The following is a 57,671-nucleotide window of genomic DNA, read 5'->3' as shown; positions in this document are numbered from 1 at the left end:
ACGACCTGCTGCGGGCGCGGGTGCGGGAGGCGGGGGCGGCCGGCGCCGACGAGGAGCTGGTGCTGGGGCGCTTCGAGGCGGACCACGGTGATCCGGAGGCGGCGGTGCGGCGGCTGCGGGAGGAGTGGGGGCGGCAGCCCGGGACCGCGGTGGCCGACGCGCTGGGCTGGGCGCTGCACCGGACCGGTGAGGACGAGGAGGCGCTGGAGTTCGCGACGATCGCGACCGACGGCGAGCAGGGGGGCGGGGTGCGCAGCGCGCTGTACGCCTTCCACCGGGGAGCGATCGAGCGGGCGCTGGGGCGGTACGGGCCCGCGCGGCGGCACCTCGGGGAGGCGCTGACGATCAACCCGTACTTCTCGCCGCTCGGGGCGCCGGAGGCCGAGCGGGCGCTGGCGGAGCTGGGCGAGCCCTCGGTGGAGGACCCGCCCGGCTGAGCCCCGCGGGGTCGTCAGAGGTTGCCGCGCTTGGCCTGCTCGCGCTCGATCGCCTCGAAGAGGGCCTTGAAGTTGCCCTTGCCGAAGCCCATGGAGCCGTGCCGTTCGATCAGCTCGAAGAAGACGGTCGGGCGGTCCTGGACCGGCTTGGTGAAGATCTGGAGCAGGTAGCCGTCCTCGTCGCGGTCGACGAGGATCTTCAGCTCGCGCAGGGTGTCCACGGGCACCCGGGTCTCGCCCGCCCACTCACCGAGGGTGTCGTAGTACGAGTCGGGGGTGTCGAGGAACTGGACGCCGGCCGCCTTCATCGTGCGCACGGTCTGCACGATGTCGTTGGTGTTCAGCGCGATGTGCTGGACGCCGGCGCCGCCGTAGAACTCCAGGTACTCGTCGATCTGGGACTTCTTCTTGGCGACGGCGGGCTCGTTGATCGGGAACTTGACCTTGAGGGTGCCGTCGGCGACGACCTTCGACATCAGCGCGCTGTACTCGGTGGCGATGTCGTCGCCCACGAACTCCTTCATGTTCGTGAAGCCCATGACCTTGTTGTAGAAGCCGACCCACTCGTTCATGCGGCCGAGTTCCACGTTGCCGACGCAGTGGTCGACGGCCTGGAAGGTGCGCTGGGCGGGCGGCTGGACCATCGGCTCGGCGGCGGCGAAGCCGGGCAGGTACGGGCCGTCGTAGCCGGTGCGCTCCACCAGGGTGTGGCGGGTCTCGCCGTAGGTGGCGATGGCGGCGAGGACGACGGTGCCGTGCTCGTCCTTGACCTCGTACGGCTCGGCGATCGAGCGGGCGCCGTGCTCGACGGCGTAGGCGTGGGCGGCGCGCGCGTCGGGGACCTCGATGGCGAGGTCGACGACGCCGTCGCCGTGCTCGGCCACGTGCTGGGCGAGGAAACGGCCCCAGTCGGTGGACGGCTTGATCACCGAGGTGAGCACGAAGCGGGCGGAGCCGTTCTCCAGGACGTAGCTCGCGGTCTCGCGGCTGCCGTTCTCCGGTCCGGAGTACGCGACCAGCTTCATGCCGAAGGCGGTGGAGTAGTAGTGCGCCGCCTGCTTGGCGTTGCCCACGGCGAAGACGACCGCGTCCATTCCCTTGACCGGGAAGGGGTCGGCCTGCCGGGCGGTGTCGGGAGTGTGGTGTGTGGTCTGCGTCATAGCCGCAGGGTCTCCCGCGTCTGCAAGGTGCGCAATAGTTTGCGTTTTCACTGGACAAGCTGACCAGGGAGACGGGGTCCTGTGCGGGCGATCTGTACAGGATGACCAGCCGGGAGGGCGGGGGAATGGGAATCGATCCACTGGACGGGCGGATCATCGGGCTGCTGGCCCGGGAGCCGCGGATCGGGGTGCTGGAGATGTCCCGGCGCCTGGGCGTGGCCCGCGGCACCGCGCAGGCGCGCCTCGACCGGCTTCAGTCGAACGGAGTCATCCGCGGTTTCGGTCCGGAGGTGGACCCGGCGGCTCTCGGCTACCCGGTGACCGCCTTCGCGACGCTGGAGATCCGGCAGGGCCAAGGGGCGGACGTGCGGGCGCACTTGGCGACCGTGCCGGAGGTGCTGGAGCTGCACACCACGACCGGCACCGGCGACATGCTGTGCCGGCTGGTGGCCCGCTCGAACGCCGATCTCCAGCGGGTGATCGACCGGGTTGTCGGTTTTGATGGCATCGTCCGGGCCGCCACGGCGATCGTCATGGAGAACCCGGTCCCGCTGCGGATCATCCCGCTGGTGGAGCAGGCCGCCCGCGACCGGGGCGGCGAGGCCTGAGACCGGGCACCGGACGACAGGACCGGGACCGGACGACCCCCGGAGGTGAGCGGACGTGAACTTCTGGGAGTTCGTGGGCAGCCGCCACCAGCAGCTGCTCACCGACGCCTACCAGCACGCCAGCGCGGTCTTCCAGTGCATGGTCGTGGCGACCCTGATCGGGGTCCTGATCGGCGTCGTCACCTACCGCAGCGAGTGGGCGGGCAACCTGGCGACCCTGACCACGTCGACCATCCTGACCATCCCGTCGCTGGCCATGATCGGTCTGCTCATCCCGATCGTGGGCCTGGGCGTGCCGCCGACGGTGACGGCGCTGACCCTGTACGGGCTGCTGCCGATCGTGCGCAACGCGATCGTCGGCCTGCGCGGGGTGGACCCTGCGCTGGTGGACGCGGCCACGGGCATCGGGATGTCCCGCCCGGCACGGCTGCTGCGGGTGGAGCTGCCGCTGGCCTGGCCGCCGATCCTCACCGGCATCCGGGTCTCCACGCAGATGCTGATGGGCATCGCCGCCATCGCCGCCTACGCCTCGGGCCCGGGCCTCGGCAACGAGATCTTCCGCGGGATCGCTTCGCTGGGCAGCAAGAACGCCCTGAACCAGGTGCTCGCGGGCACACTCGGGATCATCATCCTGGCGCTTCTGTTCGACGCCGCGTACGTCCTGCTCGGGCGGCTGACCATCCCCAGGGGGATCCGTGTCTGAGAACGGTCACCGTGACGCCACCGGGGCGACGATCGAGCTGGACAGCCTGACCAAGCTCTACCCCGGAAACCCGCAGCCCGCCGTCGAGAACGTGTCGATGGAGATCAAGGCGGGCGAGACCGTCATCTTCGTCGGGCCCTCGGGCTGCGGGAAGTCCACCACCCTGAAGATGATCAACCGGCTGATCGAGCCGAGCGGCGGACGCATCCGCATCGACGGCGAGGACGTCACCGACATCGACCCGGTGAAGCTGCGCCGCAAGGTCGGCTACGCGATCCAGTCCTCCGGCCTCTTCCCGCACATGACCGTCGCCCAGAACATCGCGCTGGTCCCGAAGATGATCGGCTGGTCGAAGACGCGGATCAGGGACCGGGTGGAGGAGATGCTCGACCTGGTCGGACTGGACGCCGGGGAGTTCCACGGCCGCTATCCGCGCCAGCTCTCCGGCGGTCAGCAGCAGCGGGTGGGCGTGGCGCGGGCGCTGGCGGCCGACCCGCCGGTGTTGCTGATGGACGAGCCGTTCGGCGCGGTGGACCCGATCACCCGGGACCACCTCCAGGACGAGCTGATCCGGCTCCAGCACGAGCTGCACAAGACGATCGTCTTCGTCACCCACGACTTCGACGAGGCGATCAAGCTGGGCGACCGGATCGCGGTGCTGCGCGAGCGCTCCCACATCGCCCAGTTCGACACCCCGGAGGCGATCCTCACCAACCCGGCGGACGACTTCGTCTCGGGTTTCGTGGGCGCCGGGGCGGCGCTGAAGCGGCTGAACCTGACCCGGGTGCGGGACGTGGGGATCACCGACTACCCGACGGTGACCGTCGAGGACCCGCTCCAGCACATCTTCGACGCGCTGCGGGCGGCCGGCACCAACGAGATCCTGCTCCTCGACCGGCGCGGGCGGCCCTACAAGTGGCTCAGGCGCGGCGACCTGATGCGGGCCAAGGGCTCGCTGGCGCGGGCCGGGGCGCTGGTCACCGACACCGTGACGGCGGACGCGACGCTGCGGGACGCGCTGGAGGCGGTGCTCACCGACAACGCGGGGCGGGTCGCGGTCACCGGGCGGCGCGGCGAGTACGAGGGCGTCGTCGACATGGAGACGCTGATGAACTCCGTGCACGAGCTGCTGGAGGCCGACCGGCTGGACGCGCTGGAGCACCAGCACGACCTCCAGGAGACCCGCTCCGAGCAGACCCATGCCGAGCAGGAGGGCTTCGGAGGGGAGGGGACCAAGGCGTGAGCACCTCATCCTCCGGTTCCTCGTCGTCGCCGCACGGTCCCTCGCCGTCCGGTTCCTCGTCGTCCGGTCCCTCGTCGTCCGGTTCCTCGCCGTCCGGTTCCTCGCCGTCCGGTTCCTCGCCGTCCGGTCCCTCGCCGTCCGGTCCCTCGCCCTCCGTCTCCGCGTCCTCGTCCCGCGCTCCCTCCGGGTCCTCCGGGTCCTCCGGGTCCTCCGGGTCCTTTGGGTCCTCCGGCGACCACCGGGACGAGGACGACGCCGGGCAGGAGCCGGGTACGCCGGCCACGTCTACGGCGGGGCGGCGGATCGGCTGGCGGAAGCTGACCTTCCTGCCGGCGCTGCTGGTGGCCGTGCTGCTGGCGACCTGGCTGTGGTTCCGGCAGGCCGAACTGGACGCGCTGAGCGAGAACGCACTGGCGGACGGCCAGGTCACCAAGGCCCTGTGGCAGCACGTCCAGCTGACCGTGATCTCCACCTTCTTCGTGCTGATCATCGCGATCCCGCTGGGCATCCTGCTCACCCGCCGCATGTTCCGCAGGGCCACGCCGGTGGCGATGGCGTTCGCCAACATGGGCCAGGCCACCCCGGCGATCGGTCTGCTGGCGCTGCTGGTGATCTGGCTGGGCATCGGCCGCCGGGCCGCCCTGATCGGCATCATCATCTACGCCGTCCTGCCGGTGCTCTCCAACACCATCGCCGGCCTGAAGGCGAACGACCCGACGCTGCTGGAGGCGGCCCGCGGCATCGGCATGTCCCCGCTGGGCGTGCTCACCCGGGTGGAGCTGCCGCTGGCCGTCCCGCTGATCCTGGCCGGTGTGCGCACGGCCCTCGTCCTCAACGTCGGCACGGCGACGCTGGCCGTCTTCGGCGGGGGCGGCGGGCTGGGCGTGCTGATCACCACCGGGATCACCAGCCAGCGGATGCCGGTGCTGGTGCTCGGCTCGATCCTCACCGTGGCCCTCGCGCTGCTGGTGGACTGGCTGGCCTCGCTCGCCGAACTGCTGCTGCGGCCCCGCGGCCTGGAGGTGAGGACATGAGCGCGCGCCCCCGGACCGGAAGCGGAGGACGCCGTACGTGGCTGGTGACGGCGGCGCTCCTGGTGGCGGCCTCCGGGTGCGGGCTGACCAGCGGTTCCCCGATGGTCGACGACGTCGGGCCCGGCACGATCGGGAAGGGCCGGCCGCTGGAGGGCGCCGACCTGACGGTCGTGTCCAAGCAGTTCACCGAGCAGCTCGTCCTCGGCGCGATCATGGGCATCGCCTTCCAGGCGGCCGGCGCCGAGGTGCTGGACCGCACCGGCATCCAGGGCTCCGTCGGCACCCGGGCGGCGGTCGAGAACGGGGACGCCGACGCCACCTACGAGTACACGGGGACCGCCTGGATCACGTACCTCGGACACGGCGAGCCGATCACCGACCCGCAGGAGCAGTGGGAGGCGGTGCGTGACGAGGACGCCGGGAAGGGGCTGACCTGGCTGGCGCCGGCCCGGCTGAACAACACGTACGCGCTGGCGATGAACCAGGCGAACTACCGGAAGTACCGCACGAAGACGCTGTCCGACGTGGCGGAGCTGGCGCGGACCGACCCGGCGGCGGTGACGCTCTGCGTGGAGGTCGAGTTCGCCAACCGGGCGGACGGGCTGCCGGGCATGGAGAAGGCGTACGGGATGAACATCCCGGCCAGGAACATCACGGACATGGACACCGGCATCATCTACACACAGACGGCCGACGGCGCCTGCACCTACGGCGAGGTGTACACCACCGACGGGCGCATCAAGTCGATGAACCTGGTGGTGATGGCGGACGACAAGCACTTCTTCCCGAACTACAACGCGGCGCCCATGGTCCGCACCGACGTCCTGAAGAAGTGGCCGGCGATCGCCACCGTCCTCGACCCGGTCACCAAGGCCCTGGACAACGACGTGGCGCGGACACTGAACGCGAAGGTCGACGTCGACGGGGAGGACCCGCACCAGGTCGCCCTGGACTGGATGGTCGAGAAGGGGTTCGTGACGGAGGACTGAGCCGGGCCGCCGCCTCAGCAGGCGGGGACCTCGCCCTTGCCCGTCTCCAGCGCCCGCAGCGAGTCGACCGCGCCCTTCAGGGTGGTGACCGGGATCAGCCGGAGCCCGTCGGGCAGCTCGGCCCGCGCGTCCGAGCACTCCGCCTTCGGCACCAGGAAGACGGTGGCGCCGTCCCGCCGCGCGGCCTGCGTCTTCAGCGGCACCCCGCCCACGGCGCCGACCTGTCCGGCGGGGGTGATGGTGCCGGTGCCGGCGACGACCCGGCCGCCGGTGAGGTCGCCGGCGCCCAGCTTGTCGATGATGCCGAGGGAGAAGAGCAGGCCGGCGCTGGGCCCGCCGACGTCCTCCAGCCGCAGCCGGACGTCCACGTCCGTCCCGTCGAGGTCCAGGTAGCCCAGCGCGGCCGCGGTCGCCGCGTCCTGGGACTCCTTCATCTGCTCCTCGTTGTACTCCTCGATCTCCTCGACGCCGTCCCCGTTCGGGTAGACGGCGTCGCGCGGCATCACGGCCCGGTCGGTGTCGAACCAACTGCCCAGGACGTCACCGAGGTGGACGCTCGCGTCCGGGCCGGTCGCCTCGATCGTCGTCATCCGCAGCTGCCCGGTCGTCCGGTGCGTCGGCGCGCCCTCGATGGTGATCACCGGGGCGCCCTGGTTCCTCCCGAGCACGTCCGCCGTCAGCCCGGGCTGCGCCACGGAGAACGGCAGCGGTGCGAACACGGCGGTGGCCAGGAGCGCCACGACGGGCAGCGCGCAGACGGCGAGGACCTGGGGGCGCGTGAGACGAGAGAGCACGGGGTCAATCTAACGTGAGGCCGCCGCCGCCCCGGTGCGCGGGCAGGGGTGCCGCCGCCGGCCCGGTACGCAGACGAAGGAGCCGCCGCCCGGGGCACGGGCAGGGTGCCGGGAGCCGTCGCGGCTCCGGGCACCGCCGCCCGCGCGGTCCCGCCTAGCGGAGCGCCTCCGCCACCTCCCGGGCCGCGTCCATCACCCGCGTCCCCACCCGCTCCGGCACCACCTCGGCCAGCATCACCACTCCGACGCTGCCCTCGACGCCCGTGACCCCGAGCAGCGGCGCGGCGGCTCCGCAGGCGCCGGTCTCCAGCTCGCCGTGGGTCAGGGTGTAGCCGGGCCCGTCCACCGCCTCACCGGCGGGCTGCGTGTGCTGCCGGGCGGACAGGATCGCCTTCCCGGCGGCTCCCCGCTCCAGCGGATGCCGGAACCCGGCCCGGTAGGCGACGTGGTAGTCGGTCCAGGTCGGTTCGACGACGGCCACGGCCAGTGCCTCCGCCCCGTCCACCAGCGTGAGATGTGCCGTCGCCCCGATGTCCTCGGCCAGCGAGCGCAGCGCCGGCATGGCCGCCTCGCGCACCAGCGGGTGCACCTGGCGGCCCAGCCCCAGCACACCGAGTCCGACGCGGGCGCGTCCGCCGAGGTCACGGCGGACGAGCGCATGCTGTTCCAGCGTGGCGAGCAGCCGGTACACGACGGTCCGGTTCACGCCCAGTTTGTGGGATAGCTCGGTGACGGTCAGCCCGTGGTCCGTATCGGCCAGCAGTTTGAGGACCCGCAGTCCCCGGTCGAGCGTCTGAGAGGTCTCCGCGGTCACGACGCCCACTCCTTCGTGGTGAGGTCGGCGGCCCTCCTCGCGGGTATGCGTCACCGAGTCCCGTCAGTGACGCGCTTCAGAGGCGCCGCCGATCGGCAGACGGCCCGGCGTTGCCCGGGCCCAGTCGCTTCACGGCTGCGCTCCGCGGCGGCGCTGCCACGGGGCGTGTGCGTAGCGGGACAGTAGCGAGCAGGTTCGCTCAGCGGAAGGCTCCGTCCAGAATCCGGGCGGCGGCCCGCGAGGACTACCTGTGTTTGTCCCGATACGTACGGCGCACGGCGGCCTCCGCCCGTGGCCCTCGTGTCGCCCCGGGCGTCACTTCATGCGCGTGGCCCACTCCTGCACCTTGGCGATGCGCTGGCGCAGCTGTCCTCCGGTGGCCTCGGCGCTGGGCGGGCCGCCGCAGACCCGGCGCAGCTCGGTGTGGATCACGCCGTGCGGCTTGCCGCTCTGGTGGACGTAGGCGCCGACCATGGTGTTGAGCTGCTTGCGCAGCTCCATCAGCTCCTTGTGGGAGACGACCGGGCGCCGCTCGGCGGGCATCTCGAGGAGGTCGGCCTCCTCGTCGGGCTTCCTGCGGCTGTGCGCGATCTGCCGGGCCTGCCGCTTCTGGAGCAGCAGCTGCACCTGGTCGGGCTCCAGCAGACCCGGGATGCCGAGGTAGTCCTGCTCCTCCTCGCTGCCCGGGTGGGCCTGCATGCCGAACTCGGCGCCGTTGTACATCACCCGGTCGAAGACGGCCTCGGACTCCAGCGCCTCGAAGGAGAACTGCTCCTGTTCACCGGTGTCCTCGTCCTGCTCCCGGTTGGCCTCGTCCATCTCCTTCTCGGACTCGGCGTACGGGTCCTCCTCGCCCTCCTTCTTGGGCTTGTCGAGGACGTGGTCGCGCTCGCGCTCCATCTCGTTGGCGAAGGAGAGCAGGTCGGGCACGGTCGGCAGGAAGACGGAGGCCGTCTCGCCGCGCCGCCTGGACCGTACGAAACGGCCGACGGCCTGGGCGAAGAACAGGGGCGTGGAGATGGTGGTGGCGTAGACGCCGACCGCGAGGCGGGGGACGTCGACGCCCTCGGACACCATGCGGACGGCGACCATCCACCGGTCGGTGCTGCCGCTGAACGCGTCGATGTTCTTGGAGGCGCCGGTGTCGTCGGAGAGCACGACGGTGGCCTTGTCGCCGGTGATCTCGCGGATCAGCTTGGCGTAGGCGCGGGCGGAGTCCTGGTCGGCGGCGATGACGAGGGCGCCGGCGTCCGGGATGGCCTTCCTCACCTCGGTGAGCCGCTGGTCGGCGGCGCGGAGTACGGCGGGCATCCACTCGCCGCGCGGGTCGAGGGCGGTGCGCCAGGCCTGGCTGACGGCGTCCTTGGTCATGGGTTCGCCGAGCCGGGCGGCGATCTCGTCGCCCGCCTTCGTCCGCCAGCGCATCTGGCCGCTGTAGCTCATGAAGATGACGGGACGCACGACGCCGTCGGCGAGCGCGGAGCCGTACCCGTAGGTGTAGTCGGCGGCGGAGCGCCGGATGCCGTCGTTGCCCTCCTCGTACGTGACGAAGGGGATCGGGTTGGTGTCCGAGCGGAACGGCGTACCGGTCAGGGCGAGCCGCCGGGTGGCCGGCTCGAACGCCTCCAGGCACGCCTCGCCCCAGGACTTGGAGTCACCGGCGTGGTGGATCTCGTCGAGGATCACGAGGGTCTTGCGCTGCTCGACGCGGTTGCGGTGCAGCATGGGGCGCACGCCGACGCCGGCGTAGGTGATCGCGATGCCGTGGTACTCCCGGCTGAGCGGGCCCGCGCTGTACTCGGGGTCGAGCTTGATCCCTATCCGGGCCGCGGCCTCCGCCCACTGCTTCTTGAGGTGCTCGGTGGGCGCGACGACGGTGACCTGCTGCACGACGTGGTGGTGCAGCAGCCAGGACGCGAGCGTCAGGGCGAAGGTGGTCTTGCCGGCGCCGGGGGTGGCGACCGCGAGGAAGTCCCGGGGCTGCTCCTGGAGGTACTTCTCCATCGCCCCTTCCTGCCAGGCCCGCAGCTTGCTGGCGGTGCCCCAGGGGGCGCGGCCGGGGAAGGCCGGGGAGAGGTGGTGCGAGGTGCTGGAGCTGGCGGTGGTAGTCACGGTCTCCGAAGGGGGTAGAACGGCTCGGCCACGTATGACAACCGGGCCACCCTACCGGCGCCCCGACGCGATCGACGCGCGCACGGGGGCGGGTCACCCCCGGGTGGGACGCACGTCACAACCGTCCCGCGCGTCGCCCCGATCGCCGCGCGCTCACTTCGTCCGCACCCGAGTGGCCACCCACGCCCCCACCAGCGCCACGCCCGCCATCGGCAGGAAGACCACCGCGAACGCGGCCGGGTGGGAGCCGGTCGCCTCGGTGGCCGCGTGGCTGACCGTGCCGCCGCCGAGGGCCGCGAAGGCGGCTCCCCCGACCGACAGCAGGACGACGTTGGAGAGGCCGTCGGAGATCTGGAGGGCGGCGGAGTTGCTGCCCGCCTCCTGGGGGGCGGAGAGCTTGAGCAGGAGGACGCTGGTGGAGGAGATCACCAGGCCCATGCCGAAGCAGCCGAAGCCCCAGGCGACGGCCACCGTCCAGGCGGGTACGGCCTCGATCAGCACGCTCGGCGCCGTGGCGATGGCCGCGGCCACCAGCACCATGCCGAGGGCCATCAGGCGCTCCCGGTACGCCTCCAGCCGGGGCCGGGACTGGAACCAGGAGCCGAGGGCCCAGGTGGCCCCGCCCGCGGCCAGCGAGAAGCCGGCCATCGTGGGGCTGAGCCCCCGCTGGGTGACCAGCATCAGCGGGACGAAGGACTCGGCGGCGATGAAGGCGCCCGCGGCGACACCGCGCAGCAGGACGACGGAGGGCAGGCCGCGCACCGCCCGGTACGTGCCGCGGGGCAGCAGCCCGAGCACGGCCGGGACGAGCAGCGCCACGCCCACCGCGCCGGGCAGCAGCGCGGACCAGCGCAGGTCCTGGGCGGCGTACTGGAGCAGGCCGGCGCCCAGCGAGACGGCCAGGGCGAGCCGGATGCGGCGGCGGTCGAAGGAGCCCGGCGCGTCCGCCCCGCCCACGGCGCCGGACGCCCGGCTGCGTATCTGCGGCAGCGCGAGGGCCAGCGGGAACACCACCAGCGCCGGGATGCCGACGAACACCCAGCGCCACCCCAGGTGCTCGGTCACCGCGCCGGAGGCGAGCGGGCCGACGATGGAGGGGACGACCCAGCCCGCGGCGAAGGCCGCCATGATCGCGGGCCGCAGCCGCTCGGGGTAGGCCCGCCCGACGACGACGTACAGCGCGACGATCACCAGTCCGCCGCCGAGGCCCTGCACCGCGCGCCCCAGGATGAACAGCCACATCGCGCCCGCCGTCCCGGAGAGCACCAGCCCGACGGCGAAGGCCGCGATCCCGCCGGTCAGCGGCGCCAGCGGACCCCGCCGGTCGGACCACTGGCCGGAGAGCACCATCCCGAACAGGCTCGTCGTGAAGTACCCCGAGAACGCGAAGGCGTAGAGCGACACCCCGTCCAGCTCCCGGGCCGCCACCGGCATCGCCGTGCCGACCGCCGTCGCCTCGAAGGCGATGAGCACGACGACGGAGACGATGCCGATGCTCAGCGCCCGGTAGGCGCGGCTCAGCACGGTCTCGCCGGGCGGCGTGGGGTGGGCGGCGGGCACGGCGGTGACCGCGACGTCGGTGTCGCGGGGCTCAGGGACGGTCATGGACGCCACAGTAAGGGCCACGACCCGCTTTGACCCCTGTCGGGGGGAGGGGTGGGACCGGGACCTTGGTCGTACGACCACCGGGGCGGGCCGGGTCCCGCCGGGCCGTTCGTGAACGGCGTGTGGCAGTCGCGTTGCGGCGGCCCCGGACGCCTTGAGCCGCTCCCCCGCGCCGCTCTACGGTCGGATCACCGAGTTCGGCGCGGGTCCGCACCGAACTCGGAACACGGCCGTGTGCCCGAGTGGTTCAGGGGCTCGCCTGCAAAGCGAGTTACGTGGGTTCGAATCCCGCCACGGCCTCCGGTGCGGCTGCGCGGCGCAGCAGCCACAGGGTGAGGACGAGGGTCGAGACGTCCGGGGTGAGGGGGCGCAGGCTCGCGGTGCACGGGTGCCAGGTCAGAACGGTGCCCGTCGGTCCGTCCACGACCACGTCGCTGCCGTCGGGCAGCCGGCCCAGTCGGACGAGGTGGCCGGCCGCCCCGGTCGGGACGGTGTGCCCGTAGTGCTCCGCCAGGGTCGGCAGCGCCATCCCGTCGTCGTCCGTCGCGAGCGGGAACGCGTCCTCCGGCAGTCCCGTCTCCCGCAGGAAGCGGCGGGTGGGCTCGTGGGTGAGGGCCGGCGGGAAGTCGATGTCCTCGAAGCGGGCCACGCGGCCCCGGCCGAACTCACGCACCAGCAGCCGGTACGGAAGGTCCAGGGCCAGGCCCGACGCCGGACGACGGCCCGCCGACAGGACCAGGCAGCCGATCACCGCCGCCGACGTCCACAGCAGCGGCGTCCCTCGCTCCGAGCGCTCCGAGGACGCGCACGGCAGCGCCCGCGCCGTCCGCCTCGTCCGCGCCGTCGTGTCCTGCGTCGTGCCCCCGTGCATCGTCTCCCCCGAGTGTGCGTGAGCGGCCGTGTGCGGTGGGAGCGGCAGTCGTGCCCACCGCTCCGCAGCCTACGGGCCACCACTGACAACGGCCCGGCCCTCGGGACGCGCCCGTCCCTCGGGTAGGACGCGTCCCGCGGTCGACGCGTTGCCTCACGCGCGCGGGGACGTCAGGTCCCCGTCACCACCGCGGCCTGCGGCCGGATCGGCAGGCGGTTCACCGGGCGCCCCGTGGCCGCGCGCACGGCGGAGGCGACGGCCGCCGGGGAGGCCACCACCGGCACCGCGCTGACCGACTTGGCGCCGAAGGGGGCGACCACGTCACGCTCCTCGACGAGCTTCACGATCCGGATGTCGGGGGCGTCCAGCGCGGTCGGCAGGGCGTAGCCGGTCAGGTCGGGGTGGCGGACCAGGCCGCGCGGGGTACGCAGGTTCTCGGTCAGGGCGATGCCGACGCCCTGGGTGACGCCCGCCTCGATCCGGGCGGTCAGCTGGGCCGGGTTCAGCACCCGTCCGACGTCCTGGGCGACGGCCAGCTCCACGACCCGTACCGAGCCGATCTCGATGTCGACGTCGACCACCGCGCGGATCGCGCAGAAGGACATGCCGACGAAGGCGTCGCCCTGACCCGCCTCGTCCAGCGGCTCGGTCGGGTGCGGGCGGCACTGGGCGGTCGCCCACAGTTCCTTGCCCTCCAACGCCTCGGCCACCGTGGTGGAGAGCACGCCGTCGTACGAGGTGATCTTGCCGTCGGCGATCTGGAGCAGCTCGGTGGACATCCCGAACTGGTGCGCCAGGGGCTGGAGGAGCTGGGTGCGGACCATCTTGGCGGCCCGCTCCACCGCGCCGCCCGACACCCAGGTGTGCCGGCCGCGGCAGCCGGCGCCGGCCGGGGGCTGGTCGGTGTCGACGGGCGCCACGTGCACCTCGTCCACGCCGAGGGTCTCCTGGACGATCTGCCGGGCGAGCGTGGTGAAGCCCTGGCCGGTCTCCACCGCCGCGCACAGCACCGTCGCCACGCCGCCCTGGACCTTGACGGTGGCCGTGGAGACCTCGTCCGCGCCCTCCGCGCCCAGCATGTGCACCATGCCGATGCCGTAGCCCACGCCCCGGCGCACCGCGCCCGGTTCGCCCGCGCCCTCGGGGCCGCCGGGCAGCAGCCACTCGTCCTCGGGGGTGTCCTTGGGCAGCGCGGGGAGGGGGAAGTCGCGCACGGCCTGGAGGAGTTCGGCGACCGGCGCCGGGCACGTGACCGTCTGGCCGGTGGGGAGCACGTCGCCGGTGGCCAGGACGTTGCGCAGGCGCACCTCGGCCGGGTCCAGGCCGAGCTTCCTGGCGACCTTGTCCATCTGCGCCTCGTAGGCGGCGCACACCTGCATGGCGCCCTCGCCGCGGACGTGGCCGGACGGCGGGTTGTTGGTGCGCACCGCCCAGCCCTCGATGAAGGCGTTGGGGACGACGTAGGGGCCGCAGGCGAAGGCCACCGCGGCGGCCAGGGCCTCGGCGGAGGTGTCGGCGTAGGCGCCCGCGTCGAGCAGGATCTGCGCCTCGACCTTGACCACCCGGCCCTCGCCGTCCGCGTGGTGGCGGTAGCGCAGGAGGGTGGGGTGCCGGTGGACGTGGCCGAGGAAGGACTCCTCGCGCGTGGCGGTCAGTTTCACCGGGCAGCCGGTCTTCAGCGCCAGCAGGCCGAGCGGCAGCTGGAAGCCCTGGTCCTCGCGGTCGGCGGTGGCCCCGGGCACGCCGGTGACGACGATCTTCACCTGTTCGGGTGTCAGGCCGTAGCAGGCCGCGGCCGTGTCGCGGTCGCCGTGCGGGTCGGTGGAGGCCAGGTACAGCTCCACACCGCCGTCGGGGCGCGGCACCGCGAGGCCCGCCTCGGCACCGATCGGGGCCGGGTCCTGGCGGCCGATGCGGTACAGGCCCTCGACGACGACCTCGCCGGCCGCCTCGGGGTCCCCGTGCCGCAGCGGGATGTGCCGGATCAGGTTGCCGTCGGGGTGCAGCGGCTCGGCCTCGAAGGCCTGCTCGGGATCGGTCACCGGGTCGAGCACCTCGTACTCGACGATGACGGCGGCGGCGGCCATCCGCGCGGTGTCCGGATGGTCGGCGGCGACGGCGGCCAGGGGCTCGCCGTGGTGGCGTACGACCTCGGAGGCGAACACGGGGCGGTCGGCCCGGCCGCGTCCGTGCAGGGCGGTGCCGGGCACGTCCTCGTGCGTGACCACGGCGCGGACGCCGGGCATCTCGCGCGCGTGCGTGGTGTCGATGGACACGATGCGCGCGTGCGGGTGCGGTGAGCGCAGGACGGCCGCCCACAGCAGGCCCTCGGCCCACAGGTCGGCGGCGTAGGGGAAGGTGCCCTCCGTCTTGGCGCGCGCGTCGGCGGGCGGCAGGGAGGCGCCGAGGCCGTGCGGGATCGGCTCGGGGACGGGAGGCGCCTCGGCGGTTCCCGCGACCTCCGCAGTCGCGGCGTCGTTGCTCACGCGTGGCCTCCGTCCTGGCCGTAGGTCCGGTCGTCCCGGCCGTAGGGCTGGTCGTCCTGACCGTAGTTCCGGTCGCCCTGACCGTAGGGCTGGTCGTCCCGACCGTGGGTCCGGTCGTCCTGACCGTAGGGCTGGTCGTCCCGACCGTGGGTCCGGTCGCCCTGACCGTAGGTGTGGTCGTCCGGGCCGTGGCCCTGGTCGTCCCGGTCGTAGGGCCCGTCGTGCGGTTCGTGGGGGTGCGTGTCCGGCGTCCCGGGCGGTCCCTGGGGCTCGAACGCCGACGGGTTGACGCCGCCCGCGCCCGGACCCGCCTGATGCGGGATGCGCGGCTCGTCGGCGTCCGCGGCGGCCGTCTCCGCGGCGGAGTGCGCCTCGCGTTCGGCGACGACCTCCTTGACCGCCTCCAGGACGCCCCGGTAGCCGGAGCAGCGGCACAGGTTGCCGCACAGGGCCTGCCGGGCCTCCAGCTCGGTCGGCGCCGGGTTGCCCTCCAGGAGGTTGTGCACCGTCATCGCCATGCCCGGCACGCAGAAGCCGCACTGGACGGCGCCCCGCCGGGCGAGCGCGCGCTGCACGTCCGAGGGCTGCCCGTCGGCGGCCAGGCCCTCGACCGTCCGCACCTCGCTGCCCGCGGCGGTCACGGACGGGACCAGGCAGGAGGCGACCAGCCGCCCGTCGACCTGCACGTTGCAGGCGCCGCACTCGCCCTGCGAGCAGCCGTCCTTGGCGCCCGCCAGACCGAGCCGCTCGCGCAGCACGTACAGCAGCGACTCGCCGATCCAGGCGTCGGTGACGGGCCGGTCGGCGCCGTTGACGCGCAGCACGTACGAGGCGAGGGGGTGCTCCTCCTGCGGGCCCGCGGGAGGCGGCTCCTCGGACGCGGCCGGGCCGTCCGGCGCGTCGGCGCGGGACGTCTCCACCGGCTCGGGACGGACGTCCGGCTCCTGGTCCGGCTCGCGCTCCCCCGCATCCTCCGGCGCGGCTTCCGCGGGTGGGCCCGCCACGGGCTCCTCGGCGGCTTCCGGGGAGGACTCGGCGTCCGCGGGCCCTGATGTCCGCTCCGGGGCCTCTGCGGGGCCCTCAGCGGCCTCCGCGGGCCCTCGACGCCCGTCGGCCGGGGCCTCGTCGGGCGCCTGGGCCGGGTGCGCGGCCGCGGCGGCGTCTTCGGGGGGCGGTTCCTCGGCGTACGGCCCGACGGCGGGCCCGGGTGCGGGGCGCGGTGCCGACGGTGCCTCGGCCGGCTCCTCCCCTGCGGCCGGGGCGCCCTGGGCCGCGCGGTCGTCCCACGGCTGTCCGGCCGGCTGCGGCGCCCAGGGCGCGGGGGCGCCGCCGGGCAGGATGGCCGGTGCGGCGCCGCCCCACTGCTCGGCCAGGGAGGACGTGGTGAACTCGCCCGACTCGTCCGGCAGCTCGCCGTCGGCGACGGGGATGGACCACTGCCCGGTCACGTCCTGGCCGGGCGCGGGCGCCGCGCCGCCGTCCGCGGCGGTTTCGGAGAAGTCCCACTGGCCGGTGGCGCCGGGCCGGTAGGCGAACCGGTCGCCCTGCCCGGCGTGCGCGTCGTACCGCGCCGCCTGCCCGTACGGGTCCTGCTGCGGGTACGGGTCGGCGTACTCCGGGTGCCCGGCGTGCTCCGGCTGCCCAGGGTGCCCCTGACCGCCGTGCTCCTGACCGCCGTGCCCCTGGCCGTCCTGCTGTGCGCCGTGCTGCTGCGCACCCGGGTCCGGGTGGCCCCACTGGCTGCCGTCGACGGGCGCCGAGGGCATCGCCCAGGTGCCGGTGGCCGCCGGGTCGGTGCCGGCGGTGGTGGCGGGCGCCACCGTTATCTGCGGCGGCACGTAGCCGTGCCCGGGCGCGGCGAGCGGGCTGTCGGCGGAGGCCAGGAGGGCGTCCACACCGCCCTCGGGGAGCTTCACGAAGGCGGTGGCGCCGTCGTCGTAGTCTCCCTGGGGCAGCGGGTCCCAGCGTCCACCGCTCGGGGGCGTGCCCTGCCCGTGCCGGTCGTCGTGCTGGTCGTCGGTCACGACAGCGCCCTCCCCAGTGCTCGTCGGGCCAGCGCGGCGACGGTGCGCCGCAGGTGCAGTACGGCCGGCGGGAGCTGCGGTACGGAACCGTCCTCGGCCGGGGCCGCGTCGGGGATGCAGGCGGCGGCGACGTACTCGCCGAAGGCGCTCAGCGCCTCCGGGACGATCGCGCGGCCGTTGTCCCAGTCGATGAGGGAGGCCACCCACTGCTCGGCCTCCAGGGGGCGCAGCGGCATCGGCGCGATGGCGCCGACGGCGCACCGCACGCCGCGCCGGGCCGGGTCGAGGACCAGCGCCACCGAGGCCATCGCGCGGCCGGGGCCGGTCCGGCCGGTCGCCTTCAGGAAGACCTGCGGGGCGTGCAGCAGCGGCACGCGCACGTAGCCGATCAGCTCGCCCGCGCGGAGCAGTTCCATGCCCGCCAACAGGTGCGAGACCGGCATCTCCCGGCGGGCGCCGTCCGCGCCCGCGATGATCAGCGTCGCCTCCAGCGCGGCCAGCACCGGCAGCGCGTCGCCGGTGGGGGCGGCCGAGGCGATGTTGCCGCCCAGGGTGCCCGCGTTGCGGATCTGCGGCGGTCCGGCGGCGCGCGCGGCGGCGGCGAGGGCCGGGATCAGCGCGGCGAAGTCGGGGCGGCCCATGCGGGCGTGCGTGAGTCCCGCGCCGAGCAGTGCGTGGCCGTCCTGGTACTGCCAGCCGCGGATCTCGCTGATGCGGCCGAGTCCCACCAGTGCGGCGGGCCTGAGCTGCCCGGAGTTGACGGCGGCCATCAGGTCCGTGCCGCCCGCCACCGGCACGGCGGCGGGCACGGCGGCCAGTGCCGCCACGGCCTCGTCCAGTGTCGTGGGCAGCGTGACGGCCTGCGCCGCCTGCGGTGCGTGCGTGGTCAAACCGACTGCCCCTTCCCGCTGTCCCACCTGGTCTCGCCCATGTGGCCGTACGGTACGACCTGACAGGGCGGACGTGGCAACTCTGGCACATCTTCGCAGGGCCCGAACGCGGGGGTCCGCTAGGAGGCATTCGCCCACCTCGTCGGCGAAATGGGCCGTTTTCCCACGAGATCCGCGCCGATCGGACGAGAATCACGACTGTTCGAAATCGGCGAGGTGGGCCGGAGTTGCCACTGTTGGGGAGCGTTCGGAGGCGTTCCTCCTACTTGTTGGGCGGCGGCCCGTCGATCGGCCGCCCGAGCACGCCGGGCCGGCGCTGCCAGGGCAGCGGACCGCCGGGCGGCCGGTAGGCGACGCCCAGGGCGTCGAGTCGCCGGTAGTGGGCCGCCATCCGCCGCTCGAAATCGTCGAAGTCCCGGTCCGCCGGTGCGGGCAGGTCGCTCCAGGCGACCTCGGCGAACGCGGCGAGCCGCGGGAACAGCTGGTAGTCGACGCGCCCCTGGTTCTCCATCACCTCGCTCCAGGCGTTCGCCTGGGTGCCGAGCACGTGTCCGGCCTCGTCCGGCGTCAGCTCCGCCGGAACCGGTTCGAACCGGTAGACGTCCTCCAGGGTGCGCACGAAGCCGATCGGCACGGGCTCGTCCTCGCCCGGATGCTGCCGGTGGTCCAGGTACACCTGCTGCTCGGGGCACATCACGACGTCGTGCCCCGCGCGCGCGGCGGCGACCCCGCCCGCGTACCCGCGCCAGGAGGAGACGGCCGCGCCCTCGGCGAGTCCGCCCTCCAGGATCTCGTCCCAGCCGATGAGCCGGCGTCCGCGTGCGGTGAGCCAGGTGTCGAAGTGCCGGATGAACCAGGACTGGAGTTCGTCCTCGTCGGTGAGTCCGAGTTCCCCGATGCGCGCCTGCGCGGTGGCCGAGCGCCGCCACTGGTCCTTCGGGCATTCGTCGCCGCCGACGTGGATGAAAGCGGAGGGGAACAGCTCCAGCAGTTCCTCGAACACGCCCTCGTAGAACCGCAGGGTGGTGTCGGTGGGGGCGAGGACGTTCTCGCTGATGCCCCAGGTGTCCCACACCGTGAGGGACGCGGTGTCGACGACGTCGGTGTTGCCGAGTTCCGGATAGGCGGCGATGGCGGCCTGCGAGTGTCCGGGGACGTCGATCTCGGGGACGACGGTGATGTGCCGTTCGGCGGCGTAGGCGACGATCTCCCGGATGTCGTCCTGGGTGTAGTAGCCCCCGTGGGGTTTGTCCTCCCACAGCGGTGAGGCCCGGTGGCCGTACTTGGTGCGGGACCGCCAGGAGCCGGTCCCGGTGAGCTTCGGGTGGCGCTTGATCTCGACCCGCCAGCCCTGGTCGTCCGTCAGGTGGAAGTGCAGCACGTTGAGTTTGTGCGCCGCCATCAGGTCCAGGTACCGCAGGACGCCTTCCTTGGGCATGAAGTGCCGGGCCACGTCCAGCATCAGGCCCCGCCAGCCGAAGCGCGGCGCGTCCTCGATCCGCACCAGGGGCAGCCGCCACCGGCGGCCGGGCAGCGGGGCGCGCCGGAAGGCGTCCGGGCCGAGCAGTTGGCGCAGCGTCTGGGCGCCCCAGAAGAGGCCGGCCGGGCCACCGCCCGCGAGGTCCACGCCGGCCGGGCTGACGACGAGGCGGTACCCCTCGGCGGCCAGTCCGCCGTCCAGGGACAGCCGGACGGTGTCGTCGCCCTCCGCTCCGGGCACGAGGGGCAGGCCGGTGGCGGCGCCCAGGGTGGTGCGCAGCCAGCGCTCGGTGTCCTCGGTGCCCGGACCCGCCACCACCGAGGTGCCCGGACCGAGTTCGAAGGCTCCGTCGTCGGGGCGGGTCAGTCGCCGTGGCCGGGGGATCGTGTCCATCACGTCAGTCCTTCACCGCTCCGCCGAGGCCGGAGACGAGTCGTCGTTGCACGAGTACGAAGAAGACCAGCACCGGAATCGTCATCACGGTGGAGGCGGCCATCACCCCGCCCCAGTCGGGGTCGTCCGGCTTGTAGAAGACCAGCAGCGCCATCGGCAGCGTCGACTGGGAGGTGTCGCTGATGATGAACGACTTGGCGAACAGGAAGTCGTTCCAGGTCGAGATGAAGGAGAAGACGCTGGTGGCCACGAGCCCCGGGAAGACCAGGGGGAAGAGGATCTGCCACAGGAAGCGCGCCCGGCTCGCCCCGTCGATGCAGGCGGCCTCCTCCAGGGCCTCGGGGACGGCTTTGACGAAGCCCCTCAGCATCCAGATCGCGAACGGCAGCGAGAAGGCGATGTGGGGCAGGATCAGCGACCCGAGCGTGTTCAGCTGCCCGAAGTCCCGCATGAGGAAGAACAGCGGGATGGTGAGCGCCTCCACGGGCACCATCTGCGCCACCAGGAACATGATCAGCAGGGTGGTCCGGAAACGGAACCGGAAACGCGTCACCGCCGTCGCCGCGAGGAACGCGATCAGCGCCGAGGCGATCACGACGGTGCCCGCCACGAGGAGGCTGTTGAGGAAGTAGCGGCCGAACTCCTGCTGGCCGAAGACCCGCCGGAAGGAGTCCAGCGAGGGCTCCAGGGTCCACGGCCGCGGTGCGTCCGACTCGATCTCCCCGGCCGGCTTGAAGGCGCTCAGCACCATCCAGTACAGCGGGAAGGCCACCACGACCGCGATCAGCAGGGCCGAGGCCTCGGCCGCCAGCCGCCACGGACGGCGCACACGCGCGCGCACGAGATTCACAGCTCCTCCCCCTGGCGGCGCAGCAACCGCAGGTAGACCAGTGTCACGGCGAGCAGGATCAGCAGCATGACGACGCCGATCGCGGAGCCGAGGCTGTACTCCGAGGACGCGAACGCCTTCTGGTAGGCGTAGACGTTGAGGACGAGGTTCTGGCCGGCGATGCCGCCGCCGTTCGTCATGACGTAGATCTGGGTGAAGACCTTGAAGTCCCAGATGACCGACTGGATGGTGACGACCACCAGGATCGGCCGGAGCATCGGGGCGAGGACCGAGCGCCAGATGCGCCACTGCGAGGCGCCGTCCAGGGCGGCGGCCTCCAGCACCTCGGCGGGGACGGCCCGGATACCGGCGTAGACGGTGACCATGACGAACGGGAAGGAGCACCAGACCACTTCGAGCAGGACCAGGGCGAAGGCGCTGAAGCGTCCGTACGTCCACGAGTGGTCGCCGAGTCCCAGCATCCGGTTGACCGGCCCGAAGTCCGGGTCGAAGAGCAGCAGCCACACCGTCGACCCGGTGACCGCGGGGGTCGCCCAGGCGCCGAGGGCGGCGAGCATCAGCGCGAGCCGCGGCAGGGCGCGCACCCGGGTGAGCAGCACGGCGAGGGCGCACCCGACGGCCAGCGTGGAGACCACGCAGGCCGCGGCGAACACGACGGTGGCGAGCAGGACCCGCCAGAACTCGCCGTCCCCGAACAGCTCGGCGTAGTTCCCGAACCCCTGGAAGGTGGTCGGCTCCCCACCGGAGACCTGGGCCTGCGTGTACTCCAGGAAGGAGATCAGCCCGAGCTGGTAGACGGGGTAGACGAGCAGGCCGCCGAGGACGACGAGAGCGGGCGCGAGATAGATCCAGGGGGTAAGTGCAGCGCCCCCGAGGGGGCGCGGGGAACGGCGCGACAAGCCACGACGCACCCGCGGCCGCGAACGCACCGCACCCCCCGAGCCACTGGGCACCCCCGTCACCCGGCGGAGCCGAACGCGTCGTCCATCTTGCGCGCCGCGTCCCCGGTGGCGGCGGCCACGTCCTTCTTGCCGCTGACCACCTCCTGGAACAGGGTCGGCAGCACCAGCGAGGAGTCGATCGTCGCCCAGGCCGCCGAGGCCGGCACGAACTTCGTGCCCGCGGCGAGGGTGTCGACGAACGGCTTCACGAACGGTTCCTCGGCCGCCACCTGCTGCCGCACGTCCGTGTAGGTCGGCAGGAAGCCCATCGCGTCGAACAGCTCGCCCTGCGCCTGCTTGGACGCGAGCCGCTTCATCAGGTCGACGGCGAGGGTGCGGTGGGAGGTGCTCTTGAGGACGCCGAGGTTGTTGCCGCCGGCGAAGGCCGGTGCGATCGAGCCGGGTTCGACCCCGGGCAGCGGCACGACCGCGTACTTGCCCTTCACCTTCCCGGCCTCCACGGCCTGGTGGCTGAAGTCGCCACCGATCGCCATGGCCGCCTTGCCCGAGGCGAAGGCGGTGACGGTGTCGTTGCCGCCCATGCCGGCGCACTTGGCGGCGGGGCAGTTGTCGTCGCCGAAGAGGGAGGTGTACGCCTCGACGCCCTTCCGGGCGGCGGCGCTGTCGAGGGCCGAGGCGTACGAACCGCCCTTGCCGGTCGCGAGTTCGCCGCCGTGGGCCCAGAGGAAGGGCATCGCGCCGTAGGTGTAGGCGCCGCCGACCGCGATGCCGTAGAGGTCGGGCTTCGCGGCCCGGACCCGCTTCGCGGTGGACGCCAGTTCCTCCAGCGACCTGGGGGCTTCGAGGCCGAGTTCGTCGAAGACGTCGGTGCGGTAGTACAGGGCGCGGACGCCGACGAAGTACGGGGCGCCGTAGACCTTGCCGTCGACGGTGACCGACTGCCGGGCGGTGGGGTCGGTGTCCTTGGCCTCGCCCCAGGCGCCGAACTCCTCGGTGACGTCCGCGAGTCCGCCGTCCTTCACGTAGCCGGCGGTGTCCGTGTTGCCGTACTCGATGACGTCGGGGGCGCTGTCGGGGTCGTTGAAGGCGGCCTTGATGCGCTGGGCGCGGGTCTCGACGGGGATGTACTCGACATCGACCTCCGTTCCCTCGTGCGCCTTCTCGAAGTCGGCGAGGACCGCGTCGACGACCTTCTGCTTGGGTTTGGTGTCGACCTCCTGGAAGAGCCAGACCCGGAGCGTGCCGCTCTTCTCGTCCTTGCCGGAGGAGGAGTTGTCGGAGGTCTGGGGGGCGCAGGCGGTCGCGGTGACGGCGACCGCGGCCAGCAGGACGGCCAGGCGGGGGGCGAGCTTCATGGAGTGTTCCTCCGGACGTGCGTTGCAACATATGCAATGACGGTTTCGCTCTGCACAACACCCCGGAGGTTATGGAGTACAGGAACGTGTCCACAAGAGGTCTCCACCACTTCGTGACACGCGAAGGCCCCCGGAGTGCGCGCGGGCACACTCCGGGGGCCTTCGGGACGCCGGGCCGGGAGGTCTGCTACTTCTTGTCGCCGCCCTTGCCGCCCTTGCCCTCGTCCCCGCCGCCGCTCATGGACTCGTAGATCTCCTTGCACATGGGACAGACCGGGTACTTCTTCGGGTCGCGCCCCGGTACCCAGACCTTGCCGCACAGCGCCACGACGGGGGTGCCGTCGAGGGCGCTCGCCATGATCTTGTCCTTCTGGACGTAATGGGCGAAGCGCTCGTGGTCACCGTCGCCGTGGGACACCTGCGGCGTCGGCTCTACGAGGGTCCCCGTACCAGTCCCGCGCTCGGGCTCGAGAGTGCTCATGACTGCCAGGGTACTGAAAGCCGGGGTCCCGTAGCCCACACGGACCCGCACGGACCGGCCGGGACAGCGGGGCGCGGACCGGCGGGGCCGGATCAGTTGAGCGAGGGGTCGTCCGGGTAGGTCGCCACCATCGCCAGGTCGCCCCGCTGACGGCGCAGGACCTCCCGCCACAGCCGCTCCGGCACCGGACACGACACGTCGCCGGGCTCCGACTCGACCACGTACCAGGCGCCCTCCTCCAGCTCGTCCTCCAGCTGCCCGGGGCCCCAGCCCGCGTACCCGGCGAAGATCCGCAGCGCGCCCACGGCCGGCGCCAGCAGCTCCGGCGGCGCCTCCAGGTCCACCAGGCCGATCGCGCCGTGCACCCGCCGCCAGCCCAGCGGCGCCCGCTCGCCGGTCGCCCCGCCCGGGACGACGGCGACGCCCAGCGCCGAGTCGAGCGACACCGGGCCGCCCTGGAAGACCACGCCGGGTTCGCCGGCGAGATCGGCCCAGCCCTCCAGGATGTCGCCCACGTCGACGGGTGTGGGCCGGTTGAGGACGACACCGAGGGAGCCCTCCTCGTCGTGGTCGAGGAGGAGCACCACCGCACGCTCGAAGTTCGGGTCCGCAAGGGCGGGCGTTGCCACGAGCAGCCGCCCCGTGAGCGAGGACACCTCGGTCATGCCAGACATGATCCCGCATGTTCCCCTCCCGTGGGGAGGCAATCGGAGGCACGGGGGTGAACACGCACCCCGCGCGCGCCCCTCGGCCGTGACCCCCCGTGTGCGCGGGGGGACACCGCGTGTTGTGACAAATCCATGACGTCGGTCGACCGTGCGCGGACTTACTCGGCGGGGGTACAAGGCGATTACCCTTTCCCTTCTGGCCCCTGCCCGAACCCCACGGAACGCGAGATTCATGACCGTCAACGGCGCTGATGACGTACTGCTTGTCCACGGCGGAACCCCGCTCGAGGGCGAGATCCGGGTCCGCGGTGCGAAGAACCTCGTGCCGAAGGCGATGGTGGCCGCCCTGCTGGGCAGCGCGCCGAGCCGGCTGCGCAACGTGCCGGACATCCGCGACGTGCGGGTCGTACGCGGACTGCTGCAACTGCACGGGGTGACCGTCCGTCCCGGTGAGGAGCCCGGCGAGCTGGTGCTCGACCCCTCGCACGTGGAGAGCGCGAACGTCGCCGACATCGATGCCCACGCGGGCTCGTCGCGCATCCCGATCCTGTTCTGCGGCCCGCTGCTGCACCGCCTCGGGCACGCCTTCATCCCCGGCCTCGGCGGCTGCGACATCGGCGGCCGGCCCATCGACTTCCACTTCGAGGTGCTGCGGCAGTTCGGCGCGAAGATCGAGAAGCGCGCGGACGGCCAGTACCTGGAGGCCCCGCAGCGGCTGCGCGGCACGAAGATCCGGCTGCCGTACCCGTCCGTCGGCGCCACCGAGCAGGTGCTGCTGACGGCCGTGCTGGCCGAGGGCGTCACGGAGCTGTCCAACGCCGCCGTGGAGCCGGAGATCGAGGACCTGATCTGCGTCCTGCAGAAAATGGGCGCGATCATCGCGATGGACACCGACCGCACCATCCGCATCACCGGTGTGGACGAGCTGGGCGGCTACACCCACCGCGCCCTCTCGGACCGCCTGGAGGCCGCCTCCTGGGCCTCCGCGGCGCTGGCGACCGAGGGCAACGTCTACGTGCGCGGCGCCCAGCAGCGCTCGATGATGACGTTCCTCAACACCTACCGGAAGGTGGGCGGCGCCTTCGAGATCGACGACGAGGGCATCCGCTTCTGGCACCCGGGCGGCCGGCTGAAGTCCATCGCCCTGGAGACGGACGTGCACCCCGGCTTCCAGACGGACTGGCAGCAGCCCCTGGTGGTCGCCCTGACCCAGGCCACCGGCCTGTCCATCGTCCACGAGACGGTCTACGAGTCCCGTCTCGGCTTCACCTCCGCGCTCAACCAGATGGGCGCCCACATCCAGCTCTACCGCGAGTGCCTCGGCGGCTCCGACTGCCGCTTCGGCCAGCGCAACTTCCTGCACTCGGCGGTCGTCTCCGGACCGACCAAGCTGGAGGGCGCCGACCTGGTCATCCCCGACCTGCGCGGCGGCTTCTCGTACCTGATCGCCGCCCTCGCGGCACAGGGCACCTCCCGGGTGCACGGCATCGACCTGATCAACCGGGGCTACGAGAACTTCATGGACAAGCTCATGGAGCTGGGAGCCAAGGTGGAACTGCCGGGCAAGGCGCTCGGCTAGACGGCGCACGGCCCAACGCCGATGGGGCGGTCACCCGGACTCGGGTGACCGCCCCATCGGCGTTGCGTCGAGCGCCCCTGGAAGGGGCGCGGGGAACTGCGCGACCAGCCGTGCACGGCCCGCGGCCGCGAGACGACCCGCACACCGTGCGAACGGCCCGCGCAGAACCCGGCGCTCGAAGCGGAGCGCTTACTTACCCTTGGCGGCTTCCTTGAGCTTGGAGCCCGCGGAGACCTTGACGCTGTAGCCGGCCGGGATCTGGATCGGCTCGCCGGTCTGCGGGTTGCGGGCGGTGCGAGCGGCACGGTGCGTGCGCTCGAAGGTCAGGAAGCCGGGGATGGTGACCTTCTCGTCGCCCTTGGAGACGATGTCGCCGACGACGTCGGCGAACGCGGCCAGCACGGCGTCGGCGTCCTTGCGGGTCACCTCGGCGCGGTCGGCCAGCGCGGCCACCAGCTCACTGCGGTTCATGTTGTTACTCCCGTGTTCTTCTTGCCGTTGAGGCGTGCCACGCGGCGGAGCCGCATGTTGGGCACAGCGATGCCGATGCTGCCAGGGGCCTCGGACACTCCCCGGACCCGGGTCGGTCGTCAGACCCTCGCGCCCAGGGAGGCATCCTGCCTCCACCTGCGGCGGTAAAGCCAATCCGGCACCCCCAGGAGTCGTGAGAACACCCTTGGGAGTCACACGATGAGAGGGCCTGAGCCTTGCGCCACCCTAGAGGGCGATCCGAGGCCGTCCGTTCCGCGACGCGCCGGTGGGGCGGCCCGCCGTGATGATCCTCACCACCACGCCACAGGCCGCCTGCCCGCGTCCGGGGAAACTACGCCACCACCCCGGCGGCCTTCGCCGCCTCGCGCACGGCGCCCGCGACGGCACCGGCGACCTTGTCGTTGAAGACGCTGGGGATGATGTAGTTCGGGTTGATCTCGTCCTCGGTCACCACCGACGCGAGGGCGTGCGCGGCGGCCAGCATCATCTCGGTGTTGACCGTGCGGGACTGGGCGTCCAGCAGACCGCGGAAGACGCCCGGGAAGACCAGCACGTTGTTGATCTGGTTCGGGAAGTCCGAGCGACCGGTGGCGACGACGGCCGCCGTCTGCCGGGCGATCGCCGGGTCGACCTCGGGGTCGGGGTTCGCGAGCGCGAACACGATCGCGCCGTCCGCCATGGCCGCCACGTCCTCGCCGTCCAGGACGTTCGGGGCGGAGACGCCGATGAAGACGTCCGCGCCGTGCACGGCCTCCTTCAGGGTGCCGGTGAGGCCCTCGGGGTTGGTGTTGTCGGCGATCCAGCGCAGCGCCGACTCGGGCGCGGCGTCGACCAGGTCGGCGCGACCGGAGTGCACCACGCCGTGGATGTCGGCGACGACGGCGTTCTTCACGCCCGCGGCCAGCAGCAGCTTCAGGATGGCCGTACCGGCGGCACCGGCGCCGGACATGACGACCCGGACGTTCTCGATCGGCTTGTCGACGACGCGCAGGGCGTTGGTCAGGGCCGCGAGGACGACGATCGCGGTGCCGTGCTGGTCGTCGTGGAAGACCGGGATGTCCAGGGCCTCGCGCAGCCGGGCCTCGATCTCGAAGCAGCGGGGGGCGGAGATGTCCTCCAGGTTGATGCCGGCGAAGCCCGGGGCGATGGCCTTGACGATCTCGACGATCGCGTCGGTGTCCTGCGTGTCCAGGCAGAGCGGCCAGGCGTCGATGCCGGCGAAGCGCTTGAAGAGGGCCGCCTTGCCCTCCATCACGGGCAGCGCGGCCTTGGGGCCGATGTTGCCGAGGCCCAGCACCGCCGAACCGTCCGTCACGACCGCAACGGAGTTGCGCTTGATGGTCAGGCGGCGGGCGTCCTCGGGGTTCTCGGCGATCGCCATGCAGACGCGGGCCACGCCCGGCGTGTAGACCATGGAGAGGTCGTCGCGGTTGCGGATGGGGTGCTTCGACGCCATCTCGATCTTGCCGCCGAGATGCATCAGGAAGGTACGGTCGGAGACCTTGCCCAGGCTGACGCCCTCGATGCCCCGCAGCTGCTCCACGATCTCGTCGGCGTGGGCGGTCGAACCGGCGGCGATGGTGACGTCGATACGGAGCTTGTCGTGGCCGGAGGCCGTGACGTCGAGGCCGGTGACCGAGCCGCCGGCGGACTCCACCGCGGTGGTGAGCTGCGAGACCGCGGTCCCGCCCGCGGGCACCTCCAGTCGGACCGTCATCGAGTAGGAGACGCTGGGCGCCGTTGCCATGGCCGACTTCCTCTGCTTTCACCGTGTAGCTGCGTTGTGCGTGTAGCTGCTTCGTGCCGTCCGATCGTCGCACCTACCACCGAGTACGTGGTAGCCGCCCCGGATTGCGAACTTTGAGTTCGCGCGCCGTTCCCGCACCGAAGAGGCGACACTTTCGGAAAACGACTTCCACCATACGAGAAGTTGCGCTCGTACGGAAGAGCGAACCCGAAGCCGCGCCCGGGTCCGCGAAATAACCCCCGGGACGGGAATTGTCTTGCGGGGATCGTTTGTTACCTTGGACGTGGCACCGGCCCGATCCAAGCCCCCGGGCCCAACCTTCGTCGCTACGAGCGACCACTTGCCGCGAGGCGAGCATGGCGGGTCGGTGCCACTTGAACGGGACGAGAGGCCCGCGCCGTCGGCGCGGGCCTCTCGTGTGCTCCGGTGCGGGCCGTTCCGCCCGCATCGGCGCCTCAGTCGCGGAGCAGGTCCGGCACCCCGGCGGCGTCCGGTTCGTCCCGCTCGCCGGAGACGATCGTCAGCTGCTGGGTGGCCCGGGTCAGGGCGACGTAGAGCACGCGCAGCCCGGCGGGCGACTCGTCGGCGATCTCGGCGGGCGAGACGACGACCGTGGCGTCGTACTCCAGGCCCTTGGCCTCCAGGCTGCCGAGCGCCACCACGCGGTCGCCGAGCCCGGCCAGCCAGCGCCGGGCCTCCTCGCGGCGGTTCATCGCGACCACGACACCGACGGTGCCGTCGACGAGGTCCAGCAGCCGGGCCGCCTCCGCCCGGACCGACCGGGCGAGGGTCTCCTCCACCACCGCGAACCGCGGCTCCACGCCGGTGGAGCGCACCGCCGTCGGGGACGGGGAGCCCGGCATGGCGAGGGCGAGCACCCTGGCCGCCAGCTCGGCGATCTCCGCCGGGTTGCGGTAGTTCACGGTGAGTTCGAAACGGCGGCGCGGGCGGGTGCCGAGCGCCTCGTCACGGGCCGCCGCCGCCTCGTCGGGGTCGGACCACGAGGACTGCGCCGGGTCGCCGACCACGGTCCAGGTGGCGTGCCGGCCGCGGCGGCCCACCATCCGCCACTGCATGGGCGTGAGGTCCTGCGCCTCGTCCACGATGACGTGGGCGTACTCGGTGCGCTCCTGCGCGAGGCGCTCGGCGCGCTCCCACTGGGTCTCCTCGCGCTGCGGCATCAGCTCGTCCAGGCCGGTCAGCTGGTCCAGCGGGTCCAGCTCGCGGCGCTTGCGGGGGCGGGCCGGGGTGCCGAGCACGGCCTGGAGTTCGTCGAGCAGGGCGATGTCGTGCACCGAGTGGCCCTCGCGGCGCAGCGAGCGGGCCACCTTGCGGACCTCGCCCGGGTTGAGGATGCGCCGGGCCCAGCGGCCCAGGCGCCGCTCGTCCGCCATGGCCGCCAGCACCGCGCCGGGGGTCAGCTCCGGCCACCAGGCGTCGAGGAAGGCGATGAAGGGGTCCTCGGAGCTGACGTCCTCGTCGAAGGAGGAGCGCAGCTCGGCGGCCAGCTCGGGGTCGGAGTGCCGGGTGCCGGCGCCGGACTTCGCCCACAGCGCGTCCAGGATCAGCCGGCGGGCGCGGGGGCGCAGCAGGTTGACGGGCGCGGTGCCGCCGAGGACGGTACGGCGGATGCCGGCCAGCTCCTCGCCCTCCAGTTCGAGGCGGCGGCCGAAGGCGACGACCCGCAGCAGGGTCGGCGAGCCCTCCGGCTCCAGCGCCCCGCGGGCGGCCCTGCGCAGCACCCTGAGCATCCGCGAGGAGCCCTTGGCGCGGGCGGTGGCCGGGGAGTCGTACAGCGTGGCCTCGGCGCCGTCGACCAGCGAGCCGATGGCGCGGATCGCGACCTGCCCCTCCTCGCCGAGGGAGGGCAGCACGCCCTCGGTGTACGCCACCAGCAGCGGGGTGGGCGAGACGATCAGGATGCCGCCCGCGTACCGGCGCCGGTCCTGGTAGAGCAGGTACGCCGCCCGGTGCAGGGCGACGGCGGTCTTGCCGGTGCCGGGGCCGCCCTCGACGTAGGTCACGGAGGCGGCGGGGGCGCGGATCACCAGGTCCTGCTCGGCCTGGATGGAGGCCACGATGTCCCGCATGGAGTGGGTGCGGGCCTGACCGAGGGCTGCCATCAGAGCGCCGTCACCGACGACGGCCAGCTCCTCGCCGGCCAGGTGGGCCCGGACCTCGGGCCGCATCAGGTCGTCCTCGACGCCGAGGACGCGCCGTCCCTTGGAGCGGATCACCCGGCGGCGCACGACCCGGCCCGGGTCGACCGGCGTGGACCGGTAGAACGGGGCGGCGGCGGGCGCCCGCCAGTCGATGACCAGCGGCGCGTAGTCCTCGTCCAGGACGCCGATGCGGCCGATGTGCAGGGTCTCGGCGATGTCGGCGGTGCCGTCGGGCCGCAGGGCGCCCTCGGCGGGCTCCACCGCCGTGTAGGCGCCGTCCGGGCCCTTCTTGCCGTCCTTGCCGAGGAGCAGGTCGATCCGGCCGAAGAGGAAGTCCTCGAACTCGTTGTTCAGACGGCTGAGGTGGATGCCGGCCCGGAAGACCTGTGCGTCGCGCTCGGCCAGTGCGCCGGGCGTGCCGACGTGGCCGCGCTGGGCGGCGTCGTGCATGAGGAACTCGGCCTCGTGGATCTTCTCCTCGAGCCGGCGGTACACCCGGTCCAGGTGTGCCTGCTCCACGCTGATCTCTCGGTCCCGTACGGAGTCCTCCCGTGCGGACTTCTCCCGTGCGGAGTCGTGCGCCGAGTCGACCGCTGAGTCCTGTTGCGCCTGTGCGGCCACCGGGCCCCCTTCTGACGTGCTGGGCAGCCGTCAAAGGTACGCGAAGGGGGCGCCGGAAGCCACGCCACGCCGGGTGCCCGCGCTACGCGTCCACCTCCACCAGTCGCTCGCCGTCGAAGGTCATGACCTCGAAGTGGTCGATCTGGTTGGGTTCGAAGGCGGCGCCGCCGTGCACGTAGAGCGGCTTCCTGGCCTTCTCGGTGGTGGCGCCCGCGATGCCGTAGCCCCAGTCCGGGACGGTCCAGGAGCTGAGCGTCTCGCGTTCGCCGTTCTTGCCGACGGCGATCAGGGAGCACTTCTGGGGGCCCTTGACGTTCTTCAGTTCCAGGACCGCCTCGGTGCCCCAGGCCTTCTTCTCCAGCGCCACGGTCGCGCTGACCTCGGTGGCCGGGTCGGTCGCGGTGACCCGGTCGGGCATGGCGGCGAAGGCGGACTCGGCGGGTCCCGCGGTCGTCCGCGCCGCCTCGGTCTTCCGGCCGCCACCGCCGTCGTCGCCGCCTCCGGTGGTCGCCACGGCGGCGAACGGGCCGCCGATGATCAGTGCGGCCGCGGTGCCCACCAGGTAGAAGTTGCGGCGGCGTTTGCCCGCCCGGCGCTCGGCGACCTCGTCGACGAGCTTCTCCGCCAGCCGCGGGCCCGGCTTCGCCGTCAGCGACTCGGCGATCGCGGGTGTGCCGGTGCCGGGGAGGTCCGCGAGCGCGGCCATCATCGGCTCCATGCCGGCCAGCTCGTCGAGCTGCTGGGCGCACCACTCGCAGCCGGCGAGGTGGGCCTCGAAGGCGGTGGCCTCCGCGTCGTCGAGGATGCCGAGGGCGTAGGCGCCGACGGTCTCGTGCTCGTTCGGCGCCGGTGATCCCTGCATGGGGACAGAATTACCCGTATCACCCGGGCCGAATCCCCCGCCGAATCCCTGGACGCCCCCGTACCCGCTCATCACGCCGTCACCCCCCGCTCCTCCAGTGCCAGCTTCATCGAACGCAGGGCGTAGAACACCCGGGAGCGAACGGTGCCGCTGGGTATGCCCAGTGTCTGCGCCGCCTCGTTGACGGTACGCCCCTTGAAGTACGTCTCGACGAGGACCTCTCGGTGAGCCGGGGTCAGGTCGTCGAGCGCGTCCGACAGCGTCATCAGCCACAGCGCCTTGTCGATCTCGTCCTCCGCGGGGATGACCTCCAGCGGCGACGGATCGACCTCCTGCGGCCGGGCCTGCCGGCTGCGGTGGCCGTCGATGACGATGCGCCGGGCGACCGTCACCAGCCAGGGGCGTACCGATCCGGTCGCACGGTTGAGCTGACCGGCGTTCTTCCAGGCACGGATGAGCGTCTCCTGGACGACGTCCTCGGCGCGCTGCCGGTCCCCCGCGACCAGCCGCAGCACGTACGCCAGCAAGGGGCCCGCGTGCTCCCGGTAGAGGGCGCGCATCAGCTCCTCGTCCGGTTCCGAGGACGACTGGGACATGCGATGTCGGGCCCTCGCACCACGTTCACCGGCCACGACGGAATCCTTGCGCACGCCCACCTCCGATGTCCGGGGGTTCCCCCAGTCGGTCGCTCGCCCATCCGGTACGTGCGCGAAGTGCGGGGCGTTCAAAGCGCGTCGACAGTTTTCTTAGGGACGTGGGACGAAGGGGGCGCGGGGGGAGTTACCGGGCGAGGGCGGCGCGTCTGCGGTGCCGGGCGACGCGTTCGCGGTTGCCGCAGATCTCGCTGGAGCACCAGCGCCTGCGCCGGCCCCGGGAGGTGTCCACGTAGACGATCGGGCAGTTGTCGCCCTCGCACTGCCTCAGGCTCGCCCGTGCGACGGGGTCGGTGAGCAGTTCCACCGCGTCCCGGGCGAGGGCGCCGAGCAGGGCGGCGCACTCCGGCGGCCCGGTCAGCTCCCGTACCAGCGCGCCGTCCTCGCCGTGGACCGCGCACGGGGCGGGGGGCGCCGCGGTGGCGAGGGCGTTGACGCGGTCGAGCGCGAGGTCGTACGGGTGGGTCCGGGGCGCCGGCCGGCCGCGCACCAGTCGCCTGGTCTCGCGGCGCAGTTCGCGGAAGGCGGTCAGCCAGGAGGGGTCGGCGTGGGTCAACGGGGTGCCGGGCGGGACGAGTCCGGAGCCGGTGATCCAGGCGCGCAGCACCTCGACGGAGTCCAGCCGCTCCACGGGGTGGGTGGTGGCGATGAGGTCCAGGCAGATCCGCCCGGTGTCGAACCGCAGCTCGTACGGGTCGGTGGCCGTACCCAGTGCCATGTTCCTGTCACCGCCTAGGGGTTGCCCGGTGGGGCGGGCCGGAGAGGGGAGCAGGTGGTGCGCTCCCTCTACAGTGCCTGCCCGCTCCCGCGCCCGGAACCCCCCGCACCGCCCTGCCGTCGGCGGGGCCGGCACACCGGCCGGGCGCGGGGCGGGCCGACGCTCCCTCCGGCCGCGACTCGGGGCGCTGCCCGCGGCCTGTACCGTGCGCCGGGCGCTCGGGGCCGATCCGGCCGGGCCGTCCCCGAAGTCCCCGGCGCTCCCCCCACGTACGCCCTTCCGCGGGGAGAACCCCACGCATGCCCCGCCCTGTCGGCCGACGTTGACGGCCGCGCCGTCCGGCCCTGCTCGCCCTCGGCCGAGCGGCGCCCTCGCCCTCACGGCCAGTGCGGAGGAGGCCCGCTACGCCGCCGCGAGGCGGGACGTGGTCACCGGCGAGTTCCGGGGCCAGGCGCTCGCCGTGCCGGACCCGCAGGGCAGGCCGCGGGTGACCGCCGTCGAGTACCGCGTGGTCGGCTCCCGGTGAGGGGCGTGCCCCGCGCGGACGCCACCCGCGCGGGGCACGCCTCACCCGTCCGTGTACTTGGCGTCGGTGGCCGGGTCCAGGGCGAGGCGGTAGCCGCGCTTGACCACCGTCTGGATCAGCTTCGGGGTGCCGAGGGCGGTACGCAGGCGGGCCATCGCCGTCTCGACGGCGTGTTCGTCGCGGCCGGTGCCCGGCAGGGCGCGCAGCAGGTCCGCGCGGGGCACGACCCAGCCGGGCCGCCGGGACAGCGCCCGCAGCAGGGACATGCCGGCGGGCGGCACGGCCCGCAGCTCCCCGTCGACGAGCACCGCGTGGCCGCGGATCTCCAGCCGGTGCCCGGCGACCGGCAGGGCCCGGGCGCGGCCCGGCAGTTCCTGGCAGAGCAGCTGCACGAGGGGGCCGAGCCGGAAGCGCTCGGGCTGGACCGTCTCCACGCCGTGCCCCTGGAGCGGCACCGCGGTGACCGGTCCCACGCAGGCGGGCAGCACGTCGTGGCCGAGCGCGGCGAGCAGCTCGGGCAGCAGGCCGCGCTCCTCGGCGCGGGACAGGAGGGAGGCCGCGGCGGGCGCGCTGGTGAAGGTCACGGCGTCCACGCCCCGCGAGACGGCCGCGTCCAGCAGCCGGTCGACCGGGCCGAGGTCCTCCGGCGGCAGCCACCGGTACACGGGTACCCCGACGACCTCGGCACCGCCCGCCCGCAGCGACTCCACGAACCCCGGCAGCGGCTCACCGTGCAGCTGGACCGCGATCCGGCGTCCGTCGACGCCCTGCTCCAGCAGCCGGTCCAGCACCTCGGCCATGGACTCCGAGGCCGGCGACCACTCCTCCGTGAGGCCGGCGGCCCGGACCGCGCCCTTGACCTTGGGCCCCCGGGCGAGCAGTTCCACGGAGCGCAGCCGCTCCAGCAGGGCGTCCCCGAGCCCCCAGCCGTCGGCGGCCTCGACCCAGCCGCGGAAGCCGATGGCCGTGGTGGCGACGACGACGTCCGGCGCCTGGTCGATGAGCTGCTTGGTCGCGGCCAGCAGCTCGCTGTCGTCGGCGAGCGGCACGATCCGGAGCGCCGGGGCGTGCAGGACGGCCGCGCCGCGGCGCTGGAGCAGCGCGCCCAGTTCGTCGGCCCGGCGGGCGGCGGTCACGCCGACGGTGAATCCGGCGAGGGGGCCGTGGTCGGATCGCTGTCGTTCGTCGTCCATCACTCTCGTCCCGATCGTCCCGGTCGTCGTGCTGCGTGCACGGCGACCGAGCCTGTCAACGGTGCGTGACAGGCTCGGTTCCGCTTCATGTCACCAGTGTTACGTCATACCTCGGCGTAGCTGAGCCGGGCCTTCGGCTCGGCCGGGTGCGACGGGCCGTCCGGCGCCGGCGGGGCCGGACGGCGAAGGTATACCGCCCAGGTGACGGCGAAGCAGACGGCGTAGTAGGCGAGGAAGGCGACGAAGGCGCCGGTGCCCGAGCCGAGGGAGAGGAAGGACTGCCGGAAGGCGAGGTTGATGGCGACGCCGCCGAGCGCGCCGACCGCGCCGATCAGGCCCATGGAGGCGCCGGACAGCCGCCGCCCGTGCGCCACGGCCTCCTCACCGGTCAGCCCCCGGGCCAGCGCCTTGTTCTGGAAGATGCCGGGGATCATCTTGAACGTGGACCCGTTGCCGAGCCCGCTGAGCACGAACAGGACGACGAAGACGGCCACGAACAGCCCGAGCGACCCGGCCATGCTGGCCGCGACGAGTACGGCGGTGGCGGCGGCCATGGCGACGAAGTTCCACAGCGTGATCCGCGCGCCGCCGTACCGGTCGGCGAGCCTGCCGCCCAGCGGCCGGATCAGCGAGCCGAGCAGCGGGCCGATGAAGGTGAGGTACGCCGCTTGCAGCGGGGTGCGTCCGAACTGGGTCTGGAGCACCTGCCCGAAGGCGAAGCTGTAGCCGATGAACGAGCCGAACGTGCCGATGTACAGCACCGCCATGATCCAGGTGTGGGCGTCCCGGGCGGCGTCCTTGGCGGCCCCGGTGTCGTTCTTCACGGAGGCGAGGTTGTCCATGAAGCAGGCGGCGAGGACGGCGGCGACCAGGATCAGCGGGATGTAGATGCCGAGCAGGACCCGCGGACCGCCGCTCGCCCCGATGATCGCGAGGGCGGCCAGCTGGATGACCGGCACGCCGATGTTCCCGCCCCCGGCGTTGAGGCCGAGCGCCCAGCCCTTCTTCCGGAGCGGGAAGAAGGCGTTGATGTTGGTCATGGAGGAGGCGAAGTTGCCGCCGCCGACGCCCGCGAGCAGGCCCACCAGGAGGAAGGTCGAGTACGACGTCCCGGGCTCCATGACCAGGAAGGCGGCGATCGTCGGCACGAGCAGCAGCCCGGCCGAGATGATCGTCCAGTTCCGCCCGCCGAAGACCGCGACCGCGAAGGTGTACGGCACCCGGACGACGGCCCCGACCAGCGTCACCACCGACGTCAGCAGGAACTTGTCGGCCGGCGTCAGCCCGTACTCCGGGCCCATGAAGAGCACCAGCACGGACCACAGCGTCCAGACCGAGAACCCGATGTGCTCGGAGAGGACGGAGAAGAAGAGGTTCCGCCGGGCGACGCGCTCCCCCGTCTCCTTCCAGAAGGTCTCGTCCTCCGGATCCCAGTGCTGGATCCAGCGGCCGCCAGGGACTGTCATGACGCCTCCACGGTGCTCCGTAGCTCGGTTGCACCGACGGTAGGCAGCACGCGTTTCGGGCCTGTGGGGCTGTGGATGACCGCGAGGGAACGTTGCTCTCACCCGGCACCGGCGGACGGTGAGAGGTCGCCGGCGCGGCGCGGGCCCGGCCTCCTCGCCGGGGCACCTGGCCACGGTGGACACCGGGGCGCCGGCCGTCGTTCAGCCGGCTGACGGCGTGCTACCCGCCCGATGTGACGCGCCGCACCTCGTAGCCGTACGCCTTGTCGGCGTCGGTGGCGAAGTACAGCACCGGGCGGTCACCCGTCTCCGCGACCTGGAGGAGCGCGGATTCGCCGTCGTCCGGGAACGACCCGCCGGCGTGGAGGCCCAGCTCGACGGTGCCGCTCTCACCATCGCCGCCGTCGAGCTCCCAGCTGCCCGCGCCGGAGAGCCTTCCGTCACCCGGCGGGGGGTCGGAGAAGCTGAACACGACGGCGCCGCGGGGAATGCCCCACATCTCGAAGCGTCCGTCGGCCCGGGACTCCACCCTGCCCCCTCCGGCGCCCTGCCAGACACCGGTGAGCCGGGAACGGGTGAGTTCCCCTCCGTCATCGGCTCCGCCCCGCACGAGTGCGAACAGACCGCCGAGGGTGAGCAGGGAGACGGCCACGATCGCCGCGCACACACGAAGAGTTCTCACGTGGCCCACTGGCGGAGGCGCGTCAGCCCCGGTGTGCGGCGCCCGGCGTGGCACGCCTGCCGGCGGCGCGTTTCGTGCCGTTGGGCCACAGCCGCGGCTTCCGCTTCGCCGCGAGGTCCTCGACCCAGCCGACCGCCAGGACCATCAGGCCGATGAGGGGCCAGACGAGGGCGAACATCCAGATCGTGTACGCGCCGTCGAGGGCGCCGACCGCGCGCTCGCTCTGCATGAAGGGGAGCTGGTAGGCCAGGTCGATGATCGGGACCGTCGCCATGATCAGCAGGTTGTGCCACAGGTAGATGGTGACCGCGCGGTTGTTGGAGAGGGTCACCAGCTTGTCCCATTTGGCCAGGCGGCCGGGGAGTTCCTGCCAGGACGGGGAGTACTGGAGCAGGATCACGACGAACCCGAACGACCAGGTGGCCTGGGCCAGCGGGATGTCGTTGAGGTCCCAGCCGTCGGGGCCCAGGTGGTTCGAGGCCCACCACAGGCCGAAGGCCATGACCAGGGAGGCGCAGGAGACGGAGACGTACCGCGGGATCTGCTTCAGCAGGCCGTCGTGGTGGGCGAAGCCCAGGATCCAGCAGCCGCCGTAGACCGCGAAGTCGGTGACCGCGTTGCCGGTCTCCCCGGGGATCTTCACCAGGTCGGTGCCGACGACCGCGGTCAGCGCCAGCGGGGCCAGCAGCGTCGGCCAGGGGGCCTTGCGGAACAGCCACAGCAGCAGCGGCGAGGCGATGACGAACCAGAGGTAGGCCCGCAGGTACCACAGCGGTCCGGCGGCCTGCACCGCCCAGGTGTCCTCCAGCAGGCCGGACGCGGAGCCGACGTGCCAGGGGTAGGGCGGGGCGCCGATCGGGACGAGGTAGTTGAACAGCTCGATGAGGCCCCAGGTGCCGCCGCGGTCGGGGTCGTCCGCCGGGTTCCAGCCGTTGGCGAACATCATCGTCAGCACGACGACGGCGAACACCCACATCGGCGGCAGGAGCCGGCGCACGCGGCCGCGGATCACGCCCAGCGCCGGACGCTTCAGCGAACGTGCCATCAGCGAGCCGGCGAGCGCGAACATCACGCCCATCGACGGGAACACCACCGAGAGCCAGGCCCAGCCGAAGAGGTGGTAGACGACGACCCGGACCAGGGCGATGGAGCGCAGCAGGTCCAGGTACCGGTCGCGGCCGCCCTTCCCGGCGGCCGGGGCGGGGGCGGTCGCAGTCGCCGGTGCGGGAACCGGCGCGGGCTCCGCCGTGCGCTGCCGCGGGACGGCGTACGGCGTCCCCGCGGCTCCGTCCGGCAGTCCGGTGGTCCCGTTCGGCATCCCCGCGGCTGTGCCCGGGCCACCCGCGTACGGGGTGCCGTAGGGGCTGCCGACCGGTTCCGGGCTCGCGCCCGTACCGGTCATGTGTCCGTGGGTCATGCCACGGGCCTCCGATCGTCGTGACGCGCCGCACGCTGCTGCGGCACGGTGCCGCCGGGCGCGCCGACGACACCGGTGCGCCGCAGCTTCTGCCAGCGCAGCCGGCCGCCGGTGAGCGCCGTGATCCAGGACTGGAGCAGCACGACGTACATGAGCTGGCGGTAGAGGATCTGCTGCAACGGCAGCGAGATCAGGTGGGTCATGCGCTCGCGGTCGAGCCGGAAGGCGTACGCCGCGCAGACCGCCTGGATGGCGAGGACGCCGAGCCACGCCATGATCGTCTTCTGCGTCGGGCCGAAGACGATGCCGTAGAGCAGGAAGACGTCGATCAGCGGCGCCAGCAGCGGGGCCAGGACCATGAACAGGGAGACGAAGGGCAGGCCGACCCGGCCGAAGCGGCCCGAGGGGCCCTTCTCGATCACCGCGCGGCGGTGCTTCCAGATGGCCTGCATCGTCCCGTACGACCAGCGGTAGCGCTGCGACCAGAGCTGCTGCACGGTCTCGGGGGCCTCGGTCCAGGCGCGGGCGTTCTCGGCGTAGACCACGCGCCAGCCGGCGCGGTGCAGCGCCATGGTGACGTCGGTGTCCTCGGCGAGGGTGTCGTCGCTCATACCGCCGAACGGCTCCAGGGCGGAGCGGCGGAAGGCACCCACGGCGCCCGGGATGGTCGGCATGCAGCCCAGCACGTCGTACATCCGGCGGTCCAGGTTGAAGCCCATCACGTACTCGATGTGCTGCCAGGCGCCGATGAGGCTGTCCTTGTTGCCGACCTTCGCGTTGCCGGCCACGGCGCCCACCTTCGGGTCGCCGAAGGGCTGGACGAGTTCGCGGACGGTGGACGGTTCGAAGACCGTGTCACCGTCCATCATCACGACGATGTCGTGACTGGCGTTGGCCAGGCCGCGGTTGAGCGCGGCGGGCTTGCCCGCGTTGAGCTGCCGGATCACGCGGACGCCCGGCAGCCCCATCGCCTCGACGATCCGTGCCGTGCCGTCGGTGGAGCCGTCGTCGATGACGATGACCTCGACGGGATGGTCGCTGGCCATCAGCGACAGGACGGTGTTCTCGATGCACTTGGCCTCGTTGTACGCCGGGACCAGCACCGTCACCGGCCGGGTCACCGGCGGACCCCAGCGGAAGCCCTTGCGGCGGACCCGGCGGGCGTGGATGCCGGAGAGCAGCAGCATCAGCACGAAGCGGCCGATGACCAGGGTGCCGATGATCGCGAGCCCCACCACCAGGCCGTCGGTGAGCTTCTCCGACGCCTGGACGAGGAAGACCCAGGCCTTGCCCTTCCACAGTTCGGCTCCGGTCACCGGGCTCATGGCGCTGGGCGCGTCCAGGGCCTCGGTGAGGTTGTCGAACTCGTAGCCCTTCTTCTGGAGGTCGGGCAGGAACCGGTCCAGCGCGGCCACGGTCTGGCTGCGGTCGCCGCCCGAGTCGTGCATCAGGACGATGGCGCCGTCGCCGTTCTCCGGGGTGGCGCGGCGGATGATCTCGTCGACGCCGGGCCGCTGCCAGTCCTCGCTGTCGGTGTTGTTGACGACGGTGATGTAGCCGCGGCTGCCGATGTACTCGGTGACCGGCCAGGACTTGTTGTCCATGGCGTCGGCGAAGGAGGAGTACGGCGGCCGGAAGAGCGAGGTGCGGATGCCCGCCGCGCCGGTGATCGCCAGCTGGTTCTGCGACAGCTCCCGGTCGATGCGCTCCTTCGACTGGAAGGAGAGGTCGGGGTGGTTGAAGGTGTGCAGGCCGACCTCGTGGCCCTCGTCGACCATGCGCTGGACGAGGTCGGGGTAGCGGGAGGCCATGGTGCCGGTGACGAAGAAGACGCCGTGCGCGTCGTGCTTCTTCAGCACGTCCAGCACCCGCGGGGTCCACGTCGGGTCGGGGCCGTCGTCGAACGTGAGGACCAGGTGGTGGTCGGGCACGCTCAGGCTCTCGGTGCGGCCGCCCCGCACGTCGATGACCGGGCCGCCCTCGAGGATCTTCTCCGGCACCCGGTCGGTGGCGGCGGGCGGCTGGACGCGGTGGTCGGCGAGGATCTCGCTGTGCACGTAACCGCGCAGCATGAGCATGGCCGCGAGGGCGACCAGGACGAGCAGCGGAAGCAGCAGGCGCAAGGGCAGGCGGCGGCGAGAGCCCTCACGGGCGCGGCGCGCGGCCCCGTGACGGCGGGTGCGGGATGCCATCAGAGGGTGTTCTCCGGGGACAGGGAAGAGGATGTGGAGGTGTGGTCCGGACCCGCTGGTCCGGCGACGACCGCGGGCCCGTCGGCGGGCCCGGCGGAGAGCGGGTCTCCCGCACCGTTGACGGTCGTGTCACCGCCGCCCGGGTCGGAGCCGGTGGTGGGGTCGACGGTGGGTCCGGTCGGTTCGCCGGTGGTCTCGCCGCCGCCCGTGGGGACCGACGGGTCCGGGCTGGCGGGAGGCGGCGCCTGTGTCGACTGCGTCGGGTCGGGGTCGGTGGCGCCGCCGCCCGGCTGGGTGCCGGTCCCGGCCTCCGAGGGGCCGGGGTCGGTGCCGGTGCCGGGCTGCCGCGCGGTGCCGGACGTGCCGGGCGCGGAGACGTCGGAGCCGGGCGCCGTGCTCACGCCGCCGTCGGTGGAGGGGCTGGTCTGCGGGGCCGCGCTGCCGGTGCCGGAGGGCCGCGCCGACTGCGAGGGCAGCGGCGTGGTGTCGACCTGGCCGGCCGGCCTGCCCTCCTGCTGGCCCTCCACGGGCAGCCAGGGCGCGTTGGAGTTGCCGGACAGGAGGGTGGAGACGATGACCACGGCGTAGACCGCGCAGGCGACGCCGACGGCTATGCCGAGGCGTCGGTAGAGGCGGCTGCGGCGTCCCGAGGCGTCGACGAAGACGGGCCCGTCGGCGTTCTCCGGGCGGCTCTTGCGGTGCTGCCCGCCGCTCTCGGCCCGGCGGATCACGCCGTCGCCGAGCTGGACGGCGTCGAGCTGGACCGTCACCTCGTGCGGGTCGTGCGTGTGATCGGCGGCGTCGGCGGCGACGGCGTCGGCGTCCGGGGTCTCCTGCCAGGGATCGCGGAGGACGGTGGTGGCAGGGCCGGACGCGCTCGTCGGGAAGGCGCGGGTCGGTTCGGCCGGGGAGCCCGGGACGGCCGGGGGGAGGATGTCGGTCACGTCGGCGTCCACGCCGGTGTCACCCGGGCGGTTCCCGACGGGGGTGACGCCGACGGGAGGGCTGACGGGGGGAGCGCCGTCACCGAACCGCGTCCCGCCCGGGGCCCTTCCGCGAAGGTCCCTCCGGGCCTGGTTCGCACGCGTCGGGTCCGCCGCGGCCGCGTCGGGGCCGGCCCGGTTCGGGCCCGGCTGCCTCGGGACGGCCGGCTGGACACCGGCCTGGTTCGTCTCGGTCACCGGGGTGGGGCTGCCCCAGGTGATCCGGGGCCGGTGCGACGGGTCGCCGGCCGGGCTCCGGCCCGTGGTGCCCCAGCCCGCCGGACTGCCGCCCGCCGGGCTCGGGTACGCGGGGGCGGCTCCCCCGCCCGTCCGGTCCATGCCCGCGCGATCGCGGCCCGTCCGGTCCGCGTCGGTGCGGTCGCCGCCTGTTCGGTCCGTGCCCGTGCGGTCCCCGCCCGTCCGCGAGCCGAGGATCTCCGTCACGCCCGCGCTCCCGTGGGGGTCGAGCGGTCGGGTCACGGCGGTCTCCGGTGACGGCTGGGCGGAACTCCACGGCCCGCGGCCCGCGGCGGCATCCCCGAGGCCCACGCCGGGGCGACGCGCGGCGTCACCGGCGGCCCCGAACCATCCCGCGCCGCCACCACCCGGGACGGACGGACCGGATGCGCCGGACGAGCCGGACGAGCCAGCTGAAACAGATGAACCGGACGAGCCGGGCGGCATAGCGGCCTGCGGAGTCTCACCGTTCACCGGGAAGGCCCGAGCGGGCGGGAACACGTCGGTGACATCGGCGTCCTGTCCCGAACCCGGGAAATCGCGCATCCCGGACACAGCCTCGGACTCCTCCGCCTGGGCGTCTTTTTGCCATTTCTTCACGCGCACGCACTTCCCCCCACGGGACGGTTCCGGGTGCGCGTACGACGCCGAGCCACTCGTCGGCCGAACCGGCCCTCACCTGGTTCGAGCGCCCCCTGTACCACACCGTGCTCAGGCCAAGAATGTAGCGCACGCGGAGGATGTGTGGTTCCCACGTGTCACTTATGGGCGGACATCACACCGGCGTCGACGGCTGGAATCCATCCATCGGTGGGCCGGCGCAACCAGCCCTCCTCCCCCGCGACCTGCGCCGCCGCCCGACGGAGCGCGTCAAGGGCCGGGTGTACCAGCCCCTTTCGCCACACGAGTGATACGGGCGACAGCGGCACCGGATCGACGAGCGGGCGCACCACCGTCGACGCCATGGCCGGAAAGCTCGCCACGGCGAGGATCGGATTGCGTGTCTTGTCCATGATCCGTTGGAATTCCTCCTCCCCGACGGCCAGCGGAACGGGTGGTGCCACCGCGATGCCGCGTCCCTCGAACAGGTGGTGCGCGAGGTCCGTCCACTCCGGCGTCCGCGGGTTCCCGGCACCGGCGTACACGGTCTCGCCCGCGAGCGCGGCGAGCGGCACCTCCGCCAGCCGGGCCAGCGGGTGGTCCTCGGGCAGGACGACCGCCATGGGCTCCAAGCGCACCGGCTGGTGGCCGAGGCCGGCCCGCAGCGCCGGGGAGAGACCCGCGAACCGGCCGAAGGAGGCGTCGAGGCGGCCCGCGAGCAGTTCGGCGGCGGCGTACGTCAGCCCGCTCTCGTAACGCGCCATCAGCTCCGCCTGGGGCGCCAGGTCCCGGGCCCGTTCCAGGACCAGACGGTGGGTGGCCAGCCCCGGGGAGTTGAGGTCGACCAGCAGCGGGCGGGCCTGCCCGAAGGCGGCCAGGAGGTCGTCCTGCGCCTGGAGGACGCGGCGGGCGTACGGCAGCAGCCGCTCGCCGTCGGCCGTGAGGGTCACCTGCCGGGTGGTCCGGACGAACAGCTCGGCGCCCAGTTCCCGCTCCAGGCGCCGTACGTCCCTGCTGAGCGCCTGCTGGGCCACGTACAGGCGGGCGGCGGCGCGGGTGAAGTGCAGGTCCTCGGCGACGGTGACGAAGGCGCGCAGGAGGCGGGGATCGAGGTGGGCGGGTGCGGGCATCCGGCGAACTTACAACAGGTGTGCGTGAATGGGGCCGGAGAAGGTGTTGGACCCCGTGATCACTCCGGGGCGACGGTGGGCGCATGCCGCAACCGCCTTCCGTACGCCCGTCCACGCCCCCCGCCCTCCTGTCCCTGACGGCGGACACCCTGGTCGTCGCCGACTTCCGTCCGCGCTCCCGGCACCGGCCGCCCGGCCCGTACCGGCGCCTCCTCTCCACGCCCGGCGCCCGCGGCTTCACGATCGGGAACCTCATGGCGCGGATGCCCATGGGCATGTTCAGCGTGAGCGCGGTCGTGATGATCGCCGGGGAGCACGGTTCCTACGCCCTGGCCGGCGCCGTCACCGCGACGGGGCTGGCGGCGACGGCGGTCGTCGCGCCGTGGACCGCGCGGCTCGTCGACCGGCACGGTCAGGCCAGGGTGGCGCTGCCCGCCACCCTGGTCGCCGCCCTGGGTTCGCTCGCCCTGCTGCTGTGCGTCCGGTACGACGCGCCCGCCTGGACGCTGTTCGCCGCGTACGCGGCCACCGCGACCACGCCCAACACCGGCGGCATGGCCCGCGCCCGCTGGGCCCACCTGCTGCGGGGCAGGAAGGACGCCGCCGGCGCCCTGCACACCGCGAACTCCTTCGAGCAGGCCGCGGACGAGCTGTGCTTCATGCTGGGGCCGGTCCTCGCCGCGTTCCTGTGCACGGCGTGGTTCCCGGAGGCGGGCACGCTCGTCGGCGTGGTCCTGCTGGTGACCGGCATGCTGGTCTTCACGGCCCAGCGCTCGACCGAGCCGCCGGCCCGGCCGCGCCCGACCGCGAAGGCGCCCCTGCGCGTCCCCGGCATCCCGCCGCTGCTGGCCGTGTGCCTGGCGACGGGCGGGGTGTTCGGGGCCATGGAGGTCGTCACGATCGCGTTCGCGGACGCACAGGGGCACCGGGCGGCCGCCGGTGTGGTCCTCGGACTCCAGGCGGCCGGCTCCTGCGCGGCGGGGCTGGTGTACGGGGCGACGAGGCCCACCGGGTCCGCCGCGCACCGTCTGCCGTGGTGCGTCGCCGCGATGGCGGCCCTGCTGACGCTGCCGCTGCTCGCGGCGTCCCTCACGGGCTCCCTGCCGCTGCTGGCGCTCACGCTGCTCGTCGCCGGGATGGCGACCGCCCCGACGATGGTCACCACGATGACCCTGGTCCAGCAGCGCACCCCGGAGGGCCGCCTGAACGAGGGGATGACCCTGGCGGTGACGGGTCTGCTCGGCGGCATCGCCTGCGGCAGCGCGGCGGGCGGCTGGACGGTGGAGCACGCCTCCCCCTCGGCCGCCTACGGCGTCCCGGTCACGGCGGCGGCGGTGGCCCTGCTGCTGGCCCTGGCCTCCGCCCGGGGTACGGCGCACGGGCCGCGGGCATGACGAAGGCCCCGCCGCGTGGAGCGGCGGGGCCTCGGCCCACATGGGAACTGTGGAGATGGCGGGAATCGAACCCGCGTCCAACGGTGCGGAATCAGGGCTTCTCCGTGTGCAGTCCGCTTCGATTTTCTCAGCCCCGGAGATCACGCGGACAAGTCTCCGACGGGCTCAGTCACTGTTTGGTTTCCCTCTTCACCCCGTGACCGGGATCAAGGTTTAGTCCCCTAGCTGATGCCAGGATCCGGGTCGGGAACAGCCCCGGGCTGACACTCCCGTAGTAGGAGGCTCGCTTCGCTACCTGAGATCAGGCAGCGAGGGCGAAGGCCTGCTGGGAGGAATCGCGCTTGGTGTTGGCGATTATTTTTTTCGGCCTGTGGTTTACGAGATCATGGCCGCTTCCTCGACACGCTTCCCCTGCTTCGACAGCCGCTGTCGAAACCGATCATCCCCATGTTGATTTTTCAATCCGCGCACCCGCGTGGGGTGCGTTCACCATCGTACGTGACCAACGCACGCGGGTGCCAGCCCATTCCTCCCCTCCGGGAGGTCAGGCCCGCTGCTTGCGCCTGATCGCCGAGATCGTGCGCTCCGCCTCGCGGCGGTCCTGCTTCTCCCGCAGGGTCTGCCGCTTGTCGTACTCCTTCTTGCCGCGCGCCAGCGCGATCTCGACCTTGGCCCGGCCGTCCTTGAAGTAGAGCGCCAGGGGCACGATCGTGTGGCCGGTCTCCTGGGACTTCGACTCCAGCTTGTCGATCTCCACGCGGTGCAGCAGCAGCTTCCGCTTGCGGCGGGCGCTGTGGTTGGTCCAGGTGCCCTGGCTGTACTCGGGCACGTGCACGTTGTGCAGCCACGCCTCGTTGCCGTCCAGCTGCACGAAGCCGTCGGCCAGCGACGCACGCCCCTGACGCAGCGACTTCACCTCGGTCCCGGACAGGACCAGGCCCGCCTCGTAGGTGTCGAGGATCTGGTAGTCGTGCCGCGCCTTCTTGTTCTGCGCGATCAGCTTGCGCCCTTTTTCCTTAGCCATAGTGCCGCCCATTTTGGCACTAGGGAGGGGGCCCGCGGAAAGCCGATTACGGGAGGGGCGCCGACGGGAGTGCCCGCCTACCGTCCCAGTCCGCCGAGCACCGTCCGCGCCCGGTCCAGCGCGGCCGGGCCGGCCGGGTCGACCGCCAGGTCGGGGGTGATGCCGGTGCCGTCCACGCCGCGGCCGGAGGGGGTGCGGTAGTGCCCGACGGTCAGCTCGGCCACCGAGCCCCCGGGCAGCCGGCTCGGCATCTGCACCGAACCCTTGCCGAAGGTGCGGGAGCCCAGGACGACGGCGCGTCCGCGGTCCTGGAGGGCTCCGGTGAGCAGCTCGGCCGCGCTCATCGTGCCGTCGTCGACGAGCGCGACCAGGGGCCTGCCGGTGTCGCCGCCGGCGTCGGCGTGCAGGGCCCGCTGCTCGCCGTCGACGTCGTAGGTGGCGACCAGACCGCCGTCGAGGAAGGCGGAGGCGGCGGTGACGGCCTCGGCCACCAGGCCGCCGCTGTTGCCGCGCAGGTCGAGGACGACGCCCGCGCCGGACGGCACCCGCGCGACGGCGGCTCGCACCTGTGCGCCGACGCCCTTGGTGAAGGAGGTGACCTTGACGACGGTGACGCCGCCGGCGAGCGTGCGCACGGCCACGGGGTCGGTGGAGAGGGTGGCCCGGCGGACGGTCCTGGTCCAGGAGCGCGAGCCGCGCTCCAGGCCGAGCCGGACGGCGGTGCCGGCGGGTTCGGCCTCGGTGTCGCCGCGCAGTATCGAGACGACCTCGGTGACCGGGCGTCCGTCGACCCGCTCGCCGTCGACGCTGCGCAGCCGGTCGCCCTCGCGGATCCCGGCCCCGGCGGCGGGCGACCCGGAACGCACCCCGGTCACCTCGATGCGGCCGTCGCGCTCACGGCGCGCGGAGAGCCCGACGCCGGTGTACCGGCCGTCGAGGGCCTCCTCCAACTCCTCGTACTCGCCCGGGGAGTAGACGGCTCCCCAGCGGTCCCCGCTGCGGCTGACGGCCTGTTCGGCGGCCTTTTCGGGGGACTTGCCGTCGGCCATCGCCTCGGCGGCGGCGCGGGCCACCTGCTCCTGCCGTCCGGCGGGAGCGGCCGGGCGGGCCGTGTCGGGGGCGGGTTTCCGGTCGCCGCCGGGGAGCGAGCCGGTGGCGGCGCCCGCGACGAGTACGCCGGCGAACAGCAAGGTCAGGGTGGCCCCGTGGCGTGCGCGGCGGGGCTGACAGAACAGGTCACGGCCTGACATGCCGGTGAGTCTAGGACAAGGCGAGAGGGCCGAACGGTCGCTTGCCCGTTCGGCCCTCTTGGCATGTGTCACACCTTCAGGTACTTGCGCAGCGCGAAGAACGCGGCCAGCGCGGGCATCAGCAGGCTCGTGGCGAGGATCAGCGGCAGCTTCGTCAGCAGCGCGTCCCAGCCGATGAAGTCGATCAGGGCCAGCTTCTCGGACAGGGCGAGCCCGTGGTCGATGAGGAAGTACCGCGCGGCCACCAGGAACGCGCAGGCGACCCCGCCGCCGATCAGCCCGGCGACCGCGGCCTCCATGATGAACGGCGCCTGGATGTAGAAGCCCGAGGCGCCGACCAGCCGCATGATGCCGGTCTCGCGCCGCCGGCTGAACGCCGAGACCCGCACCGTGTTGACGATCAGCATGAGCGCGACGACCAGCATGAGCGCCATCACCGCGCGGGCGGCCCAGTTCATGCCGTTGAGGAGCTCGAAGAGGCTGTCCAGGGTCGCGCGCTGGTCCGCCACGGACTGCACGCCGTCCCGGCCCTCGAAGGCGGTCGCGATGACCTGGTACTTCTCCGGGTCCTTCAGCTTGATCCGGTACGACTCCTGCATCTGGTCCGGCGTGAGCGAACTGGCCAGCGGCGAGTCGCCGAACTGGTCCTTGTAGTGCTTGTACGCCTCGTCCTGCGACTCGTACGTCACCTTGTCCACGACCGACAGCTTGTCGAGGTCGGCGAGGATCTGCTTCTTCTGGTCCTCGGTCACCGCGCCCTTGGCGCAGGCGGGATCGGACTTCGCGTCGCTCTTGTTGCAGAGGTAGACGGTGACGTTGACCTTGTCGTACCAGTAGCCCTTCATGGTGTTGACCTGGTCGCTCATCAGCAGCGAACCGCCGAACAGGGCCAGGGACAGGGCGACCGAGACGATGACCGCGAAGGTCATCGTGAGATTGCGACGGAGACCGACACCGATCTCCGAGAGGACGAACTGGGCGCGCATGGCGTCTCGTCAAGCCTTTCCGTTGCTCGTCAGTGCTGGTAGCCGTAGACGCCGCGCGCCTGGTCGCGGACGAGACGACCCTTCTCCAGCTCGATGACGCGCTTGCGCATCTGGTCCACGATGTTCTGGTCGTGGGTGGCCATGATCACGGTGGTGCCCGTCCGGTTGATGCGGTCGAGCAGCTTCATGATGCCGACCGAGGTCTGCGGGTCCAGGTTGCCGGTGGGCTCGTCGGCGATCAGGAGCTTGGGCCGGTTCACGAAGGCGCGTGCGATGGCGACGCGCTGCTGCTCACCGCCCGACAGCTCACCGGGCCTGCGGTCCTCCTTGCCGCCGAGCCCGACCAGGTCGAGGACCTGCGGCACGGACTTGCGGATCTCGCCGCGGGACTTGCCGATGACCTCCTGGGCGAAGGCCACGTTCTCGCCGACCGTCTTGTTCGGCAGCAGGCGGAAGTCCTGGAACACGGTCCCCAACTGGCGCCGCATCTGCGGCACCTTCCAGTTGGACAGGCGGGCGAGGTCCTTGCCCAGGACGTGCACCTGGCCGTGGCTGCACCGCTCCTCACGGAGGACGAGCCGCAGGAAGGTGGACTTTCCGGAGCCGGAGGACCCCACGAGGAAGACGAACTCGCCCTTCTCGACCTCCAGGGAGACATCCCTGAGGGCTGGGTGGTTCTGCTTCGGGTAGACCTTGGAGACGTTGTCGAATCGGATCACGGATGCACCACGGGTCGCCGGGGACAGATGAGCGTGACCATACGCGAACCGGGGAGCGCGCCGCAGTCACCGGCCGGGGTTGCGCGACAGTGGCACGTTTTGTCCCTGCCCTTACGGGGCATGCCCCCGGGCCCGGCCTCGGGGGGAAGGCGCGCGGGGCCCCACGGAACCTGGCACAGTGGAAGGGGAACGTTCACGGCGGTGTGGGCGTTGACCTGACGGAGCCGGCGGCAAGGAGGGCGAGCGCATGACGTACGACCGGTTGGTGTGCGCGAACTGCGCGGCGCCCGTGAGCGAGGGCCGGTGCCCGGTGTGCCGGGCCAACCGCGAGCGGCTTCAGCAGGGGAACTTTCTCGCGGGCCTGAATCCGATGACGCTGGTCGCGCTGCTGGCGGTGCTGATCGCGGCGATGGCCCTGCTGGCCCACCAGACCGTCTGAGGCCCCGGAGGGCCCCTCCCCGGGCCCGGAGGGCGCGGACGAGGAAACGGCGAGGGAACAGAGGACGAGGAAAGGGCCCGGAGCGAGTGCGCTCCGGGCCCTTTCTCCTGCGTTCGCTGCGCGTACGCGGGTGGCTACCCTCAGGCAGCCGCTCCGCCACGGCCGTTCATCATGCGCGGCAGCATGCGGAAGCCGATGCCGCCGGCGATCATCGTGGCGGCGCCGACCAGCAGGAACGTGGTCTCCGCGGCGCCGGTCTCGGCAAGCTCGTCACCGCTGCCCTGGGCTGCGGTGTCGGAGGCCTGGGCCTCGTCGCCGGTGTCGGTCAGGGCGGAGGAGCCCTCGTCCTGGGTGACGTTGTCGTTGCTGCCGCCGTCGGGGGTGGTGTTGTCGCCGCCACCGGTCCCGCCGTTGCCGCCGGTGCCGCCGCCCGTGGTCTGCGAGCCGCCGTTGTCGCCGTTGCCACCGTTGTCGCCGGTGCCGCCGTTGTCGCCGTTGCCGCCGTTGTCGCCGGTGCCGCCGTTGTCACCGCCCTCGGAGGTGCCCGTCGAGGTTCCCTCGGAGGTGCCCTCCGTGGTGCCCTCGGACGTCCCCACCGAAGAGCCCTCGGTGGTGCCCTCGGAGGTACCTTCCGAGGTTCCCTCGGTGGTGCCCTCGGACGTGCCTTCGGTGGTGCCCTCGGACGTCCCCTCGGTGGTGCCCTCGGAGGTGCCCTCCGACGTACCGTCCGTGGTGCCCTCGGAGGTGCCCTCCGTGGTGCCCTCGGTCACGCCGACGCTGGCGCCCTCGGTGGTGCCCTCGGTCGTCCCCTCGGGGTCGCCCTCGCCCTGGACGCTCACGCCGACGCCGACGTTGGCGTCGCCGACACCCACGCCCACGCCGATGTCGAGCGCCGAAGCGGCACCCGCGGCGGTCAGGGAGGCGCCGGCCGCGATCACTGCGCCGGCCGCTATGCGCGCGACACGGATGCGCGTCTTCTTCGTCATGTAGTTGCTACCCCCAGTAGCCATTAGTCGGTGAGGCCGCACTCGGGGCCGTGATCGACGGAGGTGGCTGCTTACTGACGCCCCCCGGTTCACATGCGCCCCGCAAATACGCATGCCGCGCCTCACCCTGGCGAATGTTCAAAGCAACGTCAAGGCCATTGCGTACGCGATGTCCGAGTAAGGGACGTATGCCGGACACAAAGGGTGTGAGTGTGATGTAAAACCCAGACATCACCGGCGTCCGGGCGGCAGACAAAAGGCAACCGCCCCCGAAACGGGGGCAGTTGCCTTGTCGACAAAGCGGTGTCAGCGCCTCGCTCTACTTCTCCTGCTGCTTGCGCCAGCGAATTCCGGCCTCCAGGAACCCGTCGATCTCACCGTTGAACACGGCTTCCGGGTTGCCCACTTCGTGCTCGGTGCGCAGGTCCTTGACCATCTGATACGGGTGCAGCACGTACGAACGCATCTGGTTGCCCCAGGAGTTGCCGCCGTCGCCCTTGAGGGCGTCCATCTTGGCCTGCTCCTCCTGGCGGCGCCGCTCCAGCAGCTTGGCCTGGAGGACGTTCATCGCCGTGGCCTTGTTCTGGATCTGGGAGCGCTCGTTCTGGCAGGAGACCACGATGCCGGTGGGGAGGTGGGTGAGTCGCACCGCGGAGTCGGTGGTGTTGACGCCCTGTCCACCGGGGCCGGAGGACCGGTACACGTCCACGCGCAGCTCGGACTCGTCGATCTCGATGTGGTCGGTCTGCTCGACCACCGGGAGGATCTCGACGCCCGCGAACGAGGTCTGGCGGCGCCCCTGGTTGTCGAAGGGCGAGATGCGCACCAGCCGGTGGGTGCCCTGCTCCACGGAGAGGGTGCCGTAGGCGTACGGCGACTGCACGGCGAAGGTGGTCGACTTGATGCCGGCCTCCTCCGCGTACGACGTCTCGTAGACCTCGGTCTTGTAGCCGCGCTGCTCGGCCCAGCGCAGGTACATCCGCTGGAGCTTCTCGGCGAAGTCCGCGGCGTCCACGCCACCGGCCTCGGCGCGGATGTTGACCAGCGCCTCACGGGCGTCGTACTCGCCCGAGAGCAGGGTGCGGACCTCCATCTCGTCCAGCGCCTTCTTCACGGCCGTGAGCTCGGACTCGGCCTCGGCGCGGGTGTCCGGGTCGTCCTCCTCCTCGGCCATCTCGAAGAGCACCGCGAGATCGTCGATCCGGCCGCGCAGGCCCTCGGCCTTCCGCACCTCCGCCTGGAGGTGGGAGAGCTTGCTCGTGATCTTCTGCGCCGCCTCCGGGTCGTCCCACAGGGAGGGCGCTGCCGCCTGCTCCTCGAGCAGGGCGATGTCTGCCCTCAGCCTGTCCAGGTCCAGGACGGCCTCGATCGACTCCATGGTCGAGGAGAGGGACTTCAGCTCTTCGGATACATCGACGACTGCCACGCATCCAGCGTAACGGCTCCGTCCACCGGCTTTCGCCGGGTCGGCGCGGTGTCCGTGGCGGCCCCGCCCCGGGCCTCAGGGCGAGGCCGGTGCCGAGTTCCGCGTGTCCTGGGGGTCCGCGCCGCCCTCGTCACCGCCCGTGGCGAGCCAGGTACCGGCGCCGATCGCGGCCACCAGGGCGGCCACGCCGGCGCCCACCGCCAGCCGGCGGCGCCGGGCGGCGGCGCGGTTGCGGGCGGAGCCGGGGCGCGGGGCCCCGGCGGCGCGCGGAGCGCGGGCGGTGCCGCGGGCGCCGCCGGCCAGCTCGTCGGGGGCGGGCACGCGCATGGAGGTGTGCGTGTCGCGGTTGGAGTCCGCCGGTGCGGAGCCCGGCACCAGGGGAACCGCTCCCCGGCGCCGTACCGGCGCCCCCGAGGGCGCGGCGGACGCCGAGGGCTCCTCCGAGGCGTCCTCGTCCTGCTCGGCGTCGGGCTCGTCCACGTCCAGCGGGCCCATGCCGACGAGCATCGGCAGCAGCTCGCGCAGCCTGTCCCCCAGCTCGGAGGCGCGCAGCCGGGAGGCCGGGGCCTTGGCGAGGCACTGGACGAGGAGCTGCCACAGCTCGTCCGGGATGCCCGGGAGGGGGACGACCGTCTCCGTCACATGGCGGCGCAGCACCGCGCCCGGGTGACCCCCGCCGAACGGCGTGAAGCCCGCGAGCAGCTCGTACAGCACCGTGGCCAGCGCGTAGATGTCCACGGCCGCGCGCGGGGGCAGGCCCTCGACGATCTCCGGGGCCAGGTAGTCGGGCGTGCCGATGATCTTCGTGGCGCGGGTGCGCCGGGGGGTGTCGATGAGCTTGGCGACCCCGAAGTCGGTCAGCAGGGCCGGGTGGGAGCCGCCGGGGCCGAGCGGGCCCTGCATGTCGAGCAGCACGTTCTCGGGCTTGACGTCGCGGTGCACGACCCCGGCGGCGTGCGCGGCGGCCAGGCCGTCGGCGACGTCGGCGGCGATGGCGACCGCGGCCTCGGGCGCCAGGCGCCGCTCCCGGTCCAGGCGGGTGCGCAGGTCCGTCCCGCGGACCAGGTCCATCACCAGCGCGAGGTCGTTGCCGTCGACCACCAGGTCGCGCACGGAGACCACGTGCGGGTGGTCCAGGCCGAGCAGCGCGGTGCGCTCCTGCACGAAGCGGGAGACCAGCTCCTGGTCGGACGCCAGGTCCTCGCGCAGCAGCTTGATCGCGACGGGCCCCTCGGGACCCTCGCCCAGCCACACCGTGCCGGCGCTGCCCCGCCCCAGGATCTGGTGGGCGGTGTACCGGCTGCCGATCTTCCGTGCCAAGACTGCTCCTACCGACGCGTGTTGCGCCTAAACGTACGCGCCCGCGGAGCCGACCTTCACGGGGGAGCCGGAAATCACCCGCCGGATGTCGACAAATCTCCAGACTCGCCGCCGGATCCGGGGGAACGGAGCCCGTCGGAGGCTCAGTTGCCGGTCGACGAGCCGCCGCCCGAGCCGCCGCCCAGGTCCCCGATCCAGTCGGTCACGGTGGTGAACCAGTCGCTGAGCTGCTCCCAGTAGCCCTTGCCCGTGCCGATCCAGTCCTGCAACGGGCTCAGCTCCCAGATCAGCCAGCCGGCCACGACCAGGATGATGAGCGTGAACAGGCAGCCCTTGAGGCAGCCCAGCCCGGGGATGCGCATCGGGTTGGCGCTGCGCTGCCGCGGCGGCCGGGGCTCGCGCCGGGGCGGCTGGGGCTCGGGCGCGGGCGGCGGGGCGTAACGCTGCGGCTGGGGCCGCTGAGGCGGCGCGGGCTGCTGCGGCTGCGGGGTGGCGTAGCGCTGCGGCTGCTGCTGCTGCTGCTGCGGGTAGCCGTAACCGGGCTGCTGGGGCGGCGGGCCCTGCGGTGCCTGGCGGGGCTGCTGCTGCGGGCGGGCGACCTGCCGCTGGGGGCGGCGGCGCAGCGGGTCCTGGTTCGGGTCGAGGTACTGGACCTGCGTCTGCTCGTTGCGGTCGCGGGCGGCGCGGAGCTGGTTCTGCCAGGGGTGCGGGTCCTCCGGTCCGCCCTGCTGCCCGGGTCCGCCCGGCTGCCCCGGGGGCACGGGCGGCATGACGGCGGTCGGGTCGGCGGCGCCCCGGTTCGGGAGCACGGCGGTGGGGTCGGCGGCGCCCGACGGGTTGCCGGTCTGCGGCAGGACGCTGGTGGCGCCGTTCGGGTCGTAGGCGCCGGGCGGGTTCTGCGGCAGGACCTGCGTCGGGTCGGCGGCGCCGGGGGCTCCCGGGACCGGCGCGGGGGCCGGGTCGGGGGCGAGGAGCACACCGACGTTCTCGGCGGCGCCGATCTGCGCGCTGCCGGCGTGCACACCGATGCCCTCGGCGACCACGCGCAGACCCCGGGCGAGGTTCTCGGCGCTGGGGCGCTCGTCGGGGTTCTTGCGCAGGCAGCGCTCGATGACCGTCCACAGCGGGTCGGGGACGGTGGAGGGGCGGCGCGGTTCGGCGCTCAGGTGCTGGTGCAGCACCTCCAGCGCGGAGCCTCCGGCGAACGGGGGCCGGCCGGTGACCAGCTCGTACAACAGGATGCCGGCGCCGTAGATGTCGACGGCGGAGGTCTGCGGGCGGCCCTCGGCGGACTCCGGCGCTACGTACGCGGGCGTGCCGACGAACTCGTGGGTGCGGGTCAGGCCGGGCGAGTCGGCGAGGCGGGCGATGCCGAAGTCGGTGAGCATCGGGTGCATCTCGCCGCCGGTCTGCCTCAGCAGCACGTTGGCCGGCTTCAGGTCGCGGTGGACGACGCCGTCGTCGTGGCTGGCGGCCAGGGCGTCGGCGATCTGGGCCGTGAGCAGGGCCGCGGCGACCGGGGTGAACGGCCCGTTCTCACGCAGGTAGCGGTGCAGGTCGGGGCCCTCGACGAGGTCCATGACCAGCGCCAGCAGCTCGCCCTCGACGACCAGGTCGCGGACCCGGACGATGTTGGGGTGGGTGAGCCGGAGCAGGACGGAGCGCTCCCGCAGGAAGCGCATCACGATGTCGGGATCGCTCGCGAGCTCCTCCTTGAGGACCTTGATCGCGACGGTCTCGCCGGGCTGCCCGGCCACGGCCGCCTCGGCGCCCGCGGTCTCCCGCTGGCGGGCTCGCCAGACGGTGCCCGTGGCTCCGCGACCGAGGGGCTCCTCGAGGAGGTACTTGCTGCCTACCGGCCGCACGTCATGCGCTCCCTGTTGCTTGCTGGCTGTTCCGACCCACTGTAGTGCCGCGGTGCGGGCGCCGGGCTGTCGTCGCCCTTCGGGGTTCTCGTGGGGTTGCGGGCGGGTCCCGCGCTCCGCTCGCGTTCCGTGTCCGGCACCTGCTCAGGTGTCTGCGCTCAGGTGCGTGTGCTCAGGTGCGTGTTCGGAGGGAAGACGCTCGGCCGGGTCCCTTGGTTGCCGGACCCGGACGCGACCGATCTCAAGCGGACACCGTTCGATCACCGGCACGACAGCTGTCAGGCATTTTTACGGGCAGAGCCGACCAATCAAGATCATTTGACGGCCGGTGACGGGCGCGTTGTCAGTGGCAGGTGCGAGGATGCGTGCAGTACTGGCCGACGTGCTCGTGTGGCGGTGGGGGAAGTCCGCGGTGGGGGACCGTGGTGAACGGCTTCTGTCCCCGGCGCGCGGGCGCCCGCGCGAAGGGACCGCTGACGGCGATGCAGATCCGGCTGACCGTCGTAGACCCGCTGGGCCCGCATGCCGCGGTGGGGGGCCGTGCCGCGAGCTGCGACGTGCTGGTCACCGCACCGGCCGGTACCGCGCTGGCCGCGATCTCCTCCGCGCTGGCCGCCGTGCTCCCCGGCGGTGAGGGCCAGGGCTCCGGCCAGGTGGTCCTCTACGCCGGTGCGCAGCGGCTCGACGCCCAGCGCAGCACCCTCGGCGAGCCACCGCTCCTGGACGGCGCCGTGCTCTGCGTGGGCGCCCCGGGCGAGCCCGACCCGCACGCCGAACCGGCCGACGTCCCGGCCCAGCTGCACGTGGTCGCCGGTCCCGACGCGGGCGGCGTGCACCTGCTGCACGGCGGCCAGGTCCGGCTCGGCCGCTCGGCGGAGGCGGACGTCGCGCTGGACGACCCGGACGTCTCCCGGATGCACTGCGCCGTGACCGTCGCCGCCGACGGCCGCGTCTCGGTGGCCGACCTCGGCTCCACCAACGGCACCACCCTGGACGGCACCCGCGTGGGCGACCGCCCGGTCCGCTTCGCGCCGGGGGCGCTGCTGCGGGTCGGCGAGTCCGCCCTGCGGCTCGTGCCGGTGCCTCCGGCGGACGAGGCGCGGGTGCCCACGACCTCCGACGGCGAGGGACACGTGCGGCTGCCGGCCGCCCGCACGTCCGCCGCCTTCGGCGGGGACGACGTGGTGCACGCGCGCGTGGCGGACGCGGTGGAGGGACGCGCCCCGGCGAGCGGGGCGGCGGGCTCCCCGTACCCGGGCGGACCTGCGGCGGGTTCGGCCCGGCCCGGTGCCGGGGCGCATGGTCACCGGCACCCGGCCGACACCACGGACGGCGGCGTGCACGGGGCGGGACGGCCTCCCGCGGCCGGAGGGGCGGGCGGCCCCGCGCCCCGGGCCGGCGCGGTGGACGGAGGCTCCCGCGCGTCCGGCGCGCCGGACGGACGACCCGGGACCGGTCGCCAGGACCCGCCCGTCTCCGGCGGCCCCACCCACCATGCCTACGGCACCGCGGGGTACCCCACGGCGGGGTACGGCACCGCTCCGGACGACGGCGCGGGGCCGGACGGGTCGCCTCAGGTGCCCGGCCAGGGAGGCGCGCCCCGCATCGAGAGCCATGGCTACGACCCCGGGACAGGAGCGCCGCGCTCGTACCCGGCCGCGGGTGACACGCACGGCGCCGGAGCCGGGCCGGACGCCTTCACGGCAGGAGCGACGGCCGCCCTCGGCGGGAGCGCGGGCCCCGGCGGCCCCCCCCACCCGGACGACGGCGCCGGACCCGCGGCCACGCCGCCGCGGGACGCGGACGCCCCGCAGGGCGCGCGTCGGCGCGGCGGGCTCGGCGCGTGGGCGCGGCGCCTGGCCGGCGGACGCGGCGGCCCGCCGCACACGCCCGGACCCGAGGCGTACGCGGACGCCCCGGGCGAGGAGGCGGCCCGGCCGGCACCGACCGCCCCGACCGGCACCTCCCGCGCGCCGGAGACCTGGCCGGACCCCGCCTCGCTGCTGCTGACGGCGCTCGGGCCGGGGCCCCGCCTGTGGGAGCGCGGCCCGGGCCACCCGGAGGCGCTCACCGTGCGGCTCGGCACGGCCGACCGGGTGGCGCCCGGCGGCGACGCGCCGCTGCCCGCCGTCCCGGTGACCGCCGGGCTGCGCGAGGTGGGCGCGCTCGGACTGGCCGGCCCGCGCGGACGGCTCGCCGGGCTGGCCCGTTCGGTGCTGGCCCAGCTCGCCGCGCTGCACTCCGCCGACGTCCTGGAGATCGTCCTGATCAGCGCGGACCGCTCCCGCCCGCTCGCGGACCGGGCCGCCGAATGGTCCTGGCTGGGCTGGCTGCCGCAGCTGCGCCCGGGACACGGCCAGGACTGCCGCCTGCTGCTCGCCTACGACCGCGAACAGGCCGCGGCGCGCGCCGGTGAACTCCTGCGCCGCCTGGAGGACCACATGGCGGACGTCCGCTCCGGCGCACGGCCACCGGCCCCCGCCGGCACGATCCCGGCCCAGCCGACGGCCCTCGCGCGGGACGCACGGGGGCACGGCGCGGCACCGGCGGCCGACACCGTCCGGCAGCCCTCGTGGGCGCGGCCCGACGACGGCTCCGAACCGGCCGGCGGCTTCCCGGGCCCGTACACGGTGGTCGTGGTGGACGGGGACCCCGGCGGGGCGGACGTGCGCGAGACGGTGACGCGCCTGACCCTGGAGGGGCCGCGGGCCGGCATCCACGTCGTGTGCCTCGCCGAGACGGCCGCCGCCTCCCCGACCTCGCCGGTGACGGAGACCTACGAGGCGGCCTGCGCGGCGTCGCCGGTGTTCCGGAGCTGCGGTGCCGTGGCGCTGCTCAGCGGGGACGTGGCGACGGCCCTGCGGCTGCTGCGCGTCGCGCGCGGCGGCTCCACGGATGCCGCGCCCGGCCCGGTCGGGCACGGCACGCTCGGCACGGTGGACGCCGTCTCCCTCGCCTGGGCCGAGCGGTTCGCCCGCGCCCTGGCTCCGCTGCGCACCGACGGCCCGGTCGGCGAGCGGCACACGCGCGTGTCCGCACCGCTGCCCCAGGCGGCCCGGCTCCTCGACGAGTTGGGCCTCGCCCGCGCCACCCCGGCCTCCCT

Annotated in this window: 47 protein-coding genes, 1 tRNA gene and 1 other RNA gene (2 of these 49 cut by a window edge); 12 read left to right on the top strand and 37 right to left on the bottom strand. The window is 73.1% G+C overall.

Features of this window, described 5'->3' with window-relative positions:
• On the top strand, positions 1–437 hold the final stretch of the coding sequence (locus tag AC07FV_RS00450) for a tetratricopeptide repeat protein (protein WP_479083613.1). It extends 961 nt beyond the left edge of the window; only the last 437 of its 1,398 coding nucleotides appear in the window; the start codon falls outside the window, past its left edge; it ends in the stop codon at positions 435–437.
• 14 nt (positions 438–451) lie between these two features.
• On the opposite strand, the gene hppD is transcribed toward AC07FV_RS00450, so the two are convergent.
• Positions 452–1,597 (bottom strand): 4-hydroxyphenylpyruvate dioxygenase, encoded by a 1,146-nt coding sequence (gene hppD / locus AC07FV_RS00445; RefSeq protein WP_356603905.1) that lies wholly within the window; start codon positions 1,595–1,597, stop codon positions 452–454.
• 125 nt (positions 1,598–1,722) lie between these two features.
• Here hppD and AC07FV_RS00440 point away from each other — a divergent pair, with 125 nt between their 5' ends.
• The 5 genes from AC07FV_RS00440 to AC07FV_RS00420 are packed head-to-tail and all read left to right on the top strand — an operon-like array spanning position 1,723 to position 6,174.
• Positions 1,723–2,205, top strand: coding sequence for an Lrp/AsnC family transcriptional regulator (locus AC07FV_RS00440; RefSeq protein WP_356603907.1), 483 nt, complete (start codon positions 1,723–1,725; stop codon positions 2,203–2,205).
• A gap of 55 nt (positions 2,206–2,260) precedes the next feature.
• Positions 2,261–2,908, top strand: a complete 648-nt coding sequence (locus AC07FV_RS00435) for an ABC transporter permease (RefSeq protein WP_479083611.1) — start codon at positions 2,261–2,263, stop codon at positions 2,906–2,908.
• The gene (locus AC07FV_RS00430; protein WP_383640142.1) at positions 2,901–4,151 is read left to right on the top strand and encodes a betaine/proline/choline family ABC transporter ATP-binding protein; all 1,251 of its coding nucleotides are present in this window, start codon (positions 2,901–2,903) and stop codon (positions 4,149–4,151) included. The genes AC07FV_RS00435 and AC07FV_RS00430 overlap by 8 nt, the downstream gene beginning before the upstream one ends.
• The gene (locus tag AC07FV_RS00425; protein WP_479083609.1) at positions 4,148–5,185 is read left to right on the top strand and encodes an ABC transporter permease; all 1,038 of its coding nucleotides are present in this window, start codon (positions 4,148–4,150) and stop codon (positions 5,183–5,185) included. The genes AC07FV_RS00430 and AC07FV_RS00425 overlap by 4 nt, the downstream gene beginning before the upstream one ends.
• On the top strand, positions 5,182–6,174 hold the full coding sequence (locus tag AC07FV_RS00420; protein ID WP_479083607.1) for a glycine betaine ABC transporter substrate-binding protein: 993 nt from the start codon (positions 5,182–5,184) through the stop codon (positions 6,172–6,174). Before AC07FV_RS00425 ends, AC07FV_RS00420 begins: the two co-directional genes overlap by 4 nt.
• Before the next feature lie 14 nt (positions 6,175–6,188).
• On the opposite strand, the gene AC07FV_RS00415 is transcribed toward AC07FV_RS00420, so the two are convergent.
• The 4 genes from AC07FV_RS00415 to AC07FV_RS00400 all read right to left on the bottom strand — a co-directional run bounded on the left by AC07FV_RS00415 (position 6,189) and on the right by AC07FV_RS00400 (position 11,499).
• On the bottom strand, positions 6,189–6,968 hold the full coding sequence (locus AC07FV_RS00415; protein ID WP_479083605.1) for a S16 family serine protease: 780 nt from the start codon (positions 6,966–6,968) through the stop codon (positions 6,189–6,191).
• Positions 6,969–7,122: 154 nt separating this feature from the next.
• Entirely contained in the window at positions 7,123–7,782 is a 660-nt protein-coding gene (locus AC07FV_RS00410) for an IclR family transcriptional regulator (protein ID WP_479083604.1), read from the bottom strand.
• Positions 7,783–8,097: 315 nt separating this feature from the next.
• Positions 8,098–9,894, bottom strand: a complete 1,797-nt coding sequence (locus AC07FV_RS00405; RefSeq protein ID WP_383640127.1) for a DEAD/DEAH box helicase — start codon at positions 9,892–9,894, stop codon at positions 8,098–8,100.
• A gap of 153 nt (positions 9,895–10,047) precedes the next feature.
• Positions 10,048–11,499, bottom strand: coding sequence for an MFS transporter (locus AC07FV_RS00400; RefSeq protein WP_479083602.1), 1,452 nt, complete (start codon positions 11,497–11,499; stop codon positions 10,048–10,050).
• Between the two features lie 228 nt (positions 11,500–11,727).
• Between AC07FV_RS00400 and AC07FV_RS00395 the strand changes: the two genes are divergently transcribed.
• A tRNA-Cys gene (locus AC07FV_RS00395) sits at positions 11,728–11,799 on the top strand.
• On the opposite strand, the gene AC07FV_RS00390 is transcribed toward AC07FV_RS00395, so the two are convergent.
• The 10 genes from AC07FV_RS00390 to AC07FV_RS00345 all read right to left on the bottom strand — a co-directional run bounded on the left by AC07FV_RS00390 (position 11,771) and on the right by AC07FV_RS00345 (position 23,896).
• The gene (locus AC07FV_RS00390) at positions 11,771–12,370 is read right to left on the bottom strand and encodes an SUKH-4 family immunity protein (RefSeq protein WP_479083601.1); all 600 of its coding nucleotides are present in this window, start codon (positions 12,368–12,370) and stop codon (positions 11,771–11,773) included. The two genes, AC07FV_RS00395 and AC07FV_RS00390, sit on opposite strands and share 29 nt — an antisense overlap.
• Positions 12,371–12,540: 170 nt before the next feature.
• The gene (locus AC07FV_RS00385) at positions 12,541–14,856 is read right to left on the bottom strand and encodes a xanthine dehydrogenase family protein molybdopterin-binding subunit (RefSeq protein ID WP_479083600.1); all 2,316 of its coding nucleotides are present in this window, start codon (positions 14,854–14,856) and stop codon (positions 12,541–12,543) included.
• Positions 14,853–16,880, bottom strand: a complete 2,028-nt coding sequence (locus AC07FV_RS00380) for a (2Fe-2S)-binding protein (protein ID WP_479083599.1) — start codon at positions 16,878–16,880, stop codon at positions 14,853–14,855. The genes AC07FV_RS00385 and AC07FV_RS00380 overlap by 4 nt, the downstream gene beginning before the upstream one ends.
• Positions 16,877–17,770 (bottom strand): FAD binding domain-containing protein, encoded by an 894-nt coding sequence (locus tag AC07FV_RS00375; protein ID WP_053131793.1) that lies wholly within the window; start codon positions 17,768–17,770, stop codon positions 16,877–16,879. Before AC07FV_RS00375 ends, AC07FV_RS00380 begins: the two co-directional genes overlap by 4 nt.
• 262 nt (positions 17,771–18,032) lie before the next feature.
• Positions 18,033–19,643: a beta-N-acetylhexosaminidase gene (locus AC07FV_RS00370; RefSeq protein WP_479083597.1), complete on the bottom strand. Its 1,611-nt coding sequence runs from the start codon at positions 19,641–19,643 to the stop codon at positions 18,033–18,035.
• 4 nt (positions 19,644–19,647) lie between these two features.
• Positions 19,648–20,493, bottom strand: coding sequence for a carbohydrate ABC transporter permease (locus tag AC07FV_RS00365; protein ID WP_479083595.1), 846 nt, complete (start codon positions 20,491–20,493; stop codon positions 19,648–19,650).
• Positions 20,490–21,404 (bottom strand): carbohydrate ABC transporter permease, encoded by a 915-nt coding sequence (locus AC07FV_RS00360; RefSeq protein WP_479083593.1) that lies wholly within the window; start codon positions 21,402–21,404, stop codon positions 20,490–20,492. Before AC07FV_RS00360 ends, AC07FV_RS00365 begins: the two co-directional genes overlap by 4 nt.
• A 47-nt stretch (positions 21,405–21,451) precedes the next feature.
• The gene (locus AC07FV_RS00355) at positions 21,452–22,750 is read right to left on the bottom strand and encodes an extracellular solute-binding protein (RefSeq protein ID WP_479083591.1); all 1,299 of its coding nucleotides are present in this window, start codon (positions 22,748–22,750) and stop codon (positions 21,452–21,454) included.
• 187 nt (positions 22,751–22,937) lie between these two features.
• Entirely contained in the window at positions 22,938–23,231 is a 294-nt protein-coding gene (locus AC07FV_RS00350; RefSeq protein ID WP_162492103.1) for a DUF3039 domain-containing protein, read from the bottom strand.
• 92 nt (positions 23,232–23,323) lie between these two features.
• Entirely contained in the window at positions 23,324–23,896 is a 573-nt protein-coding gene (locus AC07FV_RS00345) for a YqgE/AlgH family protein (protein WP_479083589.1), read from the bottom strand.
• 235 nt (positions 23,897–24,131) lie between these two features.
• Between AC07FV_RS00345 and murA the strand changes: the two genes are divergently transcribed.
• A complete protein-coding gene (gene murA / locus AC07FV_RS00340) occupies positions 24,132–25,478 on the top strand; it encodes a UDP-N-acetylglucosamine 1-carboxyvinyltransferase (protein ID WP_053131822.1) in 1,347 nt (448 codons plus the stop codon).
• Between the two features lie 189 nt (positions 25,479–25,667).
• Here murA and AC07FV_RS00335 read toward each other — a convergent pair whose 3' ends face one another.
• The 6 genes from AC07FV_RS00335 to AC07FV_RS00310 all read right to left on the bottom strand — a co-directional run bounded on the left by AC07FV_RS00335 (position 25,668) and on the right by AC07FV_RS00310 (position 32,733).
• On the bottom strand, positions 25,668–25,949 hold the full coding sequence (locus tag AC07FV_RS00335; protein WP_003990598.1) for an HU family DNA-binding protein: 282 nt from the start codon (positions 25,947–25,949) through the stop codon (positions 25,668–25,670).
• 352 nt (positions 25,950–26,301) lie between these two features.
• A complete protein-coding gene (locus AC07FV_RS00330; RefSeq protein ID WP_479083587.1) occupies positions 26,302–27,717 on the bottom strand; it encodes an NAD-dependent malic enzyme in 1,416 nt (471 codons plus the stop codon).
• Between the two features lie 455 nt (positions 27,718–28,172).
• Positions 28,173–30,500, bottom strand: a complete 2,328-nt coding sequence (locus tag AC07FV_RS00325; RefSeq protein WP_479083585.1) for a HelD family protein — start codon at positions 30,498–30,500, stop codon at positions 28,173–28,175.
• Between the two features lie 82 nt (positions 30,501–30,582).
• Entirely contained in the window at positions 30,583–31,362 is a 780-nt protein-coding gene (locus AC07FV_RS00320) for a zf-HC2 domain-containing protein (protein WP_479083583.1), read from the bottom strand.
• 71 nt (positions 31,363–31,433) lie between these two features.
• Positions 31,434–31,958 (bottom strand): sigma-70 family RNA polymerase sigma factor, encoded by a 525-nt coding sequence (locus AC07FV_RS00315; protein ID WP_007450155.1) that lies wholly within the window; start codon positions 31,956–31,958, stop codon positions 31,434–31,436.
• A 184-nt stretch (positions 31,959–32,142) separates the two neighbouring features.
• Complete coding sequence (locus AC07FV_RS00310) at positions 32,143–32,733, bottom strand: CGNR zinc finger domain-containing protein (protein WP_479083581.1); 591 nt, start codon at positions 32,731–32,733, stop codon at positions 32,143–32,145.
• Positions 32,734–33,055: 322 nt separating this feature from the next.
• Between AC07FV_RS00310 and AC07FV_RS00305 the strand changes: the two genes are divergently transcribed.
• A complete protein-coding gene (locus AC07FV_RS00305; RefSeq protein ID WP_479083580.1) occupies positions 33,056–33,259 on the top strand; it encodes a hypothetical protein in 204 nt (67 codons plus the stop codon).
• Positions 33,260–33,300: 41 nt separating this feature from the next.
• On the opposite strand, the gene AC07FV_RS00300 is transcribed toward AC07FV_RS00305, so the two are convergent.
• From AC07FV_RS00300 to AC07FV_RS00270, 7 genes are all read right to left on the bottom strand, one after another.
• Positions 33,301–34,452 (bottom strand): uroporphyrinogen-III synthase, encoded by a 1,152-nt coding sequence (locus tag AC07FV_RS00300; RefSeq protein WP_479083579.1) that lies wholly within the window; start codon positions 34,450–34,452, stop codon positions 33,301–33,303.
• Positions 34,453–34,556: 104 nt separating this feature from the next.
• The gene (locus tag AC07FV_RS00295) at positions 34,557–35,918 is read right to left on the bottom strand and encodes a nitrate/nitrite transporter (protein WP_356612157.1); all 1,362 of its coding nucleotides are present in this window, start codon (positions 35,916–35,918) and stop codon (positions 34,557–34,559) included.
• 220 nt (positions 35,919–36,138) lie between these two features.
• Entirely contained in the window at positions 36,139–36,600 is a 462-nt protein-coding gene (locus AC07FV_RS00290) for a hypothetical protein (protein WP_479083577.1), read from the bottom strand.
• 22 nt (positions 36,601–36,622) lie between these two features.
• Positions 36,623–38,017 (bottom strand): acyltransferase family protein, encoded by a 1,395-nt coding sequence (locus AC07FV_RS00285; RefSeq protein WP_479083576.1) that lies wholly within the window; start codon positions 38,015–38,017, stop codon positions 36,623–36,625.
• Positions 38,014–40,209: a bifunctional polysaccharide deacetylase/glycosyltransferase family 2 protein gene (locus tag AC07FV_RS00280; protein ID WP_479083575.1), complete on the bottom strand. Its 2,196-nt coding sequence runs from the start codon at positions 40,207–40,209 to the stop codon at positions 38,014–38,016. The genes AC07FV_RS00285 and AC07FV_RS00280 overlap by 4 nt, the downstream gene beginning before the upstream one ends.
• Positions 40,209–41,672: a DNA polymerase III subunit gamma/tau domain-containing protein gene (locus AC07FV_RS00275; RefSeq protein WP_479083573.1), complete on the bottom strand. Its 1,464-nt coding sequence runs from the start codon at positions 41,670–41,672 to the stop codon at positions 40,209–40,211. The genes AC07FV_RS00280 and AC07FV_RS00275 overlap by 1 nt, the downstream gene beginning before the upstream one ends.
• A gap of 515 nt (positions 41,673–42,187) precedes the next feature.
• Positions 42,188–43,159: a LysR family transcriptional regulator gene (locus AC07FV_RS00270; RefSeq protein WP_479083572.1), complete on the bottom strand. Its 972-nt coding sequence runs from the start codon at positions 43,157–43,159 to the stop codon at positions 42,188–42,190.
• An 83-nt stretch (positions 43,160–43,242) separates the two neighbouring features.
• On the opposite strand from AC07FV_RS00270, the gene AC07FV_RS00265 reads away from it, so the two are divergent.
• The gene (locus AC07FV_RS00265) at positions 43,243–44,553 is read left to right on the top strand and encodes an MFS transporter (protein ID WP_479083571.1); all 1,311 of its coding nucleotides are present in this window, start codon (positions 43,243–43,245) and stop codon (positions 44,551–44,553) included.
• Positions 44,554–44,600: 47 nt separating this feature from the next.
• Here the strand turns inward: AC07FV_RS00265 and ssrA are convergent.
• The 5 genes from ssrA to ftsE form a co-directional block, all read right to left on the bottom strand.
• Positions 44,601–45,000: a transfer-messenger RNA gene (gene ssrA / locus AC07FV_RS00260) on the bottom strand.
• Positions 45,001–45,097: 97 nt separating this feature from the next.
• Positions 45,098–45,577, bottom strand: coding sequence for an SsrA-binding protein SmpB (gene smpB, locus AC07FV_RS00255; protein WP_383640061.1), 480 nt, complete (start codon positions 45,575–45,577; stop codon positions 45,098–45,100).
• Between the two features lie 77 nt (positions 45,578–45,654).
• A complete protein-coding gene (locus AC07FV_RS00250) occupies positions 45,655–46,827 on the bottom strand; it encodes a S41 family peptidase (RefSeq protein ID WP_479083570.1) in 1,173 nt (390 codons plus the stop codon).
• A gap of 68 nt (positions 46,828–46,895) precedes the next feature.
• A complete protein-coding gene (ftsX, locus tag AC07FV_RS00245; protein WP_053131875.1) occupies positions 46,896–47,813 on the bottom strand; it encodes a permease-like cell division protein FtsX in 918 nt (305 codons plus the stop codon).
• 29 nt (positions 47,814–47,842) lie between these two features.
• The gene (gene ftsE / locus AC07FV_RS00240; protein WP_053131878.1) at positions 47,843–48,532 is read right to left on the bottom strand and encodes a cell division ATP-binding protein FtsE; all 690 of its coding nucleotides are present in this window, start codon (positions 48,530–48,532) and stop codon (positions 47,843–47,845) included.
• 247 nt (positions 48,533–48,779) lie between these two features.
• On the opposite strand from ftsE, the gene AC07FV_RS00235 reads away from it, so the two are divergent.
• The gene (locus AC07FV_RS00235) at positions 48,780–48,971 is read left to right on the top strand and encodes a hypothetical protein (RefSeq protein ID WP_384701106.1); all 192 of its coding nucleotides are present in this window, start codon (positions 48,780–48,782) and stop codon (positions 48,969–48,971) included.
• 140 nt (positions 48,972–49,111) lie between these two features.
• Here AC07FV_RS00235 and AC07FV_RS00230 read toward each other — a convergent pair whose 3' ends face one another.
• From AC07FV_RS00230 to AC07FV_RS00215, 4 genes are all read right to left on the bottom strand, one after another.
• A complete protein-coding gene (locus AC07FV_RS00230; RefSeq protein ID WP_479083569.1) occupies positions 49,112–49,957 on the bottom strand; it encodes a hypothetical protein in 846 nt (281 codons plus the stop codon).
• 319 nt (positions 49,958–50,276) lie between these two features.
• Complete coding sequence (prfB, locus tag AC07FV_RS00225) at positions 50,277–51,383, bottom strand: peptide chain release factor 2 (protein WP_479083568.1); 1,107 nt, start codon at positions 51,381–51,383, stop codon at positions 50,277–50,279.
• A gap of 75 nt (positions 51,384–51,458) precedes the next feature.
• A complete protein-coding gene (locus tag AC07FV_RS00220) occupies positions 51,459–52,703 on the bottom strand; it encodes a serine/threonine-protein kinase (protein ID WP_479083567.1) in 1,245 nt (414 codons plus the stop codon).
• Positions 52,704–52,846: 143 nt separating this feature from the next.
• Positions 52,847–54,568, bottom strand: coding sequence for a serine/threonine-protein kinase (locus tag AC07FV_RS00215; RefSeq protein WP_479083565.1), 1,722 nt, complete (start codon positions 54,566–54,568; stop codon positions 52,847–52,849).
• A 482-nt stretch (positions 54,569–55,050) separates the two neighbouring features.
• Between AC07FV_RS00215 and AC07FV_RS00210 the strand changes: the two genes are divergently transcribed.
• Positions 55,051–57,671 carry the 5' portion of an FHA domain-containing protein gene (locus AC07FV_RS00210; protein ID WP_479084855.1) on the top strand. The gene runs 1,093 nt beyond the window's last position, so only the first 2,621 of its 3,714 coding nucleotides appear in the window; it begins with the start codon at positions 55,051–55,053; its stop codon lies beyond the right edge, outside the window.

Source organism: Streptomyces sp. NPDC045956, assembly GCF_056430705.1.
The sequence above is the reverse complement of the archived record's forward strand: the minus strand, read 5'-3'. Positions and strand labels throughout refer to the sequence as shown.

Coding starts and splice junctions, on each gene's coding strand:
- AC07FV_RS00335 (WP_003990598.1), bottom strand. CDS start 25,949: ATGAACCGCAGTGAGCTGGTGGCCGCGCTGGCCGACCGCGCCGAGGTG.
- AC07FV_RS00295 (WP_356612157.1), bottom strand. CDS start 35,918: ATGACAGTCCCTGGCGGCCGCTGGATCCAGCACTGGGATCCGGAGGAC.
- AC07FV_RS00315 (WP_007450155.1), bottom strand. CDS start 31,958: ATGTCCCAGTCGTCCTCGGAACCGGACGAGGAGCTGATGCGCGCCCTC.
- AC07FV_RS00330 (WP_479083587.1), bottom strand. CDS start 27,717: ATGGCAACGGCGCCCAGCGTCTCCTACTCGATGACGGTCCGACTGGAG.
- AC07FV_RS00285 (WP_479083576.1), bottom strand. CDS start 38,017: ATGACCCACGGACACATGACCGGTACGGGCGCGAGCCCGGAACCGGTC.
- murA (WP_053131822.1), top strand. CDS start 24,132: ATGACCGTCAACGGCGCTGATGACGTACTGCTTGTCCACGGCGGAACC.
- AC07FV_RS00390 (WP_479083601.1), bottom strand. CDS start 12,370: ATGCACGGGGGCACGACGCAGGACACGACGGCGCGGACGAGGCGGACG.
- AC07FV_RS00310 (WP_479083581.1), bottom strand. CDS start 32,733: ATGGCACTGGGTACGGCCACCGACCCGTACGAGCTGCGGTTCGACACC.
- AC07FV_RS00420 (WP_479083607.1), top strand. CDS start 5,182: ATGAGCGCGCGCCCCCGGACCGGAAGCGGAGGACGCCGTACGTGGCTG.
- AC07FV_RS00270 (WP_479083572.1), bottom strand. CDS start 43,159: ATGCCCGCACCCGCCCACCTCGATCCCCGCCTCCTGCGCGCCTTCGTC.
- AC07FV_RS00400 (WP_479083602.1), bottom strand. CDS start 11,499: ATGACCGTCCCTGAGCCCCGCGACACCGACGTCGCGGTCACCGCCGTG.
- smpB (WP_383640061.1), bottom strand. CDS start 45,577: ATGGCTAAGGAAAAAGGGCGCAAGCTGATCGCGCAGAACAAGAAGGCG.
- AC07FV_RS00355 (WP_479083591.1), bottom strand. CDS start 22,750: ATGAAGCTCGCCCCCCGCCTGGCCGTCCTGCTGGCCGCGGTCGCCGTC.
- AC07FV_RS00235 (WP_384701106.1), top strand. CDS start 48,780: ATGACGTACGACCGGTTGGTGTGCGCGAACTGCGCGGCGCCCGTGAGC.
- AC07FV_RS00350 (WP_162492103.1), bottom strand. CDS start 23,231: ATGAGCACTCTCGAGCCCGAGCGCGGGACTGGTACGGGGACCCTCGTA.
- AC07FV_RS00250 (WP_479083570.1), bottom strand. CDS start 46,827: ATGTCAGGCCGTGACCTGTTCTGTCAGCCCCGCCGCGCACGCCACGGG.
- AC07FV_RS00345 (WP_479083589.1), bottom strand. CDS start 23,896: ATGACCGAGGTGTCCTCGCTCACGGGGCGGCTGCTCGTGGCAACGCCC.
- hppD (WP_356603905.1), bottom strand. CDS start 1,597: ATGACGCAGACCACACACCACACTCCCGACACCGCCCGGCAGGCCGAC.
- AC07FV_RS00230 (WP_479083569.1), bottom strand. CDS start 49,957: ATGACGAAGAAGACGCGCATCCGTGTCGCGCGCATAGCGGCCGGCGCA.
- AC07FV_RS00440 (WP_356603907.1), top strand. CDS start 1,723: ATGGGAATCGATCCACTGGACGGGCGGATCATCGGGCTGCTGGCCCGG.
- ftsX (WP_053131875.1), bottom strand. CDS start 47,813: ATGCGCGCCCAGTTCGTCCTCTCGGAGATCGGTGTCGGTCTCCGTCGC.
- AC07FV_RS00320 (WP_479083583.1), bottom strand. CDS start 31,362: ATGCAGGGATCACCGGCGCCGAACGAGCACGAGACCGTCGGCGCCTAC.
- AC07FV_RS00370 (WP_479083597.1), bottom strand. CDS start 19,643: ATGGACACGATCCCCCGGCCACGGCGACTGACCCGCCCCGACGACGGA.
- AC07FV_RS00265 (WP_479083571.1), top strand. CDS start 43,243: ATGCCGCAACCGCCTTCCGTACGCCCGTCCACGCCCCCCGCCCTCCTG.
- AC07FV_RS00280 (WP_479083575.1), bottom strand. CDS start 40,209: ATGGCATCCCGCACCCGCCGTCACGGGGCCGCGCGCCGCGCCCGTGAG.
- AC07FV_RS00300 (WP_479083579.1), bottom strand. CDS start 34,452: ATGGACGACGAACGACAGCGATCCGACCACGGCCCCCTCGCCGGATTC.